This window comes from Streptomyces sp. NPDC048295 (assembly GCF_040652135.1).
Classification (GTDB): domain Bacteria; phylum Actinomycetota; class Actinomycetes; order Streptomycetales; family Streptomycetaceae; genus Streptomyces.
Genome location: NZ_JBEZLL010000019.1, coordinates 113199 through 170869, shown reverse-complemented (window position 1 = coordinate 170869; position 57671 = coordinate 113199). Strand labels below are relative to the sequence as shown.

48 protein-coding genes and 1 pseudogene (2 of these 49 cut by a window edge) are annotated in these 57671 nt (G+C 72.4%); 23 read left to right on the top strand and 26 right to left on the bottom strand.

From position 1 onward, the window contains the following. A protein-coding gene (locus AB0D53_RS26690) for a tetratricopeptide repeat protein (protein WP_362450949.1) crosses the window boundary here: on the top strand, nucleotides 1–1415 show its 3' portion. 712 nt of this gene lie to the left of the window's left edge; 1415 of the gene's 2127 nt are visible here — the last part of the coding sequence; its start codon lies off the left edge, out of view; the stop codon is at nucleotides 1413–1415. A gap of 14 nt (nucleotides 1416–1429) precedes the next feature. Here the strand turns inward: AB0D53_RS26690 and AB0D53_RS26685 are convergent, their stop codons facing one another. Beyond that, on the bottom strand, nucleotides 1430–2830 hold the full coding sequence (locus tag AB0D53_RS26685) for a hypothetical protein (protein ID WP_362450947.1): 1401 nt from the start codon (nucleotides 2828–2830) through the stop codon (nucleotides 1430–1432). Nucleotides 2831–2940: 110 nt separating this feature from the next. Between AB0D53_RS26685 and AB0D53_RS26680 the strand changes: the two genes are divergently transcribed. The 3 genes from AB0D53_RS26680 to AB0D53_RS26670 all read left to right on the top strand — a co-directional run bounded on the left by AB0D53_RS26680 (nucleotide 2941) and on the right by AB0D53_RS26670 (nucleotide 5871). After that, complete coding sequence (locus AB0D53_RS26680) at nucleotides 2941–3513, top strand: hypothetical protein (protein WP_362450945.1); 573 nt, start codon at nucleotides 2941–2943, stop codon at nucleotides 3511–3513. 582 nt (nucleotides 3514–4095) lie between these two features. Then, the gene (locus AB0D53_RS26675) at nucleotides 4096–4920 is read left to right on the top strand and encodes an SAM-dependent methyltransferase (protein WP_362450942.1); all 825 of its coding nucleotides are present in this window, start codon (nucleotides 4096–4098) and stop codon (nucleotides 4918–4920) included. A 126-nt stretch (nucleotides 4921–5046) separates the two neighbouring features. After that, nucleotides 5047–5871: an SAM-dependent methyltransferase gene (locus tag AB0D53_RS26670; protein WP_362450939.1), complete on the top strand. Its 825-nt coding sequence runs from the start codon at nucleotides 5047–5049 to the stop codon at nucleotides 5869–5871. A gap of 66 nt (nucleotides 5872–5937) precedes the next feature. Here the strand turns inward: AB0D53_RS26670 and AB0D53_RS26665 are convergent, their stop codons facing one another. Beyond that, on the bottom strand, nucleotides 5938–8610 hold the full coding sequence (locus AB0D53_RS26665) for a TIM-barrel domain-containing protein (RefSeq protein ID WP_362450937.1): 2673 nt from the start codon (nucleotides 8608–8610) through the stop codon (nucleotides 5938–5940). Between the two features lie 347 nt (nucleotides 8611–8957). Between AB0D53_RS26665 and AB0D53_RS26660 the strand changes: the two genes are divergently transcribed. After that, the gene (locus AB0D53_RS26660) at nucleotides 8958–10271 is read left to right on the top strand and encodes a cytochrome P450 (RefSeq protein ID WP_362450935.1); all 1314 of its coding nucleotides are present in this window, start codon (nucleotides 8958–8960) and stop codon (nucleotides 10269–10271) included. Next, nucleotides 10268–11530, top strand: a complete 1263-nt coding sequence (locus AB0D53_RS26655; protein WP_362450933.1) for a cytochrome P450 — start codon at nucleotides 10268–10270, stop codon at nucleotides 11528–11530. Before AB0D53_RS26660 ends, AB0D53_RS26655 begins: the two co-directional genes overlap by 4 nt. A gap of 69 nt (nucleotides 11531–11599) precedes the next feature. On the opposite strand, the gene AB0D53_RS26650 is transcribed toward AB0D53_RS26655, so the two are convergent. The 5 genes from AB0D53_RS26650 to xylB form a co-directional block, all read right to left on the bottom strand. After that, complete coding sequence (locus tag AB0D53_RS26650) at nucleotides 11600–12136, bottom strand: DUF4232 domain-containing protein (protein ID WP_362450930.1); 537 nt, start codon at nucleotides 12134–12136, stop codon at nucleotides 11600–11602. A gap of 242 nt (nucleotides 12137–12378) precedes the next feature. After that, complete coding sequence (locus tag AB0D53_RS26645; protein WP_362450928.1) at nucleotides 12379–13746, bottom strand: cytochrome P450; 1368 nt, start codon at nucleotides 13744–13746, stop codon at nucleotides 12379–12381. 269 nt (nucleotides 13747–14015) lie between these two features. Next, complete coding sequence (locus AB0D53_RS26640) at nucleotides 14016–14864, bottom strand: hypothetical protein (RefSeq protein WP_362450925.1); 849 nt, start codon at nucleotides 14862–14864, stop codon at nucleotides 14016–14018. Further along, nucleotides 14864–16141, bottom strand: a complete 1278-nt coding sequence (locus AB0D53_RS26635; protein WP_362450922.1) for a VWA domain-containing protein — start codon at nucleotides 16139–16141, stop codon at nucleotides 14864–14866. Before AB0D53_RS26635 ends, AB0D53_RS26640 begins: the two co-directional genes overlap by 1 nt. A gap of 63 nt (nucleotides 16142–16204) precedes the next feature. Continuing rightward, nucleotides 16205–17686 (bottom strand): xylulokinase, encoded by a 1482-nt coding sequence (xylB, locus tag AB0D53_RS26630; protein ID WP_362450919.1) that lies wholly within the window; start codon nucleotides 17684–17686, stop codon nucleotides 16205–16207. Between the two features lie 204 nt (nucleotides 17687–17890). Here xylB and xylA point away from each other — a divergent pair, with 204 nt between their 5' ends. Beyond that, on the top strand, nucleotides 17891–19060 hold the full coding sequence (xylA, locus tag AB0D53_RS26625) for a xylose isomerase (protein ID WP_362450916.1): 1170 nt from the start codon (nucleotides 17891–17893) through the stop codon (nucleotides 19058–19060). A 52-nt stretch (nucleotides 19061–19112) separates the two neighbouring features. Here xylA and AB0D53_RS26620 read toward each other — a convergent pair whose 3' ends face one another. Both AB0D53_RS26620 and AB0D53_RS26615 read right to left on the bottom strand, forming a co-directional pair. After that, nucleotides 19113–20357 (bottom strand): ROK family protein, encoded by a 1245-nt coding sequence (locus AB0D53_RS26620; protein ID WP_362450913.1) that lies wholly within the window; start codon nucleotides 20355–20357, stop codon nucleotides 19113–19115. Nucleotides 20358–20431: 74 nt separating this feature from the next. Further along, nucleotides 20432–21282, bottom strand: a pseudogene (locus AB0D53_RS26615) (formylglycine-generating enzyme family protein). Between AB0D53_RS26615 and AB0D53_RS26610 the strand changes: the two are divergent. Continuing rightward, entirely contained in the window at nucleotides 21281–21460 is a 180-nt protein-coding gene (locus tag AB0D53_RS26610) for a hypothetical protein (protein ID WP_362450910.1), read from the top strand. The pseudogene AB0D53_RS26615 and the gene AB0D53_RS26610 sit on opposite strands and share 2 nt — an antisense overlap. Here AB0D53_RS26610 and AB0D53_RS26605 read toward each other — a convergent pair. Next, a complete protein-coding gene (locus AB0D53_RS26605; RefSeq protein WP_362450907.1) occupies nucleotides 21438–22457 on the bottom strand; it encodes an ROK family protein in 1020 nt (339 codons plus the stop codon). The genes AB0D53_RS26610 and AB0D53_RS26605 overlap by 23 nt on opposite strands. On the opposite strand from AB0D53_RS26605, the gene AB0D53_RS26600 reads away from it, so the two are divergent. Then, complete coding sequence (locus AB0D53_RS26600) at nucleotides 22441–22668, top strand: hypothetical protein (protein WP_362450904.1); 228 nt, start codon at nucleotides 22441–22443, stop codon at nucleotides 22666–22668. The genes AB0D53_RS26605 and AB0D53_RS26600 overlap by 17 nt on opposite strands. Nucleotides 22669–22744: 76 nt before the next feature. Here AB0D53_RS26600 and AB0D53_RS26595 read toward each other — a convergent pair whose 3' ends face one another. From AB0D53_RS26595 to AB0D53_RS26575, 5 genes are all read right to left on the bottom strand, one after another. Beyond that, complete coding sequence (locus AB0D53_RS26595; RefSeq protein WP_362450901.1) at nucleotides 22745–23407, bottom strand: DUF305 domain-containing protein; 663 nt, start codon at nucleotides 23405–23407, stop codon at nucleotides 22745–22747. Beyond that, nucleotides 23404–24054, bottom strand: a complete 651-nt coding sequence (locus AB0D53_RS26590) for a DUF3105 domain-containing protein (protein ID WP_362450898.1) — start codon at nucleotides 24052–24054, stop codon at nucleotides 23404–23406. Before AB0D53_RS26590 ends, AB0D53_RS26595 begins: the two co-directional genes overlap by 4 nt. Nucleotides 24055–24141: 87 nt before the next feature. Beyond that, nucleotides 24142–24567 (bottom strand): hypothetical protein, encoded by a 426-nt coding sequence (locus AB0D53_RS26585; protein ID WP_362450895.1) that lies wholly within the window; start codon nucleotides 24565–24567, stop codon nucleotides 24142–24144. A 124-nt stretch (nucleotides 24568–24691) separates the two neighbouring features. Then, the gene (locus AB0D53_RS26580) at nucleotides 24692–26053 is read right to left on the bottom strand and encodes a solute carrier family 23 protein (RefSeq protein ID WP_362450892.1); all 1362 of its coding nucleotides are present in this window, start codon (nucleotides 26051–26053) and stop codon (nucleotides 24692–24694) included. 8 nt (nucleotides 26054–26061) lie between these two features. Further along, on the bottom strand, nucleotides 26062–27186 hold the full coding sequence (locus AB0D53_RS26575; RefSeq protein ID WP_362450889.1) for an aryl-sulfate sulfotransferase: 1125 nt from the start codon (nucleotides 27184–27186) through the stop codon (nucleotides 26062–26064). A gap of 117 nt (nucleotides 27187–27303) precedes the next feature. On the opposite strand from AB0D53_RS26575, the gene AB0D53_RS26570 reads away from it, so the two are divergent. After that, on the top strand, nucleotides 27304–27885 hold the full coding sequence (locus AB0D53_RS26570) for a helix-turn-helix domain-containing protein (protein ID WP_362450886.1): 582 nt from the start codon (nucleotides 27304–27306) through the stop codon (nucleotides 27883–27885). 63 nt (nucleotides 27886–27948) lie between these two features. After that, entirely contained in the window at nucleotides 27949–28557 is a 609-nt protein-coding gene (locus AB0D53_RS26565; protein ID WP_362450882.1) for a GNAT family N-acetyltransferase, read from the top strand. A gap of 53 nt (nucleotides 28558–28610) precedes the next feature. Here the strand turns inward: AB0D53_RS26565 and AB0D53_RS26560 are convergent, their stop codons facing one another. Further along, nucleotides 28611–30116, bottom strand: coding sequence for an APC family permease (locus tag AB0D53_RS26560; protein WP_362450879.1), 1506 nt, complete (start codon nucleotides 30114–30116; stop codon nucleotides 28611–28613). Nucleotides 30117–30342: 226 nt separating this feature from the next. Between AB0D53_RS26560 and AB0D53_RS26555 the strand changes: the two genes are divergently transcribed. Together AB0D53_RS26555 and AB0D53_RS26550 are read left to right on the top strand one after the other, a co-directional pair. Continuing rightward, entirely contained in the window at nucleotides 30343–31083 is a 741-nt protein-coding gene (locus AB0D53_RS26555; protein WP_362450876.1) for a GntR family transcriptional regulator, read from the top strand. Nucleotides 31084–31138: 55 nt separating this feature from the next. Then, nucleotides 31139–32341: an amidohydrolase gene (locus AB0D53_RS26550; protein WP_362450873.1), complete on the top strand. Its 1203-nt coding sequence runs from the start codon at nucleotides 31139–31141 to the stop codon at nucleotides 32339–32341. Between the two features lie 15 nt (nucleotides 32342–32356). On the opposite strand, the gene AB0D53_RS26545 is transcribed toward AB0D53_RS26550, so the two are convergent. Together AB0D53_RS26545 and AB0D53_RS26540 are read right to left on the bottom strand one after the other, a co-directional pair. Further along, on the bottom strand, nucleotides 32357–33718 hold the full coding sequence (locus AB0D53_RS26545; protein WP_362450870.1) for a lyase family protein: 1362 nt from the start codon (nucleotides 33716–33718) through the stop codon (nucleotides 32357–32359). Between the two features lie 36 nt (nucleotides 33719–33754). After that, complete coding sequence (locus AB0D53_RS26540) at nucleotides 33755–34522, bottom strand: VOC family protein (protein ID WP_362450868.1); 768 nt, start codon at nucleotides 34520–34522, stop codon at nucleotides 33755–33757. A 151-nt stretch (nucleotides 34523–34673) separates the two neighbouring features. Between AB0D53_RS26540 and AB0D53_RS26535 the strand changes: the two genes are divergently transcribed. The 3 genes from AB0D53_RS26535 to thrS all read left to right on the top strand — a co-directional run bounded on the left by AB0D53_RS26535 (nucleotide 34674) and on the right by thrS (nucleotide 38316). Continuing rightward, on the top strand, nucleotides 34674–36380 hold the full coding sequence (locus AB0D53_RS26535) for an FUSC family protein (RefSeq protein WP_362450866.1): 1707 nt from the start codon (nucleotides 34674–34676) through the stop codon (nucleotides 36378–36380). Beyond that, a complete protein-coding gene (locus AB0D53_RS26530; protein ID WP_362450864.1) occupies nucleotides 36377–36883 on the top strand; it encodes a MarR family transcriptional regulator in 507 nt (168 codons plus the stop codon). Before AB0D53_RS26535 ends, AB0D53_RS26530 begins: the two co-directional genes overlap by 4 nt. A gap of 137 nt (nucleotides 36884–37020) precedes the next feature. Continuing rightward, the gene (gene thrS / locus AB0D53_RS26525; protein WP_362450970.1) at nucleotides 37021–38316 is read left to right on the top strand and encodes a threonine--tRNA ligase; all 1296 of its coding nucleotides are present in this window, start codon (nucleotides 37021–37023) and stop codon (nucleotides 38314–38316) included. A gap of 66 nt (nucleotides 38317–38382) precedes the next feature. On the opposite strand, the gene AB0D53_RS26520 is transcribed toward thrS, so the two are convergent. Beyond that, nucleotides 38383–39207, bottom strand: coding sequence for an IclR family transcriptional regulator (locus AB0D53_RS26520; protein ID WP_362450862.1), 825 nt, complete (start codon nucleotides 39205–39207; stop codon nucleotides 38383–38385). Nucleotides 39208–39637: 430 nt separating this feature from the next. Here AB0D53_RS26520 and AB0D53_RS26515 point away from each other — a divergent pair, with 430 nt between their 5' ends. The 6 genes from AB0D53_RS26515 to AB0D53_RS26490 all read left to right on the top strand — a co-directional run bounded on the left by AB0D53_RS26515 (nucleotide 39638) and on the right by AB0D53_RS26490 (nucleotide 45698). Continuing rightward, on the top strand, nucleotides 39638–41275 hold the full coding sequence (locus AB0D53_RS26515; protein WP_362450860.1) for an ATP-binding protein: 1638 nt from the start codon (nucleotides 39638–39640) through the stop codon (nucleotides 41273–41275). Next, nucleotides 41272–41679 carry a roadblock/LC7 domain-containing protein gene (locus AB0D53_RS26510; RefSeq protein WP_072485038.1) on the top strand — a complete coding sequence of 136 codons (408 nt, stop codon included), beginning with the start codon at nucleotides 41272–41274 and terminating at the stop codon, nucleotides 41677–41679. The genes AB0D53_RS26515 and AB0D53_RS26510 overlap by 4 nt, the downstream gene beginning before the upstream one ends. After that, nucleotides 41676–42047 carry a DUF742 domain-containing protein gene (locus tag AB0D53_RS26505; RefSeq protein ID WP_362450858.1) on the top strand — a complete coding sequence of 124 codons (372 nt, stop codon included), beginning with the start codon at nucleotides 41676–41678 and terminating at the stop codon, nucleotides 42045–42047. Before AB0D53_RS26510 ends, AB0D53_RS26505 begins: the two co-directional genes overlap by 4 nt. Then, entirely contained in the window at nucleotides 42028–42642 is a 615-nt protein-coding gene (locus AB0D53_RS26500) for an ATP/GTP-binding protein (protein WP_329817410.1), read from the top strand. Before AB0D53_RS26505 ends, AB0D53_RS26500 begins: the two co-directional genes overlap by 20 nt. A 71-nt stretch (nucleotides 42643–42713) precedes the next feature. Then, nucleotides 42714–44252, top strand: a complete 1539-nt coding sequence (locus AB0D53_RS26495) for a cytochrome P450 (RefSeq protein WP_362450855.1) — start codon at nucleotides 42714–42716, stop codon at nucleotides 44250–44252. Between the two features lie 99 nt (nucleotides 44253–44351). Further along, nucleotides 44352–45698, top strand: coding sequence for a 6-phospho-beta-glucosidase (locus tag AB0D53_RS26490; protein WP_362450853.1), 1347 nt, complete (start codon nucleotides 44352–44354; stop codon nucleotides 45696–45698). A gap of 15 nt (nucleotides 45699–45713) precedes the next feature. Here the strand turns inward: AB0D53_RS26490 and AB0D53_RS26485 are convergent, their stop codons facing one another. The 7 genes from AB0D53_RS26485 to AB0D53_RS26455 all read right to left on the bottom strand — a co-directional run bounded on the left by AB0D53_RS26485 (nucleotide 45714) and on the right by AB0D53_RS26455 (nucleotide 57027). After that, nucleotides 45714–47714 (bottom strand): hypothetical protein, encoded by a 2001-nt coding sequence (locus AB0D53_RS26485; protein WP_362450850.1) that lies wholly within the window; start codon nucleotides 47712–47714, stop codon nucleotides 45714–45716. Continuing rightward, on the bottom strand, nucleotides 47711–48904 hold the full coding sequence (locus AB0D53_RS26480; protein WP_362450848.1) for a VWA domain-containing protein: 1194 nt from the start codon (nucleotides 48902–48904) through the stop codon (nucleotides 47711–47713). Before AB0D53_RS26480 ends, AB0D53_RS26485 begins: the two co-directional genes overlap by 4 nt. After that, complete coding sequence (locus tag AB0D53_RS26475; protein WP_362450846.1) at nucleotides 48901–51240, bottom strand: DUF5682 family protein; 2340 nt, start codon at nucleotides 51238–51240, stop codon at nucleotides 48901–48903. Before AB0D53_RS26475 ends, AB0D53_RS26480 begins: the two co-directional genes overlap by 4 nt. Further along, nucleotides 51240–52376 (bottom strand): AAA family ATPase, encoded by a 1137-nt coding sequence (locus tag AB0D53_RS26470; RefSeq protein ID WP_362450844.1) that lies wholly within the window; start codon nucleotides 52374–52376, stop codon nucleotides 51240–51242. Before AB0D53_RS26470 ends, AB0D53_RS26475 begins: the two co-directional genes overlap by 1 nt. Beyond that, complete coding sequence (locus tag AB0D53_RS26465) at nucleotides 52373–56011, bottom strand: DUF4132 domain-containing protein (RefSeq protein WP_362450842.1); 3639 nt, start codon at nucleotides 56009–56011, stop codon at nucleotides 52373–52375. The genes AB0D53_RS26470 and AB0D53_RS26465 overlap by 4 nt, the downstream gene beginning before the upstream one ends. 120 nt (nucleotides 56012–56131) lie before the next feature. Further along, a complete protein-coding gene (locus tag AB0D53_RS26460) occupies nucleotides 56132–56575 on the bottom strand; it encodes a hypothetical protein (protein ID WP_362450839.1) in 444 nt (147 codons plus the stop codon). Then, the gene (locus AB0D53_RS26455) at nucleotides 56569–57027 is read right to left on the bottom strand and encodes an ATP-binding protein (RefSeq protein ID WP_072485028.1); all 459 of its coding nucleotides are present in this window, start codon (nucleotides 57025–57027) and stop codon (nucleotides 56569–56571) included. The genes AB0D53_RS26460 and AB0D53_RS26455 overlap by 7 nt, the downstream gene beginning before the upstream one ends. 207 nt (nucleotides 57028–57234) lie before the next feature. On the opposite strand from AB0D53_RS26455, the gene AB0D53_RS26450 reads away from it, so the two are divergent. Then, nucleotides 57235–57671, top strand: partial view of a helix-turn-helix transcriptional regulator gene (locus AB0D53_RS26450; protein WP_362450836.1) — the 5' portion only. Its footprint extends 424 nt past the window's final position; 437 of the gene's 861 nt are visible here — the first part of the coding sequence; its start codon is at nucleotides 57235–57237; the stop codon falls past the right edge of the window.

The window sequence follows — 57671 nt, the reverse complement described above, 5'->3', positions numbered from 1 at the left end:
CCCGGGCCCCCTTTCCCGGCATCGACGCACTGCGGGTGCCCGTCGGCCCGCTCTCGGACAAGGACGCGGAGCGGCTGCTCACCGCCGTCACCGACAAGTCCACGGTCGCCGCCGCCCGTGCCACGCTGCCCTCGCTGCTCCAGCGCTGCGGCGGATCGCCGTACGCCCTGCGCGCCGCGGCGTACCAGCTGTCCGCGCCCAGCCCTCCGCCGCGCCGCACCGAGGTGGACCACGACCCGGTACGCGGGGCCGCCGAGGACAACTACCGGCTCCTGACACCGGAATCCGCAAGGCTGTACCGGCTGATGGCACTGCGCGCCTGGCCCGCTTTCGACGCCGTCGCTGCCGCCCGCACCACCGGCCTGGACCCCGGTGCCACGGCGGAACTCCTGGAGGACCTCGCCGACCGGATGCTCCTGGAGCGCGGTGCCGGCGGAACCGGCAACGGCCGATACCACTACCGCCACGGGGTCCGCGCACACGCCGAGGCGGCGGCGGTGCGGGAGGACGGGATCGCCGCGTGCTCGGCCGCTCTCGCCCGGACCCTGAGCACCTACGCGGATCTGGCGGCGTCGGCCGCCCACCAGGCGCTTCCGGAGAGCTGGCGGGTTCCGGCGCCGACCGGGGACCGTGCCGGGCAGCGGTACGAGGACCAAGGCGCCGCCCTCGGCGCGCTGCTCGATCAGGCGGGCAATCTGGTCGAGGCGGTGCGCTGCGCCGAGGAGTCCGGCGACCCGGACACCGCCGTACGCCTGTGCCGTTCCCTGTGGCCGCTCCAGCTCAAGGCGGGCCACCACGAGATGCTGCTGCCCGCGCTCCGCATCGGGACGAGGCTCGTCGACACGCATCGCCCCGCGAGCCCCGACGCCGGAGCACTGCACGCGCAGCTCGCCCACACCCTCACCGAGCTGAAGCGCTGGGAGGAGGCGGAGACGGCGGCGCGGGCGGCGGCGCGGGCCGAGGAATCGGCCGGCCACAAACGGGGGCACGCCTCGGCCGTCGAGTTCCTGGGCCTGCTGAGACTGCGCCAGTGGCGCTACCCGGAGGCGTACGAGTGCTTCGAGGAAGCGGTCGGCATCCTGGACACCATGGGCGAGGGGGACGAGGGCACCGCCGATCTGCCGCGCGCCCGGGCCCTGCTGGAGCGTCATCGGGGTCGGGCGCTGCGCGGCCCCGGACGTCGCGAGGAGGCCCGGGAGAAACTGGAGTCCGCACTGCGGTACTTCCGGTCGAGCGGCGACACCTACAACACGGCGCGGACGCTCACGGATCTGGCCGAGAGCCGGCTGGACGAGGAGAACACCGAAGCGGCGCTGCCGCTGATCGATGCGGCGATCACGGTGCTCGACGGGCAGAGCGCGGAGTACCAGCTGCTGTACCTGCGGCAGATGCGGGAGGCCTGCGTCACGGGGTGAACCCCCCGTCCCGCTCAGGCCGCTCCCTCCTCCGGCGCCAGGGGAACAATCCGTACGCGGTGGAGCCGGGCGCCCGTCCGCACGGCGAGCCCGCCGGCCACCGCCCGCGCGAGCCGCTCCTCGACCGCGCCCGGTTCGTGACCGCCCGTGGCCAGCCAGGCGTGCAGGGCGGAGGCGTACACGGCGGGATCCGCGGCGGAGGCAATCTCCGCGTCGGTGGTGGGCATCGCCACCATGCGGAGCGGTGCCGTGCCGCGCACCCGGACCACGCACGCGGACGGGCCGGTCACATAGGCGGCAAGGGAACAGCCCCGGTGGCGGTGGAGCACCTCGGCGGTCCAGACCGACGGGGAGCCGAAGCGCGGGTCGTCGGGTGCGCCGTCACGGAAGACGACGTCGGCCAGGTCCAGCCGGTCCACGTCGCGGGTGTCCTCGTGGACGGCGATGTGCAGTTCGCCGTCCAGGGCCGATCCGGTCCGCAATCCCTCACCGGCCCAGCGGCCGACCTCGATCTCTCCCGGTCCGAGCACCCGTGTCAGGACCCGCAACGGGACAGTGGCCGTTCCGGGTTCGTGACCGGGCAGCGGGAGCGGCTCCAGCGATGCGGGCCGGCCGGGCTCCGGCACGCCCATCATCGAGTAGAAGAGCTTCCGGAGCCGGGCCGCGGACTCGCCCGGTACGGAGGTGGTGAACCCGGCGGGTCCGGGCAACGGCCGGTGACGGGCCATGAGTTCCTCGATCTGCGGCAACAGGCGCGCGTCGGGGTCGAGCCGCGGGGCTTCCCGCATGAACGCGGAGATCGGCGCGTCGGGGTCGAGGGCGTGGAGCGGCACGGACCCCAGGAGCACGGGAGTGCCGAGGGCGGCCGCGTAGAAGGTGACGGATCCGTGGTCCCCGATCACGGCATCGGCGGCCAGCAGGGCCTGCCGCCACCCGCTCAGCGGATCGATCAGTGCCAGCCCGCCACGCCGCGCGCGATCGAGCCAGGCACGGATCTGACCGGGGCCGTGCCCGTGCCAGATGTTGGGGTGCAGTACGGCCGCGAACCGGTACTCGTCCAGGGGAAACTCGTCGGCCACGCGGCTGAGCAGGGCGGCGACGACATCGCCCCCGTCCGGGACCTGCCCGCCGTCACCGAAGAGCGACTCGTGGTTCCAGGTCGAGTTGAGCAGGACGAGGCGCTGCCCCGGCCGGACGCCCAGCGCACGGCGGAAGCGTTCGCGACGGGGCCGTGCGGCCAGGATCCGGTCGTAGCAGGGGTCCCCGGCGAGCACGGCGGTCGGCGCGGCCTCGGGACAGGCGGCGCGCAGCCGTTCGTACTGCTCGGGATGGGAGAGCACGAGAGCGTCCGCGACGGGAGTGCCCCGGGGTGACAGCAGCCACTGAGGCGCGAGCCCGAACACGGGCGCAGGCACCGACCCAGACCCCGACCCGGTGTCCGGTGTCCGGTGTCCGGTGTCCGGTGTCCGGTGTCGCCAGCCTCTTAGTGTATCCAACACCGTGCGAGAGGACGGCCAACCTGCCTGTGAAGACGTCCAGTCGGCCGCCGAAGCTGGCGGACACGACCAGGTCCACCTCCGTCTCGACCGCCTGCTCCCAGGGCAGCACCGGCAACCCCGTATCGGCCAGCAACTCCGCGGTGCCGGCCGCGAACGCCGACGAGCCGGTACAGGTCACCAGCAGTTGGACCCGCAGATCGTCGTCGAACAGGGGCAGCACGTCGAGCAGCCGGGTCGCGGCGGTCACGTTGTGCACGACGACCAGCACCCGCAGGCACGTCCCCCGCGTCGCCCACCGCGCCGCGTCGTCCCCCACCGGCACCCGCACCCACCCGGCCCGCCCGAACCCCATCCGCACGCCCCTCATCGGCCCGGGCCCGCCCCGGGCCCCCGTGCCGCCCGTGCGAGCGGCCCCGACAGTCAACCAGCACGTGGCCGTTCCGGACACCGAGGGGCGTCAGACGGCCATGGCCACCGCAGCCTTGCGCAACGCCTCCTCGCACGGATCGTGTGCAGCGCCCCGGCTCCGGTCGCCGAAGACGACGACCCGCAGCAACACGAACCGCCCGACCCCCGCCAGGGCGGACGCCGACAGATAGACGGACTGCGCGAGCAGGGGCGAGGGATCGGGCCGTACGGCGAACAGGCAGAGCAGCGCCCCCCGTAGTGAACGCGTAACTCACGGCGACCGTCACCCCGGACCGGAGGTGGACTCCCCACCCCTTGCGCCCGCTCCGGAAGGAGAACCGCCGGTGCAACTCGGTGGCGACGACGGTGGAGACGACGGTGACCAGTGCGTTCGCGAGGGCCATCGGGAGCTGCTCGCCGAGCAGCAGGACCGCCCCGCTCGACGCCACCCCGACCCCGCCGCCGCATACGACGAATCGTACGAAAGCCGCGACGAGCGGGCGGACGTCGCGCGTCTGCCGACGCGTCGGGGCGGTCACGGGCCGGCCTCCGGAGAGTGAGTGGGGAACGGTGATTCGAATCCACCCCAGAACCTACGGAGTCGGCGCCGTTCGGGCGACCCGATAAACCTCGTGTCCGGTGAGAGACACCGCGGAAACGCGACCTCGGGCCGGCCGCGGGAGACAGGATCCGATACCTATCCGGCCATAAGTCCCGCCACACATAGGTAGGTTGAGGCCAGAGCTTGATCGTTCTCGCGTCCGGAGGTCTCCATGAATGAGCAGCAGCCGTCCGTCGCCCCTCCCGCCGGGCCGGTGCCGGACCGGATCGACACCACGAGGCCCCATTCCTCACGGTTCTGGAACTACTTCGTGGGCGGCAAGGACAACTACGAGGTCGACCGTGAGATCGGTGACCAGATCAAGGCGTTCTTCCCCGGGCTCGTCGACGTGGCGGTGGCGGGCCGGCAGTTCCTGCGCCGTTCGGTGACCCATCTGGTGGCGGACCGGGGGGTCCGGCAGTTCCTCGACATCGGGACGGGCCTGCCCACGGCGGACAACACCCATCAGGTGGCCCAGGGCATCGCACCCGAGTCGCGCATCGTGTACGTGGACAACGATCCGCTCGTGCTGACGCACGCCCGTGCGCTGCTGACCAGTTCCCCCGAGGGCGTCACCGACTACGTCGACGCCGACCTCTACGACCCGGACGCCATCCTGGCCGAGGCGGCGAGGACGCTCGACTTCGACCGGCCCGTGGCTCTGATGCTGCTCGGCATCCTCGGTCACGCGGGCGACTTCTCCAGGGCCCGTGAGGTGGTGGGGCGGCTGATGGCCGGGCTGCCGGCCGGCAGCTGCCTCGTGGTGTACGACGGGACGCGCACCAGCGAGGGCATGATCGCCGCGGAGAAGGCGTACATCGAGAGCGGCGCGGTGCCCTACTACGTGCGCGAGCCCGACGAGATCGTCACGCTCTTCGACGGACTGCGGATCCTCGACCCCGGCTTCGTCCGGCTCAGCGGGTGGCGGCCCGACGTCGACAGCGCGACCGTGTCCGCGGACGTCGACGCCTTCGGGGGCATCGGCGTCAAGGAGTGACGCGTTCCTGAGCCCGGTGCCCGGATCCTGCTGCCGGACCGCGGATGTCCGCGGTCCGGACGGGTGTTTGCTGCAAGATGCTGAATGCTGGGGCAGGAAGCCGATCAGTACCAGGGGGAGTGCCATATGACAGGGTACGGATCCGGTGCGGACCGCATCGACACCACCAGGCCGCATCCCGCGCGGGTGTACGACTGGTTCCTCGGCGGGAAGGACAACTACCCCGTCGACGAGGAACTCGGCAGGCGGATCACCGGACTCTCACCGGACACGAAGCGCATCGCGCGCCACAACCGGTGGTTCATGCACCGTGCGATGCGCTGGCTCGTGGGCGAGGCGGGGATACGGCAGTTCCTCGACATCGGTTCCGGCATTCCCACCGAGCCCAATCTGCACCGGATCGTCCAGGGTTCGGCGCCCGGCGCCCGGGTCGTGTACGTGGACAACGACCCCATCGTGCCGGCCCGCTCGGAAGCGCTGCTGAGCGGGAGTGCGGAGGGTGTGACGGCGTATCTCGACGCCGATGCGCGCGAGCCGGAGAAGATCCTCCGGCTCGCGGCCGATGTGATCGACTTCGACCGGCCCGTCGCGCTCTCCCTCCTCGCCCTGCTCCACTTCGTGGGCGATGGAGACGGGGCGGGGGAGGGGGCGTACGCACTGGTGGAACGGCTGGTGGAGCGGCTTCCCGCCGGGAGCTTCCTCGTGCTGTCGCAGCTCACCGGTGACTTCGACCCCGAGAGCGTGGAGAAGGGCGTGGCCTCGTACGCGGCGGGTGGTGTCACGCTCGTGCCGAGGTCGCGCCGAGGGGTCGCCCGCTTCTTCGACGGACTGGAGATGGTGGAGCCGGGGCTCGTCCAGGTCGTCGACTGGCATCCGGAGCTCAGCCTCGGCGATCTCCCGGTGGAGACGCAGCCGGTGCCGATCTACGGAGCGGTCGCCCGCAAGCCGTAGCGTGCCGGACACGGGGGCCGGGGCCGTCCGCAGACGGCCCCGGCCCTGTGGCGCTCCGTCCGCCGGCTACTTCCGCAGCTCGACGGTGAAGCCGCGCCCGGTGGAGACGGAGGGCGTCCTGATCTCCGTGACCCCGGTCGCGGGGTCGGTGAACCAGCCCGATCCGGCCGCGGCGAGCTCCGCGGCCGAGTCCACCCGGTGCAGCCGGCGGTGGTCCATGACCACCTGCGACGGGGCCTTCCCGCCGTGCACGGTGAGGTCGTACGAGCGGGCGGACACCTTGCCGTCGTAATGCCCCACGCTCGCACCGATCCTCACGGTGGTGCTGCCCTCCTTGCCACGGGCCGGGGCCTGGACCCGTACCTGCTGAGTGGCCGAGGCTCCCTCCGCGAACCTTCTCGTCACACCGTCGTCCTCGTAGAGCGTGTACTCCGAGGTGCCCTGCGGGTGGATGTCGTAGCCGAGCCGGGACTTGTCCCGGGATTCCCAGGACAGCGTGCCCTCGGGCCACATCGGCACGATCGATCCGCCCCTGACGAAGAGCGGCAGGGTGTCGAGCGGTGCCTCGTAACCGTTGACCGTGGTCGGACCCTGGTAGGTCCTGCCCGTCCAGTAGTCGGTCCAGGTGCCCTTCGGCAGGTAGATGCCATTGCGGACGTCCGTGTCGCTGTACACCGGCGCGACCAGGAAGTCGGGTCCGGCCAGGAACTCGTACTTCGCGTCCGGGCCGAGCGTCGCCGGGTCGTCGGGGTACTCCAGAGAGAGCGGCCGGACCGGGCCGACCCCGGTCCTCGTCGCCTCCTTCGACAGCGTGTACATGTACGGCAGCAGCCGCTCCTTCAGCCGGAGGTACTTGCGGTTGATGGAGGTGTACGGCTCGCCGTCCAGCCACGGCTGCTGGTCGTGCGGCTTCTTGGTGGTGATGTCGCTGGCCCAGCCGTCCATGGTCATGATGGCCGGCAGGAACGCCTTCCACTGCAGGTCACGGGTGTACATCTCGGGGTCGTGACGGTAGATGCTGCCGACGTCACCCGTGTTGTACGCGATACCGGACATCGTCGCGCCGGCGTACGTGGGGATCTGCCAGCGGATGAAGTCCCACGACAGGCTCTGGTCACCGCTCCACAGCACACCGCAGCGCTGCGCACCGGCCCAGGACACCGGCAGCCAGACGAAGCCGCGGGCGTCGCTGTTGTTCTCGATGCCGGCCTTCGCCTGGTCGCAGGCGTCCAGCGCGAAGCCGTAGCCACCGCCGACCCAGGCGACGTCGAGCTTGCGGACGCGTACCCCGGCCTTGGCCTCCGCGGCCTCGTCGGGCAGTCCGTTCTGTGTCCAGAGGCCGAGCCGGGCGTGGTTCTCGCCGAGGCCCGCGCCCGTCTCGGAGAGGTTCTCGTAACCGCAGCCGTAGCCGTCGTTGACGAGCATCCAGCCGAGCGGCATCCCGTTGTCGACGTAGCTGTCGGAGACCTTCAGCGAGTCGAGGGTGTGGCGCTCCCCCCGGTTGGCGTTGTGAAGGTAGCAGTCGGCCGAGCCGGGCTCCAGCCCGTACACCGGTGGCATGAACGGCTTGCCCACCAGAGAGGTGTACCTGCCGATGACCGTCTTGGTGTCACCGGTGAAGTAGTAGGCGTCCAATCGGCGTTCCTGCTGACCCGTGCGCACCGGTGAGCCGAAGTCGTAGATGCCGGGCGTCATGGTGTTGCGGAACACGCCGTAGCCGGCCGTGGAGATGTAGAACGGCTGGGAGTTGTTGTAACCGCCCTCGTTCCAGTTGGTGTTGTTGCCCACGTTCATGGCCCGGTCGCGGTGGGAGAAGCTGCCGTTCTGCTCGCCGCCGCCGAAGAACTGCTCGTCGGTGCCGCGCTTCAGGCTCTGCCGCATGCCGCCGCCGGTCCAGCGCAGCGGATCGGCCTCCTGCCAGACGGCCGTGCGGTTGTCGGCCTTGTAGAGGGCGAAGCGCAGCGGCTTCTTGTACACGCGCAGTACCACGCCCTTGGAGCGGATGCCGTAGTAGCCGCCCGCGTCGAAGGACGTGGTGTGCGGCTGGGCGGTGGGCTGCCGCCGGATCATGTGGCTGTCCTTCGGGTCGGCGATCACGCCGTCCGGGGACGCCTGGAGCCGCAGTGTGTCGTCGGTGAAGAACTCGGCGCGTGCCTTGAGCGCACCGGCTTCGATCGCGTACTTGCCGTGCGAGCCGCTGAATCCGGTGAGATTCCCGGCGTCGGTGGCCTCGGGGAGGTAGGCCTTGCCGGTGAAGGAGTTGTTGTGGACGTCGTAGGGGACGACGACCACGTGGTAGGTCCCGGAGGCCTTCGGGATGACCGTGGACTCGGGGTCGGCGGTGCCCGCGCTTGAGGCCACCTGCTTGTCGGCCGAGTCGTAGATGTACATGTCGAAGTCGTCCGTGGGCGTCTCCCACTGGATGGAGACGGGGACACCGCCCTCGGGGTTGTCGTCCCACTGGCCCGCGGGTGGGTCGACGGTCAGGTCGAACCGGGCGCAGACCGCGTTGTCGGGGTCCTCGTCGGGTGTGCCGCACTTGGCGGGGGAGTCGACGGTTCCCGCGGCGTAGACCGGGCTCTGCCAGGTCACATTCTTCGTGGTGCTGTCCAGGGTGCCCGAGGGCGTGGCCGCGGCGTGTGCCCGCGGGGCCGGTGCGGTCAGGGCGGTGAGGGCGAGGACGATCACCGACAGTGTGCCGGCCGCCGCCTGGCTGGAACGGTTCTGAAGGATCCGCAAGGAGTGTTCTCCGTTCGTACCGAACAGTTAAGTAGGTGATGTCTGCGCAGACATGCTTGGAACGCTGGAGATTCGCGCATCAGAATTCACCGCCCGACCAGTGCATGTCAACGTTCCGGTGGGTAGTCCCCACCGTGCCCGTGGCGATGCGCCGATGCGGACGGGGCGAGACGCATCCTCATCCTTTTGGTCAGTCATGCCCAGAAAGTGGTCCATAGAGATCGAAGAAATGGCGAGAACGGTCGCGAACAGTGCCGAAAGGATCACCGAATTTCCTTATAGTGAAGCCGCGTTGATCAACCGACCACCGCAACGAGCGAAGCCTTCGTCGCAGGAGATTCCGTACGATGACGACGCCCGCATCCGCGGTGCCCGAGCGACCGTCCATGTCCCCGCCGCCCGTGGCCGGGGGCTGCCCGGTGAGTGGCGGCAAGGCCGCCGTGCGGCTGAGCGGTCCCGGATTCCACACCGAACCCCAGGTCGTCTACCGCGCCATGCGGAGCGAACACGGCCCCGTCGTACCGGTCGAACTGCCCGGCGGGGTTCCCGCCTGGCTGGTCATCGGCTACCGCGAACTCCACCAGGTCACCAGCGACGCCGAGTTGTTCCCCCGGGACGTCGGGCTGTGGAACCAGTGGGGGAACCTCCCCGAGGACTGGCCGCTGTCACCGATGGTCGGCCGCCCGATGCCCTCCATCTACTTCACCGCCGGCGCCGAGCACCGGCGTCACGCCGCGATGGTCGGGCAGGCCCTGGAGGAGGTCGAGCACTTCGAACTCCGCAGGATCTGCGAGGAATTGGCGGACCGCCTGGTCGACGGGTTCTGCCACCGCGGTACGGCGGACCTGATTGCCGACTTCGCCGTACCGCTGCCGGTGCTCGTCCTCGCCCGGCTGCTCGGATTCCCCGATGCCGACGGGCCGCGGATCGCCGAGGTGCTCAGGGACCTGGCCGACGGGGGGCCGGACGCACAGGAGGCCCATCTGCGGTTCGGCGGGCACATGCAGCGGCTGCTGGCGGCCCGCCGGGCCGCACCCGGAAACGACGTGACCTCGCGCATGCTGGCGTACGCCGGGGAGTTCACCGACGAGGAGTACGTACTCGACCTGATGGCCATCACGGCCGCGGGACACCTCACCACGGCCGACTGGATCGGCAGCTCGCTCCGGCTGATGCTCACCGACCACCAGTTCGCCGTCGCGCTCGCCGGAGGCCGGCACAGCGTCGCCGCAGCCATGAACGAGGTGCTCTGGGAAGAGGGTCCCACGCAGATCCTCGCCGGTCGCTGGGCGGCCCGCGACACCCGGCTGGGGGACCGGAACATCCGGGCCGGGGACATGCTGCTGCTGGGCCTGGGCGCCGCCAACGCCGATCCGCACATCCGGCAGCACCTCTCGGCCTCGCCGGGGCCCTCCGGCCACGGCGGCAACAGCGCGCATCTGGCGTTCAGCCACGGCGAGTACCGCTGCCCCTTCCCCGCTCAGGAGATCGCCGAGATCATCGCCCGCACCGGGATCGAGGTGCTTCTCGACCGGCTGCCCGACCTCGAACTGGCCGTACCGGCGCAGGAACTGGTCCGAAGACCGTCCGCCTTCCTGCGGGGAACGACCGCGCTGCCCGTTCGGTTCGCCCCCGTACGCCCGACAGGAGACCCGTCTTGAACTGCCCGCACGCCGCAGCCCGGGAAACCGCTCCGAGCGGCGCGGCCGTCGTCATCGACCCACTGGTCCAGGACCTGGACGGTGAGACCGCACGGCTGCGGGACGCCGGTCCGCTCGCCAGGATCGAACTGCTCGGCGTCCCGGCCCTCACCGTCACCCGGCACGCCCTCGCCCGCCAACTGCTCGTCGATCCCCGCCTGGTGAAGGACCTCGACGCCTGGGGGCTCTGGCAGCGCGGCGAGGTCACGCACGAGTGGCCGCTGATCGGCATGATCGACGCCGGACGCTCCATGTTCACCGTGGACGGCGCCGAGCACCGGCGGCTGCGCACCAAGACCTCCCAGGCGCTCACGCCGCGCCGGCTGGAGGAAATACGCCCGGACATAGAGAAGTTCACCCAGGAACTGCTCGACGCCCTCGCCGAAGAGGGCGAGAGGAGCGAGAACGGTGTGGTCGACCTCAAGTCCGTGTTCGCCCAGCCGTTGCCGATGCGGGTCGTCGGCATGCTGATGGGGGTGGACGAGACGGAGCACCCCATGCTGATGGAACGGTACCGGGCCTTCTTCTCCATGCTCACCCCGCAGGAGGAACGCCTGGCGCTCCTCGCCGAGCTGGACGTCTTCTACACCGCTCTCGTGCGCGAGAGGACGGCGCGTCCGGCCGACGACCTCACCAGCGCGCTCATCCTCGCCGAGGAGGGCGGAGAACCGCTCACCGAGGAAGAGGTGGTGGGCAACCTCAAGGCGATGGTGGCCGCCGGGCACGAGACCACGATCGGGCTGATCCTGAACGCCGTACGTGCCCTGCTCACCCACCCCGGCCAGCTGCGCAAGGTGCTCGACGGCGAGATCCCGTGGGAGACGGTGATCGAGGAGACCCTGCGCTGGGACACCCCCACCACCCATCTGCTGATGCGCTTCGCCACGGAGGACATCCAGGTCGGCGACGCGGTGATCGCGAAGGGCGAGGGAGTGGTGATCTCCTACCGCGCCATCGGCCGTGACACCGAGCACCACGGGCCCGGCGCCGACGACTTCGACATCACCCGGCCGACCCCGGTCCGCCACATGACCTTCGGCCACGGCCCCCACATCTGCCCCGGGGCGGCCCTCTCCCGCGTCGAGGCCGGGATCGCCCTGCCCGCACTGTTCGCGCGCTTCCCCGGACTGCGGGCGGCCGTCGCGGACGAAGAGGTCCGCAGGCTCCCGGTGATGACGCAGAACGACATGGAGGCCTTCCCGGTCCTGCTGCACGGCTGAGAACCGGCCACCCGTCGGGCGCCGTCGTCCGTGGGATGCGGCGGCACGTCCTGCGGCCCGTGGCGCCCGTCAGCCCAGCGCGTCCGCCAGCGCGCTGTCCGCCGCGGCGCGCGACGCCTGCCACAGCGTGGTCACCGGCTCCCACACGTGGACCCCCGCGGGCATGCCCACCGTGGCCCCTGGGAAGGTGACGCCCGGATGGGAGGGGTCCGCAGCCACGGACAGGCTGCCGACGACATGGCCCTCGACGGCCGCCGGGTCAGCGGTGCGAACGGCGGCGTACGCCCGCTCGCCCCCGGCCAGTGCGTAGGGTCCGCTCCCGGCGGGCGGGACCGCCTCCGCGGAGCCGTCCAGGCCCCTGAAGGTGACCGTGGGGATCCGGTCCACCACGCAGTCCCGGGCGCCGTTGTTGGTGACGCTGACCCGGGCGACGTTCCGCTGTCCGCCGGGTTCGGCGTGCACTTCGAGGGCCTGCTCCCGGCAGGTCCCGAGACGGCTCGCGGAGCCGGCGGGCGCGGCGCCGGCCGTTGCCGGGGCGACGGCGCCGGTCAGGGCCAGGACGGCCGTCACGGAGAGCGCGTGGGCGAGTGCGGAGCGGAGGCGCATGGTGTTTCTCCCGTTGGATCGACAGCCTGCGGAAGCGGCCGGGCGGCCCTGCCGGTCGTGCGGCCGACAGGGACAGTGTGAACCGTATGACCCGGTCTCCGCGACAGATCAGACATATCGTTCCGGTGTGGGCGGTGCCGCCGCGGATCGCACGCGTGGAGCGTGGCGGGCCGTCCGGTGCTCGTCGAGCCGCGCCCCGCCCGGTGCTCGTCGAGCCATGCCCCGCCCCGCCCTGTGCGCCGTCACCGCGCCCGGAGCGTGGCCATCACCTCCCGGTCCGGCTGGAGCGTCAGCGAAGGCACCGGGCCGATGACGCCCGGGTCCACGTCCAGCTCGAAGCGGCGCGCCAGTACCGCCAGGATCAGCACCGCCTCGACCATCGCGAACCGGGTGCCCAGGCAGACCCTGGGGCCGCCGCCGAACGGGAACCAGGCGTACTCCGCGATGTCGTCGCCCTTCTCCGGATCCCAGCGCTCGGGCCGGAACTGCTCGGGCTCGGGGAACCACCGGGCGTCGCGTTGCGTCACCCACTGGCTGGTCCACACCCGGGTGCCTTCCGGCATCGGCACACCGCCGATGCTCGCGCCCTCCTTCGCGACACCGGTGACCAGCCAGATGGTCGGATAGAGGCGCAGGGTCTCCTTGACCACGGACTGGGTGTACGTCAGCCGTGCGAAGTCGTCGAAGTCCGGCTCCCGGTCGCCGAGCACCCGGTCCAGCTCCTCGGCGAGCGCGGTACGCACCCGCGGGTTGCGGGACAGCAGGTACCAGGCCCACACCAGCGTGGAACTGGTCGTCTCGTGGCCGCCGATGTACAGCGTGACCGTCTCGTCGCGTATCTCCCGGTCGGTGAGGTGGGCACCGGTCTCGTCGACCGCGGTCAACAGCCGGCTCAGCAGATCGGGCCGCTCGTCGCCGCCGTCGCGGTGACGGGCGACGACCCGGCCCACCTCCGCGTCGATGACCGCCGCGGCCTTCTTGATCCTGGCCCGCCCGGGTGTCGGCACCCAGTCCGGCAACAGAGCGCCGATCCCGGCGAACTCCTTGCCGATCTCCTGCTGCGCCACATCCATCGCCCGGCCCATCGCCTCGGCGTCGGCCGCCGTGTCGACGCCGAAGATGGTGCGCACCGCGATCCGCTGCGTCAGCGCCGCCATCTCCCTTTTGACGTCGATGCGTTCACCGCCCGACCAGGTGTCCGCCAGCTCCACCGTGCTGCCCGCCATCGTCGCCGCGTACGACCGCACCTGCTTGGGTCGTACGGAGGGCTGCACCAGCGACCGTTTCCGCCGCCAGTCCGTGCCCCGGGCGACGACCACTCCGTTGCCCATCACGGTCCGGAAGGCGATGCCCAGGGCCGGCTGGTCGAAGGAGCGCTCCGTCTCGGTGAGCAGCTCGCCGATGCAGTCCGGATCGGCTATGTACACACAGGAGTTGGGGCCGAAACGCCAGCCCACCATGTCCCCGTGGGAGCGCAGCCGCTCGAAGAAGGCGAGGGGGTTCTTTCCGAACTGCGGCAGGTTTCCGAGGAACGGCAGCCCCTTCGGGCCCGGCGCGATCCTGTGGCTCCGCGGCTCGGCAACGACGGCCGGGCCGGTCTCCGTGGACATGAGAGTCTCCGCTCCTTGTGGCGCACCCGACTCGGTGCGCGGCGACCTGACTTCAGTGGTACCGCCTGCCGTGGAACGTGCCATCGGCCTTGTGCGGTACGTGAGTTGTCGAGCCTAGCCGCGCGGTGCCGTCCCCGGGGGCGGGCGGGAGGCAGGGGTGGCGGAGAAGAGACGGTCCGCCACCGCCGGACGGGACCGGGCCCGTCCGGCGGTGCGGTTTCGCGGTGTGACGGGCCCCGGTCCGGGGCCCGTGCCGCGAGGTGTGCGGGTCAGACGCCCGGCGGAACCCGGGACGGACGGCCGCTGCCGCGGGTGAGGGAGTAGCCGAAGATCGCCGCGAGCGCGCCCAGGATCCCGCCTCCGACCGTCCACAGCCAGCGGTCGGTCCACCAGCCGGAGGCCCAGCCGTCCTCGGGCTCGCTGCCGAGCGAGACCTTGGACGAGGTGTCCTCGCCACCGTCCGCCGAGCCGTCCGAGGCCTGCTCGACGGAGGACACGCCGGGTACCAGCGGCTTGGCGAGCGTGCCGTCGACATCGGCGGATCCGCCCTTGTCGGCCGCCGTGATCTCGATCTCGGTCTGCACCGGAAGGCCGAGGTCGGCCGAGGGCAGATCGACGACCGTCAGACGTACGTAGTAGCTGCCCGGCAGCGGGTCGTTGGCCCACGGCTCGGACCAGGCGCGGACGGTCCGCAGCACACAGGTCAGCTCGACCGCCGTCGCGTCGGCGGCGGCCTTGCCGGTCTGGCGGCCGTACATGCAGGCCTGCCGGCGCCGCAGGCCGTCGTACACATCGACCTGCCAGGTCGACGCGCCGTGCCGGGCGGCGCTCTCGGGCAGGGTGATCTTCGCCTTGACGGTGGCCCGCTGGCCGGCGTCGGCGGGGAACACCCAGTAGAGGTAGTCGCCCGTGGACGCCCCGGCGGTGGCGCGCTGGTTCTGCTGGAGGGCCGTCGCCGTACGGAAGGTGGTGCCGGCCTCGGTGGGGCCTGCTCCGTCCTCGGAGGCGCTCGGGCTCGGGCTCGCCGACGGGTCGTCGGCCACCGCGGCGCCCGCCGAGGTCAGCAGGGCGAGCCCGGCGAGCAGCGCACCCGCGAACGCACGTGTCCTACGCATCATCAGTTGGTCCTCCAGACAGCGACGCGCCAGCGCGAGATCCAGCCGAAGAGCAGGCCCGCGATCAGTCCGGTGAGGATCAGCACGCCCAGCAGCCACCAGCCGCGGCCGAGGCCGAACGCCGCGGCGTCCGCGGCGGCGTCCGGGGCGTCCACCAGGTCCACGGTCAGCTCGACCGGCATACCGGGCGAGGTCTTCACCGAGGCGGGGGCCGAGAAGGAGTTGCCGACCTGGAGACACACGGTCTCGGCGGCCGGCTTGTCGTCGCCGTCCGCGCCGTCCACCTCGGCCTTCGGGTAGCGCAGGCCGGAGGAGATCGCGTCCGTCCGGCCGGTGCCCGACTCCGAGCCCCGCACGATCTCCCGGCCGTGCACGGTCAGGGCGCGCAGCAGCACGCCGTAGTCGTTGTTCACGGCGCGGTCGGCGAAGACGCTGACCGAGGCGCGCAGTTCCTGGCCGGGCAGCACATCGACCCGGTACCAGCGGTGCTCGCCGAACTTCTCGCGGTCGGTGTAGAGGCCGGGCTTGAGCTGTGGTGCCGAGGAGCAGCTGTCCGCGCCCTCGGTCGCCACCGGGGTGACGACGGGCTCCGCGGCCCGGTCGACCAACTGCTTCACACGGCCGGAGAGTTCATCGGTGTGCTGGACCGCGGTGTACGTTCCGCCGGTGGCCTCGGCGATACAGGTCAGCTGTTCCCGGATCTTCGCGTTGGGCACCAGGCCCAGGGTGTCGATGACGAGGTGGATGCCGCGGGCCGCGATGTCGCGTGCGACCTCGCACGGGTCGAGCGGGCCGCAGGTGTCCTCGCCGTCACTGATCAGCACGATCCGGCGGGTGGAGTCACCGCCCTTGAGGTCGTCGGCGGCGCCCAGCAGGGCCGGTCCGATCGGGGTCCAGCCGGTGGGGGCGAGGGTGGCGACCGCGGTCTTGGCCTCGGTGCGGTCCAGCGGGCCGACCGGGTAGAGCTGCCTGGTGTCCTTGCAGCCGACCTTGCGGTCGTTGCCCGGGTAGTCGGCGCCGAGGGTCCGGATGCCGAGCTCCACCTGCTCGGGCACCGCGTCCAGGACTTCGTTGAACGCCTGCTTGGCGGCTGTCATCCGGGACTGGCCGTCGATGTCACGGGTCCGCATGGAGCCGCTGACGTCGAGCACCAGCTCGACCTTGGGGGAGGCTTTGGCGGGGGCTTCGTCGGCGGCGGCGGGGAGCGCCGAACCGAGCCCGGCGGTCAGAGTGGCGAGCAGGATGCCCACCCCGACCGTCAGCCTTTTACTTATGATCATCGCCGGATAGTAGTGAAAATCGCTTCGCTACCCCAAACCGGTCCGGGGGCGGCCGTGAGACCGTCAGAAACCTCCGAGCAGTGGGCCCGAGGCCCGGTCCAGCACCGAACCGATCCGCTCCCAGGTTGCCAAGTCCCTTGTCAGGGGCGGAAGTCGGGGGCCCTCGCCGGTGCCCCAGCCGGCCGCGGTCGCGACCGGGTCGGCGCCGGTGGCCGCCGCCGCGGCCAGCGCGGCGGCGCCCATCGCGACCGGCTCGCCGCCGCCGGGCACGATCACGGGACGGCCGGAGAGCCGGCGTACCGTCTCCACCCAGGACCGCCCCTGCGCGCCGCCGCCGATCAGACGCAGCGGCCGGGCGGCCACCTCGGGATCGGCCGGGTCGAGGCCGCAGGCCCGCAGCAGCTCGTCGAGGGCGCGCAGTACGGTGACGACGGCGCCCTCGTAGGCCGCGCCGAGGAGCTGTCGCGGCGTGGTGTCGTGCCGGAGTCCGGTGAGCAGGCCGGAGGCGGTGGGCAGATCGGGGGTGCGTTCGCCGTCGAGGTAGGGCAGGAGCACCGCCTCGCCGCCGGGGGACGTGTCGTCGCGGTCCAGGCCGAGGAGTGCGGCGACCTTGTCCACGGCGAGCGTGCAGTTGAGGGTGCAGGCCAGCGGGAGGTAGGTGCCGTCCGCCGCGGCGAAGCCGGAGAGCGACGGTGAGGCGGGCCGGGTCCGGGAGGCGGCGAAGACCGTGCCGGAGGTGCCGAGGCTGAGGACGGGGTGGTCGAGGAGTCCGGCGCCGCCCAGCCCGAGGCCGACGGCGGCGCTCATGTTGTCCCCGGTGCCCGCCGCCACCGCGGTCGTGGTGGGCAGCCCGAGCGCCTCGGCCGCCTCGGCGGTCAGCGAGCCGACGCGGGTCGCGCCGGTCCGGGCCACCTCGGGCAGCAACGCCGCCTTCAGGCCGAGGAGTTCGAGGATCTCGGGGTCGTAGGTGCCGGTCGCGGTGGAGTACCAGCCGGTGCCCGAGGCGTCGCCGGGATCGGTGGCCGCGGCGCCCGCGAGCCGTTCGGTGAGGAAGTCGTGGGGTAGGCGCACGGCGGCGGTCGCGGCGGCGCTGTCCGGTTCGTTCTCCCGCAGCCACCGCCACTTCGACGCGGTGACGGCGGCCACCGGTACCGACCCGGTCCGCGCGGTCCAGGCGCCCGGTCCGCCGAGCGCCTCGGTGAGCGCGGCGGCCTGCGGGGCGGAGCGGGTGTCGTTCCACAACATCGCGGGGCGCACCGGGCGGCCCGACCGGTCGAGGGCGACCAGCCCGTGCTGCTGGCCGGCGATCGCGATGCCGGTCACGGCCGAAGCGGCGGCTCCGGACCGCGCGAGCCCGGCGGCGACGGCCTCGCGCAGGGCCTGCCACCACCCTTCCGGGTCGCTCTCGCGGGCCCCCGCCCTGCCGCTGACCACGTGCGGGGCGCGGCCGACGGCGAGCAGCCGTCCGTTCTCGGCGTCGACGAAGGCCGCCTTGGTGGACTGGGTGGAACTGTCCACACCGATGACGACGGTACGCGGCGGCATGGGCCCTCATTCCTGGCTGTGTACGGTACGAGATTTGATCGTGCGCAGAACAAATTACGTCAACCGGGGGCTGTCCGACAGTGATGCGTGGCGAGGGGTTACGCGTCCGCCGCAGCCCGTGCATCATTAGTCATGGCACTGAACAAATAAGGCCCGGTTGCCTCGACCGGCCCTGGGCCCGATGGCACCGAAGGCGGCCAGAAGATGACGGAACGCTTCACGCCCACCCCCGACGACAGGTTCACCTTCGGGCTCTGGACGGTGGGCTGGCAGGGGCGCGACCCGTTCGGTGACGCGACCCGCGCGCCGATCGACCCGGCCGAATCCGTGCGGCGCCTCGCGGAGCTGGGCGCGTACGGCGTGACCTTCCATGACGACGACCTGATCCCGTTCGGCTCGACGGACACCGAGCGCGAGGGGATCGTGAAGCGGTTCCGGCAGGCGCTGGACGCGGCCGGGATGGTCGTCCCGATGGCGACGACCAACCTCTTCACCCACCCGGTGTTCAAGGACGGCGCGTTCACCGCCAACGACCGCGACGTACGCCGCTACGCGCTGCGCAAGACCCTCCGCAACATCGACCTCGCCGTCGAGCTGGGCGCCACCACCTATGTGGCCTGGGGCGGTCGCGAGGGCTCCGAGTCCGGCGCCGCCAAGGACATCCGGGTCGCCCTCGACCGTATGAAGGAAGCCTTCGACCTGCTCGGCGACTACGTCACCGAGCAGGGCTACGACCTGAGGTTCGCCATCGAGCCCAAGCCGAACGAGCCGCGCGGGGACATCCTGCTGCCGACCATCGGTCACGCCCTCGCCTTCATCGAGCGCCTGGAGCGCCCGGAGCTGGTCGGCGTCAACCCGGAGACCGGGCACGAGCAGATGGCCGGGCTGAACTTCCCGCACGGCATCGCGCAGGCGCTGTGGGCGGGCAAGCTCTTCCACATCGACCTGAACGGCCAGTCGGGCATCAAGTACGACCAGGACCTGCGCTTCGGCGCGGGCGATCTGCGCCAGGCGTTCTGGCTCGTCGACCTGTTGGAGACGGGTGGTTACGCGGGCCCGCGCCACTTCGACTTCAAGCCGCCGCGCACCGAGGACCTCGACGGCGTCTGGGCGTCGGCCGCGGGCTGCATGCGCAACTACCTGATCCTCAAGGAGCGCGCCGCCGCGTTCCGCGCCGACCCGGCCGTGCGGGAGGCGCTGCGTGCGTCCCGGCTCGACGAACTGGCCCGCCCCACCGCACAGGACGGCGTGACCGGGCTGCTGGCCGACCGGTCGGCGTTCGAGGAGTTCGACGTGGACGCGGCCGCGGAGCGGGGGATGGCGTTCGAGGCCCTGGACCAGCTGGCGATGGACCACCTGCTCGGGGTCCGCTGAGCCGGTGGCACGCGGGACACGGGAGGCCGGACGAGCGGCCTCCCGTGTCCGCTCAGCCCGCTCCGCCGCTCGCGTACGCCACCGGGTCCGCCAGCACCTTTGTCAGCACCAGCGCCGCCCCGCCCCGTGCCGCGTCACCCGCGACGGACGAGGCGCGCAGCCGCCCGCCACCCGGGGACCAGAGCCCCGACACCACACGGCCGGTCAGTTCCTCGTCGGCGGGCGGCGACAGCCACGGCATCAGGTTCCGGTAGATCCCGCCGAGCACCACCGCGTCCGGGTCGAGCAGATTCACCGCCCCGGACAGCACCCGCCCCAGCATCCGGCCGGCCTCCGCGACCGCGGCCACCGCCCGTTCGTCCCCCGCCCGGGCACGCCGTTCCAGCTCGGCCACCCCGGCCCCGCCGCCCGGCTCGCCTACCCCGGCGGCCCGCAGGAGCGCCGTCTGTCCCGCGTACTGCTCCAGACAGCCGCGCGATCCGCACCGGCACTCCGGTCCCTCGGCGTCCACCACCACGTGCCCGATCTCTCCGGCGAACCCATGCGCGCCGCGCAGCAGTTCACCGCCGATCACCAGGGCGCCGCCGACACCGATCTCGCCCGTCAGATAGAGGAAGCTGCGGACCGCGTCGAGCCCGCCGAACCACAGCTCGGCCAGCGCCGCCAGATTGGCCTCGTTCTCGGAACGCACCGGCAGCGCCGCACCGCCGGGTCGCTCGGCGGCGAGCGCCGCGGCGAAGAGTTCATCGGCCGGAACCCGGTTCCAGCCCAGGTTCGGCGCCTGTCGCACCGCGCCGCCGGAAACCAGCCCGGGCAGTGCGAGCGTCACCCCCACCGGGAACAACTCCTGCTCGCGCGCCGACTCCAGGGTGCGCGCGGCGATCCCGGCCGCCCGCGCCAGGACCTCGGCCGGTGGTGCGCCGCGATTGTCGAGGTGCTCGGTGAGCCGCACCCGTCCGGTGCCCGCCAGGTCGACGACGCACACCGAGACGTAGTCGATGTTGACCTCCACACCGAGCCCGGCGGGCCCGGTGCGCGCCACCTTGAGCGCGGTCCCGGGGCGGCCCGCCTGCCCGCTGAAGGTCTTGCCGGACTCGGTGAGGAAACCGATGCCGAGCAGCTGCTCGACGAGCGAGGAGACCGCGGCCCGGGTCAGTCCCACCCGCGCGGCGACCGTGGCCCTGGTCGCCCCGCCCTCGGCCTCGTCGCGGACGGCCCGCAGCACCAGGCTGAGGTTGCTCCGGCGCACGGTGTCCTTGTCGGCCTTGGGCCCCAGCGGTGTGACGTTGCTCTTCATGTCGGAGCCGAGCCTATGCGATCCCCTGTGCGGCTTCCCGGTGCGATCGCCTTCCGCGATGCCCCGGACCCCGCTCAGAGCGCGCAGCGGAATCCGCCGTGGCCCGTCGTGCTGTCCGGGGTGTTGTAGGTGCGGGCGGCCACCCGGTAGCGGGTGCAGTAGGAGCTGTGGCAGAGGTAGGAGCCGCCGCGCAGTACCCGGTTCTCGCCGGCCGGTGGCCCGGCGGGATCGACGCGGGTGGGCGGGCGGTCGGCGAGGTGCCAGTCGGTGCTGAACCGGTCGGCACACCACTCCCACACATTGCCCGAGGTGTTGTACAGGCCGAAGCCGTTGGGCGGGAAGGAGTTGACGGGGGCCGTGGAGAGGATGCCGTCCTCGCCGGTGTTGCGCACGGGGAAGTCGCCCTGCCAGATGTTGCAGCGGTGCCTGCCCCGGGGGTGAGTTCGTCGCCCCACGGATAGCGGGCCCGGACCAGTCCGCCGCGGGCCGCCTTCTCCCACTCGGCCTCGGTCGGCAGCCGCTTGCCGGCCCATCGGGCGTAGGCCGTCGCGTCGTGCCACGACATATGGACCACGGGGTGATTCCGGCGGTCGCCGACCGAGGTCCCGGGCCCCTCGGGCGCCCGCCAGCACGCACCGCTCACCGCTCGCCACCAAGGGGCGCCGGGGACGATGCCGGGCAGCACCGCGTGCCGTGCCCGCGTGGGTACGAAGGAGCCGAACACATAGGACCAGCCGATGAGTTCGGCCTCGGTGCGGTAGCCCGTGGCCTTCACGAACGCGGCGAACCGGGCATTGGTCACGCACGTCGCGTCGATGTGGAACGGGCTGACGGCGACCTCCCGTACCGGCCCCTCACCGTCCGCCGCGAACCCGTCCTCGTCCTCGCCGCCCATCAGGAAGGGGCCGCCCGGGACGGCGACCATGCCCCGAAGGACATCGGCCGGCCGGCGCGGGGGGACGGCGAAGTCCGCGGGCGGAGGGCAGGGCGAGCCGTCCGGCGGCGGGGTGGCGGGCGTGGAGTCCGTCGGGGCGGCGGCCGGGACCGTCGTGTCCGCCCGGGACGGTCCGCAGCACGCGTTCATCGTGACGCTCCGCTGGTGAGGGGCGAGCCGTCCCCGGTGACGCCGCCGGCGACAGGCCGGTCGTCGAGCAGCCCGGCCAGTTCCTGCCCGGTGGTACGCAGCAGCAGGGCCACCCCGCCGAGCGCGGCCGCATCGCCGCTGAGCGCGGAACCGCGCACCTCGACGGTGCGGGGCGCGGTCGGCAGGGACAGGGCGGCGAGCTGTTCCCGGATCGGGGCGAGGACGAGTTCGTCCAGGGAGGCCGGTTCACCACAGATCACGATGCACTCGGGATCGACATGTGCCGCGAGGGCCGCGAGGACCCGCCCGGCGGTGACGGCCGCGCCGCGGAACACATCGGCGACCTCGGGCTTGCCCGCCGCCGCGAGCGCGACCATCTCCTCGGCGTCCTCGACCACCACGCCCCGGTCGGCGCAGGCCGCGAGCAGCGCGGGAAGGCTGATGAGCCCCTCCAGACAGCCGCGGCCACCGCAGTGGCAGGGCTTTCCCTCCGGATCACAACTTGTGTGGCCGATCTCGCCGGCCGCGCCGTGGGCGCCGCGCTCCAGCCGGCCGTTGACGACGAGACCCCCGCCGACCCCCTGGGACCACCCCAGGTAGACGGTGTTGTCGAGGCCGCGGGCCGCGCCCCAGGTGACCTCCGCGAGCGCGGCGAGTCTGGAGTTGTTGTCGGTGAGCACGGGGGCGTCGAAGTGCCGGCCCAGCTCGGCGGCGACATGACCGGCGAACGGCGTCATGTTGTGCGGATCGCCGGAAGCCGGATTCTGGACGAATCCGGGGAGCCCGAGGCCGATGCCCTGGACCGGAGCGAGGCTGATGTTCTCGCGCCGTACCAGCTCCTCCACGGCGGCGATGGCCTGCGTGGCCCGCTCGGCGGCGCCGCTGTCCGCCGGGGCGGGGGCGCTGTACCGGCCGACGATCTCATGGGCGCAGTTGGCGACGACCACGTGGATCCGGTGACGCTGGAGGTCGATGCCGATCAGCTCGGCACCGCGCGCGTTGAGCGTGATCCACACCGTCCACTGGACGGCGACCGCGCCCGACGGCGTGGTGCTGGAACCGGCGAGCGGCACGCTGAAGGTGCACGGCACCCGGGGCGCGGCCGCCAAGGTGACGGTGCGCGCCACCGCCGGGGCAGCGACCGGAGCGCAGCGGATCATGCTGGACTTCCGGCTGCCGGACGGGACCGCGCTGTTCCCCGTACGAGTAGAGGTCGCCGTGTCGTGACCGGGGCCGGTTCGTTCGCGGCGGAGGAGCCCGCCGCGAACGAACCGGCCGCGTGAGGCACCGGAACGCCCGGCACTCAGGCCTTCACGCCGCGCTCCTTCAGCATGTCCGCCATGAGCGCGATCTCCGACTGCTGGCCCCGCACCATGCCCGCCGCCAGGTTCCGGATCGCATCCGTGTCCGCGGAGCCGGCCGCGGCCTGAGCCATCTCGGCGCCGGCCCGGTGGTGCGCGGTCATCAGCTTCAGGAACAGCACCTCGGCGTCCTTTCCCTTCGCCGCCCGCAGCCTGTCGAGCTCGGTGTCGGTCGCCATGCCGGGCATCAGCGAACCGTCGCCCCTCGGTGTGAAGGTGTGCCCCATCCACTCCATGGGCGGAGCGGAGGAGGACTTCGCCCGGCCCCACATCTCCAGCCAGCCGAGCATCATGCCGCGCTGGTTGGCCTGCGTGTTGATGATGTCGTACGCGAGCCGGCGCACCGCCTCGTCGGACGTGCGGTCCCGGACGATGAACGACATCTCGACCGCCTGCTGATGGTGGATCGACATGTCACGGGCGAACCCGACGTCCACCGAGGCGTCCGAGGGCGCCGCCGAGGCGGCGGCGGAACCCGCGGCGGACGCGGAGCCGGCGGACGAGGACGGCCGTACGAGCATGAGCACGACCAGGCCCAGCGCCAGCAGCAGCACCACACCGCCGGCCAGCACCATCGGGCGCGGGGAACGGATCGCGGACGTCACTGGGCGACCCCACCCGTGCAGGCCGCGCCGGGCTCCGGGGTCTGCGGGCCCTGCACGTACTTGGTGAAGAACTGCCCGACGCGTGCGTCGGCGGCGCCGGTCACCGTCACCTGCTTGCCCCAGGCGCTGAGCATGAGCGGGGCGGCCTGGTCCTCGACCGGGCTCATCAGCGAGTACGGCGTCGACTCGACGCGTTCACGGAGCTTCTCGATGTCGGCCGGCTTCGCCTTGCTCGTGTACGTGACCCAGACCGCGCCGTGCTCCAGGGAGTGGACGGCGTTCTCCTTCGGTATCGCCTTGGTGTAGACGTCGGCGTTGCAGTTCATCCAGACCGGGTTGTGATCGCCGCCCACCGGCGGGTTCATCGGGTAGTCGACCTTCTTCTCGACATGGTCCTGGGTGAGCTTGCCCCAGGTCCGCTCGCCCTTCACCGGTGAGGACTTGGCCTCGACCTCGGCCTTCTCCTTGTCGTCGGCGGCGGACATCAGATAGCCGCCGCCCGCGACGAGCGCCGCGACCACGGCGACGGAGGCGGTGATGGTGATGATGCGGCTGCGCCGCTCGCGGGCCCGCTCCTTGCGGCGGGCCTCCTCCAGCTTGGCGCGGCGTGCGGAGGCAGAGGCGTTCTGCTGCTTGGCGGATGCCATGGGGAGTCCTTCGGTTCAACGGAATTGTTCGGGTCGAGGGCATGCGGAGTCCGTTCCCCGGGTGTCCCGGGGAACGGGGGCCTGCCTCTAGATCCGCTGAACCTGCAGACGGAGATGGTCGACTTCCCGCACGGCGTCGTTGGACGGGCCGCGGATGGCGGCCGCGCCGGTCAGCGGGGCGACCGGAACGGTGACGGTCGTACCGGGGAGGGCCGCGGGTGCGCCCTGGCCCGGCAGCACGACCGGGGTCGAGTGCTCGGAGGTCCCGTGGCAGGAGCTGCCCATGCCCCGGTCCTCGGGGGAGTCGGCCACCACGATCCGCGCGAGCGCCTGCTGCGTGGGTGTGATGGTCCGGGCGACGGTCGCCGGCCGGTCGCCGGAGGCGGCGTGCGCGGCCGGGGCCGTGATCGAACAGCACGAGACCATGGCGACGAGCACGAACAGCCAGCCGAACACGGCCGACGCGCAGGTGCCCTGCGTCCGTCGGCGCGCCTTTTCGCTCAGCCCGGTCATCCCGCCATCGTACGCGGTGTGTGAAGTTTCAATGAGGGGGTGGAGGGAGCGGATGCCGGGCGAGTGCCCCCTCGCACGATCGTCCGTGCGAGGGGGCATCTGGGTGTGCGGCAGCAGCCGGTCGCTACGGGGCCGCCCCGGCCCCGGTCCGCTCTTCCGCCTTCTGCTCCGCCGTCTTCTCCTCGTTCGGACCGAGCCTGGCGAACACGGCCGCGAGGACCACCGCGGCCAGCGCCCCGGCCGCGACACCGCTGCCGAAGACCGTGCGGGCCCACACCGGCAGGTCCGCGTACATCTCCGGGGCGAAGACCGGCAGCAGACCGACACAGAGCGCGAGCGCGACCACGATGCCGTTGGTGCCGTGACCGAGGTTCTCGCGGCTGAGCATGCCGAACCCCATCGTCGCGATCACCGCGTAGATGATCAGCCCCGCGGCGCCGACCACCGGTTCCGGAATGGCGGCGAGCAGCCGGGTGAGCGGCGTGATCAGACCGCACACGATGAGCAGCACCCCCGCACCCGCCGTGACGAACCGGCTGCGCACCCGGGTGAGCTGGACGATGCCGATGTTCTCGGCGCTCGTCACCATCAGCGACGTACCGAAGACCCCGGCGCCCAGCGAGGTCACCGCGTCGGCCCGCGAGATCCGGGGGACGTCACGGGCGGCGTCCGGCGTCCGGCCCACGGCCTCGCTGTTGAGCACGGTCTGGCCGGTGGCCTCCGCGAGCGAGGCGAGCGCGAAGACCAGCAACGGCACGGCGGCCAGCAGATCGAAGTGCGGGGTGCCGTACGGGAACGGGTCGGGCAGCGCGAAGGTGCTGCCGTGCGCCATCTGGAACGCCGTACCGCTGACCGCGGCGACGAGGGTGCCGCCCGCGAGGCCGAACAGCACCGACATCTGCCGCCACACGCCCCGCATGACGAGGAAGAACAGCGCGGTGATGCCGAGCGTGGCGAAGCCGAGCCCCGGCCCCGAGGCGATCATCGGCGCGGTGATCTTGATCATGTTGATGCCGATCAGGACCACCGTGGTGCCCATCACCAGCGGGGGGAAGAACCGCACCAGACGCCCGTACAGCGGCAGTACGAGAATCAGGAACACCGCGGCGATCAGCACCGAGCCGGACGCGGTGGCCGGGCCGTGCTCCTTCGCCACCTGGAGGAAGATCGCCACCGCCGCCCCGCCCGGCAGCATCAGGAACGGGAGCCGGGCGCCGATGCGCAGCGCCCCGACCCCCAGCGACTGCAGCAGCGCCCCGACACCGCACAGCACCAGCGTCGCGCTGAGCAGTGACGCCGTCTGTGCGGCCGTCAGCGAGAGCGTGGTGCCGATCAGGATCACCGAGGAGACGGGGGCGGCGATCCCGGCGAGCAGATGCTGGAACGCCAGGGGTGCCAGCCGGGGGAGGGGAAGCCGCTCGTCGACCGGTGCGACGGACACGACCGGTGCGACGGGGGCGGCGGTGTCGGGGACGGGGGAGGCCATGGTCCGGCTCAGCCCTTCGGGACGTCGAGCCAGGGGAGCTCCTGGGCCGAGTAGCGGTAGGAGCGGAACACGGCGTTGGGCTCCGACGGGAACAGCTTGCGCACTTCTTCTTCCTGGTAGCCGCCGAAGAACGGCACGATGTACTCCCAGCACAGGTATCCGTCCGCGGTCACCTCGAAGAGGCGGCCGGCCGGTGAGTCCGTGATGAGCGTGTTGCCGTTGGGCAGACGCTGTGCGCTGCCCATGAACGGGGCGAAGAACGACTCGCGCGCAGGGTCGTGGTACTCCCAGGCAATGGTGCCACCGGCACGCTCGATCTCGATGACCCGGCTGAAGGGGACGTCCCAGTGCGGGCGGAAGACGCCGTTGTCGAAGACCAGGAAGTTGCCGTTCTCCAGCTCCGTCGGGCAGTGCTGCTGCGATACGACACCGGGCTCGCTGCGCCAGATGATCTCGCCGGTCGCACGGCTGATGACGACGACGGCCGAGACGGAGCGGAAGCTCGCCAGGATGTTGCCGTCGCCGGTCGGCAGCACGCTGTTGATCAGCGGGTAGTGCTCGCGCGAGTAGTCGGGGTGCAGCGGGAACGCCTCGCGGTCCAGGTGCTCGGAGACCTTCCACTCCCACACCGTGCCGCCCCCGGCGTCCACCTCCACGATGGTGTCGGCCCACACCGTGCCCCCGGGCTCCGAGCCGGGCACCCCGCCCCTGACCGCGGCGGCGGCCTCGCCGGTCAGCGGCTCCAGGGCGGAGTAGAGCAGACGGCCGTCGCCGTAGTGGTACGCGTCGTGGTGCTGGTAGCGGTCGCGGTGTTCGCGGACCACCGTGCCGTCCGGGGTGATCTCCTGCATGATCCCGCCGCGGTACTTGTGCCACATCGGGAAGAGAGCCGGCTCGTCCGGGAGGACACCGCTGTACGCCAGGTTGCCGTTGGGCAGGATCCGGGCGTGCCGGCCAGGGCGGTAGGGGAGGTTCCACCGGTGGACGACCTCGCCGCGCATGTCGATGAGATACACCTCGCCGCTGCCGGTCAGCGGGGCGAAGAGGGTGTATCCGCCGTAGCTGGCGTCCTCGTCCAGGGCCATGAGTCCGGTGCCGCGGCGTCGTCGCTGGTTCTGGTCCACGAGGGGCATGGATCGGTCCTCCCGGTTAACTTTTTTAGGTGGGACTTAAAAGATTAACCGGCCCGGTAGGCTGCTCTCCGCCCCGCCGGTTGTGGTGTGCGGCACTCGGGACACGGAGTGAGTGAGATGAGCGAGGCGGACATCCCGCTGGTCGGCCCGGGAATTCGCCGACGGCGCCGCGCCCTGGAGATGACCCTCGCGGAGGTCGCGCGGCGGGCCGGACTCTCGGTCCCCTTCCTGAGCCAGATCGAGAACGGCCGCTCCCGGCCGAGCATGGGCTCCCTCCAGCGGATCGCCGACGCACTCGACACCAGCGCGGTCCAGCTGCTGTCCGCGGCGGAGGCCCCGCGCCCCGTCGACGTGGTGCGCCACGGCTCCGCCGCCGTGCGCGAGACCGGGGCCCCGGGCGAGAGCGACGGCCGGATGCGCCCACTGGTCCGGGGCCATCAGCGGCTGCACGCCCTGGAGTTCACCGGTGCGCACGACTGGGGGCGGGAGTTCCGGCACCGCAACGACGAGATCCTGTACGTCGCCGACGGCTCGGCGGAGGTCGAGGCGGACGGCAACTTCTACCGCCTCGAACGGGGCGACACGCTCTACTGCGCGGGCGGCCTCGTCCACCGGTGGCGGCCCATCGAACCGGACACCAGGGTCCTCGTGGTCGGTATCGCCGATCATGTCCAGGCGACGGACGAGCAGGCGGGCTGACGCGCGGGCCCGCCGGTGCGCGGCGGGCTCCGGTGGCTTCCGCCCCCGTGCGAAGATGCGTCCATGCCGTACCTGGTGCCGCCCCACCTCCCTCCGGGTCGCCTCGCGGACTCCGCCCAACCGGCTCTGCCCGTCACCGACGACCTGCTCCTGCGGCCGTGGCGGCGGGAGGACGCACCGGCTGTCCTCGCCGCCTTCTCCGATCCGGCGATCCAGCACTGGCATCTGCGCCGGGCCGACAGTGAGGACGAGGCGCGCGACTGGATCGAGCAGTGGCGGGACGCCTGGTACGGCGAGACCGCGGCCCACTGGGCCGTCGTACGCCCCGGGGGAGCGGGCGACGGGACCGGGGACGTGCTCGGCAGGGTCTCGCTCCGCTCCCTGATCCCGGAGATCGGGCAGGCGGAATGCGCCTACTGGGTGCTGCCGGCCGCCCGCGGACGGGGTGTGGCGCCCCGGGCCGTTTCGGCGCTCGCGCACTGGGCCTTCGACGAGATCGGGTTCGAGCGGCTCGAACTCGCGCACTCCGTGCTGAACGAGGCGTCATGCCGGGTCGCGGCCAAGACGGGCTTCGCCCTGGAGGGCACCCGGCGCCACTCCCACCTGCACACCGACGGCTGGCACGACATGCATCTGCACGCCAGGCTCCGCGGGGACGAGCCGAGCGGCTGACCGCGACGGACGCGGCGCCGGCCGTGCGCGTCGCCCTCGCGCGGCCCCGCTCCTCAGTCCCGCTCGACGTCCACCTCGGTGAGCCGCGCGTACCGTCCGGGATCGGTGCGGCGGATGCGCAGCGCCACCACGAACCCGGCCGCCAGCGGTACCAGTAGCGCCGTGTTGACCGCCCCCGTGCGCCCGGTGAGCAGATCGAAGTGGAGCGTCGCGAGCACCGACAGGACCGCGAGACCCACGAAGGCCGTCAACGGCGCGACCGCGACCCGCCAGACCGACATGCCGCACCGGTCGCGGCGGAAGAAGAAGCAGACGGCGAGTGCGGCCAGCGCCTGCATGATCATGATGCCGAGGACGCCGGTGCTGTTGGTCCACAGGAAGATCTCCGAGTAAGGATCCGCACCGATCAGCGCACCGCCCACCACGATCACCAGGCCGAAGCCGGTCTGCGCGACGACCGCCGTCACCGGTGAACCCTGCCGGGGCGACACCCGGCCCAGCCGGCGCGGCAGCAGACCCTCGCGGCCCAGGGCGTAGAGGTACCGGGCCGCGGCATTGTGGAAGGCGAGGGTGGCGGCGAACGCGCTGACCACGATCAGCACATGCATGGAGTCGGCGAGCCACGGGCCGACGAACCGGTCGGCCGCGTGGAACGTCAGCTGCGGGCCGTCCGACGACCGGGCCATCGCGACCGACTCGTCCGTGCCGAAGCTGCCCATCAGGATCCACACCCCGACGGCGTAGAACAGCGCCAGGAACCCGATCGCGACAAAGGTGGCGCGGGGCACCGTGCGCTCCGGGTCGCGTGCCTCCTCGGCGTAGATCGCGGTTGCCTCGAAGCCCGTGAACGCGCCGATGACCAGGACGAACATCCCGGCCATACCGCCGGAGGAGGCCAGCACGGACGGATCGAAGGACGTGAGGTCCAGGGCGGCGGTGCCCCGGTCCGCCAGCACCCCGACGTCCATCACCAGCAGCACCAGGACCTCCAGGACCAGTGCCACCCCCAGCACCTTCGCGCTCAGCGTGACCCGGAGCCAGCCCAGCACCCCGGTGCCCAGCACACAGAGGGTCGACAGCGGCCACCAGGGCAGCTCCGCGCCGGTGAGATCGCTCAGCGTCGTCGAGGCGAAGTAGCCGAACCCGGCGGCGACACCCGGGGCGACCAGGTTGTACGAGAGCGTCGCCAGGTAGGCGGTGGCGACGCCGAGCGCCCGGCCGAGACCTCGGGCGACGTACGCGTAGAAGGCTCCGGCATTGCGTACGTAGCGGCTCATCGCGGTGAACCCGGCGGCGAACAGCACCAGCAGCGCGCCGGAGACCAGATAGCCGAGCGGGGTGCCCGGACCGCCGATGCCGATGGCGAACGGTGCGACACCGGCCAGCACGGTCAGCGGTGCGGCCGCCGCCACGACGAAGAAGACCAGATCGAAGGTGCCGATCTGCCCCTTGGCCAGGCGCCCGGCCGGACCGCCGGACGGCGGGGCGGCGTTCGGGCGGTCGGAGGAGGGGGAGGCGGGGGAGGCGGGCGGCGGGACGGCCGTCGAGGGGTGCGTCATCGATGGTTCCTCAGGTGCGAACGGGCGACTGGACGCCGAAGGTGATGCCAGCACCAGACATGGGTCAGCGCAAAAGACCAGTTCAGGGCGTCCGGATCGGGCGAGGCGCTCAAGCTATCTGGTATACCGAATACCAGGCAAGGGTCTGTGGAACCTTTCCGGAATCTGCGATGATCACGGCACGGGAGTCGGAAGAGACCGGCTCGGACGGGCAGGAAGCGAGTCCATGAGCAGCAGCCGAACCGCCGGCCCCAACACCACCGGCACCATCGGTGCGGCACATCAGTCCCTGCGTGACCAGGTGTACGTGGAGCTGCGTGAGAGGATCATCGACGGCCGCCACCCCTCCGGGCACCGGATCGTCGAACGGGAACTCGCGGACGAGCTGGGGGTGTCCCGTATCCCCGTACGGGAGGCCATCCAGCGGCTGGAGACCGAGGGTTTCATCGCCGTCCAGGCGCGCAGGGGCGCCTTCGTCGCCCCGCTCGGCCCGGCCGAGGCCGCGGACTTCTTCGACATCCGCGAACGCCTGGAGGCACTGGCGGCCTCGCTGGCCGCCCGGCGCGCCGACCCTGCCGGACTGCGCACCCTGGAAAGACTCCTGGACCGCGCGCGCCGCGTCGCGGACTCCTCCCGCCGGACCCGCGAACTGGGCTCGGTCCACGCCGACTTCCACCAGCAGATCGTCGTCATGTCCGGCAATCCGCTGCTCCAGGGCCTGATGGCCCCGCTCGACGGCCGGTTGCGCCGGCTCTTCAGCCTCACCTCCGAGCCGGGCGACGGTCCCGTGATGTGCGGCGAGCACGAACTGCTCTACGAGGCGATCAGGAACGGCGACGCGGAGGCGGCGGAACGGATCGCCCGCACCCATGTGGCCGGGACGCGCGAGACCGCGATGCAGATGCTCGCCGTCGCCACCGCGGCCACCGATGAACCGACGGACCCCGGCTCCCGGCGCCGGCCCTGACCAGGACGACCGTCCCGCGCGCGATGTCGCGCACCACCGAAGGAGATCCCGCCCCATGGCGACGCCCGCCCCCGCCCGCCCCCATGTCCTGTTCACCGCCGTCCGCTGCCTCGACGGCCGCACCCGTGACCTGCTGGTCTCCGACGGCCGGATCGCCGCGTACGACCCGGTGGAGCCGCCCGACGGCTGTGCGACCGTGGACGCCGCGGGAGCGCTCGCCCTGCCCTCGCCCGTCGACGCGCACATCCACCCGGACAAGTCGACCTGGGGCGGGCCCTGGCTGAGCCGCGAACCCGCCGGGACGCTGCGGGACCTGATCGAGGGCGACGTACGGGCCAGGACCGCCTTCACCACTCCGGTGGAGGAGCGGGTCGGGGCGCTCATGGACCGGGCCATCGCCCACGGCACCCGCGCGATGCGGGCCCATGTGGATGTCGCCCCCGTCCACGGCCTCTCCGGGGTGCACGGGGTGCGGGCGGCGGCCGACGCCCGCAAGGACCTCCTCGACGTCCAGATCGTCGCCTTCCCGCAGCTCGGTCTGTTGAGCGAGCCCGGCACCGCCGAACTCATGGAGCAGGCCCTGTCCGAGGGCGCCGACGTCGTCGGCGGCCTCGACCCGGTCGGCATCGACGCCGACATGGACGGCCAACTGGACTTCGTGTTCGGGCTGGCCGCCCGCAAGGGTGTACCGCTCGACATCCATCTGCACGACGGCGGGCCCGACGGGCTGCGCCAGGTCGCCGAGATCGCCCGGCGCACCGTCGCCGCCGGGATGCAGGGACGCGTCACCCTCGGCCACGCCTTCGCCGTGGCCGAGCTCGAAGGCGCCGAACGCGACCTCGTGGCCGTGCAGTTGGCCGATTCGGGCGTCTCCCTGGTCACCTGTGCGCTGGGCGGCGACCCGGTCCTGGACCCCGCACGGCTCACCCCGCACGGTGTGCGGGTCGCCGTCGGCTCGGACGGGGTGCGCGATGCCTGGACGCCGTTCGGTGACGGCGACATGATCGCCCGCGCCCATCTGCTCGCCTACCGGACGGACGCCCGCACCGATGCCGAACTCGTCGCCTGCTACGAGGCGGTGGCCCAGGGCGGCGCTTCTCTGCTCGGTCTGCCCGCCTCCCGGCTGGAGCCCGGCGACCCGGCCGACTTCGTCCTGGTGGCGGCCGGTTCACTGCCCGAGGCCGTCGTGGACCGTCCGGTCCCCGCCGTGGTCGTACGTGCCGGCCGGGTCGTCGCCCGCGAGGGCCGGCTGGTCTGAGGCGTACCGGACCGGTCAGCCCCGGTCGAGCGCGCGGTCGGTGAGGGAGCCCGCGCAGCCGGTGTACCGGGCGGGGTCGGTCAGCTCACCCAGGTCGAGGCCAGCGAGTTCGGGCTCCTCGTCGAGCACGTCGGCAAGCACGTCGGCCAGGTCCGTGGTCTCCGCGCGGGCCCGGTCGGCGGCGTTGAGCAGGACTTCCTCGGCACGTCTGCGGCCGATCCGTTCGGCGAACACGGCGGCCAGCCGCTCCGAGACGATCAGCCCGTCGGTGAGCTGGAGGTTCTCCCGCATGGCATAGGGGACCACGCGCAGCGCGCCGGTGAGTTCGGCGGCGTGGTGCGCGGCCCCGCCCACCAGTCGCAGCAGATCGCGCAGCGGCTCCCACTCGGCGTGCCAGGCCCCGGCCGGCCGCTCGTCCTCGGCGGCGAGCGAGCCGTACAGCGTCGCCGCCAGTCCCGGGGCACGACGGGCGGCCGCCGCGATCAGTGTGGCGTGCACCGGATCGGCCCGGTGCGTCGCGGCGGACGGATCGTCGCTGTGTCCCTCGGTGATCTCGCCGATCTCGGTTCGGGACAGAGTGAGCACATCGGCCGCCATCTTCCCGAGCGCACCGGCCGTGAACGCGAGCGCGCCCGCCAGGTCGGCGACCGGGGTGCGCAGGGTGTGCCACGGCAGCAGCGGTTCGGCGAGACCGAGTTCGCCCGCGTACGCCTGGACCAGGGGCAGTCCGGGGTCGATCCCGTCCACGTCCTCGGCCGGCGCGTACGCCTCGAAGGCGGCCAACGTGCCTGCCACACCGCCGAGTTGCGCGGGAAGCGACTCCCGTACGGCCGAGAGCCGGTCCCTCGCGTCGAGGATCAGTGACCGCCACCCCGCCGCCTTGAGCCCGAAGGTGGTCGGCGCGGCGTGCTGGGCGAAGGTCCGGCCGGCCATCGGGGTGTTGCGGTGTGCGACCGCGAGCCGCGCCACCGCGTCCGCGCTCCGTGCCAGGTCGTCGAGGAGCGGTGCCAGGGTCCGCGCGGCGACGAGCATGGCGGCCGTGTCGAGGATGTCCTGGCCGGTCGCGCCCCGGTGCACGTACGGCCGGACGTCCGGCTCCACCGCGGCGGCGAGGGCCATGGCCAGCGGGCCGACCGGATCGCCGCCCGCGCGTGCGTGCAGCGCCAGGTCCCGTACGTCGAAGCGGTCCGCGTCGGCCGCCGCCGAGGTCACCGCCCGCCCCGCCTCGGCGGGGGCGAGCCCGCATGCGGCCTGGGCGCGGGTGAGCGCCGCCTCGGCGTCGAGCATCGCCTGCAGAAGGGCGCTGTCGCCGGTGGTCGTCTCGGCGGGGGAGCCGGCCCGCCCCGGGGCCAGCAGTCCGGCGTCGCTCTCGTGCATCGGCTGAACTCCAGGAGACCCCGGGGCCACTCGGCCCTAGCCTTCGCTGCCGGTCCGGTGGATGCCGAACACCGCGCCCTGCGGGTCCCGGACGACCGCGATCCGCGGGCCGTCCGGGATGTCCGTCGGAGGCATCAGCAGTTCGCCGCCGGCCCCCTGGGCCGTGGCGGCCGTCGCGTCGACATCCGTCACGGCGAAGTACGGCAGCCAGTTCGGCGGCGCCTCCGGCGGGAACCCGTCGTCCATGATCAGCATCCCGCCGAAGTCCTCACCGGCCACGCCCCACTGGGTGTACTGCTCGGACGCGGTATTCACCGTCCACCCGAAGACCGCGGGATAGAAAGCGAGCGCCGGGTCGGCCTCACGGGTGACGAGCTCCACCCAGCCGAGTGCGCCGGGCTCGTTCAGCTGCTCGGCACCGGCGAAGGCGCGCTTCTGCCACAGCGAGAACACCGCGCCGGACGGATCGGTGACGACCGCGAACCTGCCCTGGTCGAACACGTCCATCGGGCCGACCAGCAGCGAGCCGCCCGCCGATTTCACCCGCTCGACCGTGGCGTCCGTGTCCTCGGTGGCGAACGAGACCGTCCAGGCGGTCGGCTGACCCGGCTGGTAGACCGGGCTCAGCGCGGCCACCCGTGCGTCGCCGAGGTGCGCCATGGTGTAGCCGCCCGCCTCCTCGCGCGGATCGGTCTCGGCGCGCCAGCCGAAGAGGGCCGCGTAGAACGACTTGGCGGCGGGGATGTCGGAGGTGCTCAGCTCGATCCAGCAAGGGCCGCCGGTCACCGGTCCGGTGAGCTTCATTCGGGTTCCTCCGTGATGACGTCGGCACAGGGGTATCTGCGCGCGTTCGGACCTGTCCGTCCTTGCGCAGTCGAAACGCTATGACCTCGTGCCGGGTGCGGCCATCGGGGAAAAAATGTTTTACGTGTGTAATACCTGCTAAAGTATTTGGGTGAGTGATACAACTACCTGGTCCCGGCAGCCCTCCGTCCGCAGACTTCCGCTGGCGTCCCCGCTGCGTCTCGCCCGCCCCTCGGACATGTGGTTCAAACCGGCACTGAGCGTGGTCGTCGCCACCGCCGTCCCCGATCTGCTGCTGCTCGCCGTCGACCGGCTCGACCTCGTGATGTACACGATGGCCGGTTCGCTCTGCGCGCTGTACGGCCACAACCTGCCGTACGCCCGCCGCGCCAGGGCCGTCGCCGGAGTCGTCGTCGCCATGGTCATCGGCATGGCGATATCCCTGGTCGCGGCCTCTCTCACCGGGTCCACCGCCGTGCTGATCGCGGTCGGGGCCCTGCTCGCCGCCGGGCAGAAGACGCTCTGCGACGCCACCCGCATCGGACCGCCCGGACCGGTGATCTTCACCTTCGTCACCTCCGCCGCGCTCTTCGCCCCACAGCGTCTCGGTCAGGTGCCCGGCCATCTCGCGCTGACCCTGGCCGCGGGAGCGATCGCCTGGCTGGTCACGGCCGGCCCCGCACTCCTGCGCCGGGAGGGCCCGGAGCGCCGGGCTACGGCCCGTGCCCTCGACGCCGCCGCGGCGTACCTCGCCGACCCCGGCCACCGCACCCGGCACACCGCGGCCGCCGCCGTGCACGGGGCCTGGCAGACCCTGCTCGCCGCCGGACGCCCCACGCCCGCGCGCCGGTCTCTCGAACGCCTCGTGGTCCACGCCGAAGCCGCCCTCGCCGGGGGCGCCCCCGGCCCCTCCCCGCTCGCACCCGCTCCCGGCCCCGACCGGCTCCGGACCTGGGCCCGGCAGACCCGCGCCCGCGGCCCCGTCCCCACCCCGCCCGCCGCCCCCGGCACGTCCGAGGAACTGTCCGGCATCGACGCCGAACGGGCCGCCCGCAACGGCGGCAGCCGCCGCGACGCCCGTCGCACCCTGCTGCGCAGCCTCGCCCCGGGCTCCCCGCTGCTGCCCATCGGAGCCCGTGCGCTCGTCGGCTGCGCCCTGGCCGGATACGTCTCCCAGGCGGCCGGCGTCGGCCGTCCCTACTGGGCGATCGTCACCGCCGCCTCCCTGTACCAGGCGAACGTGACCCTGTCCTGGAACCGGGCCCTCCAGCGCACCCTCGGCAATCTGCTCGGCGTCCTCGTCTTCGCCGCCGTCCTCCCGGTCAGCCGCACCGGACCGCTGGCCCTCATCGGCTTCTGCCTGTTCTTCGGCTTCGCGGCCGAGGCCCTGATCACCCGCAACTACTGGCTCGGCTCCGTCGCCGTCACCCCGATGGCCCTGCTGGTCCTGGAGTTCGCAGGCACCCACCCGGCGGGTGAACTCATCGGCGACCGGGTCCTGGACACCGTCATCGGTGCGGCGGCGGGCCTGCTCGCCGCCATGCTGGTGACCAACCGCCGGGCTGCCGGGCGCCTGGAGAAGGCCCTGGCCGCCACCGACCTGGCCCGCGCCCATGCCGTACACACACTGGCCGCCCCGCAGGTCACACCGGCCGCGCTCGACGCCGCCCACCGCAGGCTGACCGGATCGCTCGTCGAACTGCGCGAGGCGGACGACACCGCGGCGGGCGAGTGGTGGCAGCGCGCCCTGCCCCAGGAGCAGGTCCTCGCCGCCGAGCAGGCCGGACACCGTACGCTCGCCGCTACAGCAACACGGCGGGGGGCGATCGCCCACGCCCCGGAGAACGGAGCGGTGTGACCGACGACATCGTCGCCTCGGTGGTACGGCAGTGGCAGGCCGTCAACCCGGAACTGGACACCGGACCGATGGAACTCATCGGCCGCATCAACCGCTGCGCGGCCCTGCTCCAGCAGGCGGAGGACGCTCCGCTGCGCGCCGCCGGGCTGACCCGCGCCGAGTTCGACCTGCTCGGTGCCGTACGCCGTACCGATCGTGAGCTCACCCCCGGCGAACTGGCCAGGGAGACCTTCTCGTCCGGCGCCGCGGTCACCAAGCGCCTGCGGGTCCTCCAGGAGCGTGGTCTCGTCGACCGCCGCGGTGACGACCGCGACCGCCGGGTCAACCACATCCGCCTCACCGAGCAGGGCCGTGAGCTGGTGGACATGCTGCTGCCCCGGCAGCTCGCGTACGAACGCGCGGTGCTCTCCGGCCTCGACGAGCAGTCCCGTACCCGGCTCAGCGCCCAGCTCAGCGAGTTGCTGGTGCAGCTGGAGGGACGGATCGGCGGTGGCCGGCGCTGAACCGGGCCGGGAATGCGGGTCCGTACCGGCAGCGCGCGAAAAATACCGCGCGCTGCCGGTGCGCCGCTGCTAGCGTCCACCACATGAAGCGCGCTGCCATGACGACGACGCCGGAGAGTGTCCCGGCGCGCTGACAGCTGTGCAGTGAGAAGCCCCGGGGCGAGTGCCCCGGGGCTTCGCCTTGCGGTCACCCGCCCGACGACCGCGAGGAGACCGCCGTGTACGACCACCGCAAGCTCGGCCGAGAGCTCGGCCTGTTCGACACCGACCCGCTGATCGGCGCGGGACTGCCCTACTGGCTGCCCGACGGCGCCGCCGTGCGCCACACCCTGGAGGAGTACATCCGCACCGCCGAACAGCGGGCGGGCTACCGGCACGTGTACTCGCCGGTGCTCGGCAAGCGGGAGCTGTACGAGATCTCCGGGCACTGGTCGCACTACAGCGACGACATGTTCCCGCCGATGGACCTGGGCGGGGAGCAGGTGGTGCTGCGGCCCAGCCTGTGTCCGCACCACGCGGTCATCTACCGCTCCCGCCCGCACAGCTACCGCGAACTGCCGCTGCGCATGGCCGAACTGGGCGGCATGTACCGCTCCGAGCTCTCCGGCGTGCTCGGCGGACTGACCCGGGTGCGCTCCATCCAGCTGAACGACGCGCACATCTTCTGCACCCCGGACCAGGTGGCCGAGGAGGCGCGGGCCGCGCTGGAGCTGATCGCCGGGGCGTACCGCGCCCTGGGCATCAGCGCGGCCCGCTACCGGCTCTCCCTCCCCGGAGCGGGCGGCAAGTACGTCGACGACCCCGTGATGTGGCAGCGGTCCACCGCTCTGCTGACCGAGGTCCTCGAACGCTCGGGAGTGCCCTACGAGGCGGCCGAGGGCGAGGCCGCGTTCTACGGACCCAAGATCGATGTCCAGGTCGTCGACGGCGCGGGCCGGGAGTCCACCCTGTCCACCGTCCAGATCGACTTCCATCAGCCGGTCCGGTTCGCACTGCACTACATCGGCGCCGACGGCGCGAAACACCGGCCCGTCATGGTCCACCGCAGCATCATCGGCAGCGTGGAGCGGGCCGTCGCCCATCTGATCGAGGCACATGGCGGGGCTCTCCCCGCCTGGCTCGCCCCCGTGCAGCTGGCGATCCTCCCGGTCTCCGGCGCCGAACTGCCAAAGGCCGAGGCGTTCGCCCGGCAGTGTGCCGGCCTGGGGCTGCGTGCAGAGATCGCCGGACCGGAACGCGGCACCCTGGGAGCCCGCATCCGGGAGGCCCGCCTGGCGCCCGGCCAGGCGGTCATCGGGGCCAGGGAAGCGGCCGAGGGGCACGTGGCCCTGCGTCTGCGCGACGGAACCCGGCTCGATCCGCGGCCAGTGGGCGAGGTTCTCGCCCGGATCGCCGCGCTGGTGGAGGCGCACAGCATCGAACTCCGGGCGTAGGACCGGCGGAGGCGGCGGCCCGCCCGGTGCGGTGTCCGCTGCCGCCTCCCGCACCGTGGGGGCCGATCAGTCCGCGCCCAACAGGGCGGCGGACAGGCGCAGTTCCCCGGCCCGGCGGGCGAGAGCCGCGTCGTCGCCGCGGTCGGCGGGCGCCGAGGCCATCAGGGCGAGCCGGTCGCGCCAGCTCGAACCCGCGAGCGGCACGGCCACCGTGTGCATGCCCCGGACCGACTCCCCCTGGCTGACCGCGAATCCGCGGGAGCGGATCTCCACCAGCTCGGCGAGCAGCGCGGAGCGCGAGGCGGGGGCGGCCGGCGTGGCCGCGGGCAGCTCCTCGTGCGGATAGAGGGCGCAGACCTGTTCCGGCGCCATCCGGGAGAGCAGCATCTTGCCGCCCGACGTGGCGTGGGCCGGGTGCGTACCGCCGACTCCCGGCATCACCCGCACCGGATGCGGGGACTCGCGGCCGTCGGTGACGATGATCCGGTCGCCGAGCAGCGCCGTGCTCTGCACCGTCTCGCCGGTGCGCCGCAGCGCGTCCTCCAGAACCGCTCCCAGCCGTTCGTGTACGGCCGTGCCGAATCCCGCCGGGCGGCCCAGCCGGACCAGCTCCGGACCGGCCGAGTAACCGCGGCCGGAGAAGTCCCGGATCGCGAAACCGCGCCCCTCCAGGGTGCTGAGCACCCGGTGCGCGGTGGACCGGCCCACGGAGAGCAGCCCGGCGGCCTCGGAGACGGTGAGCGTGTCATGGGTGAGGAAGAGGCGCATCAGCCGGAGCCCGGTGTCCAGCGACTCGATGGTGTAGCCACGGCCCGGCCCCGGGACGTGTCCGTTCCCCTCCGGCTCCGACGTCAGTTCGGTGACCGGGCCGTCCACCCGACCATGCGACATGAATGTGCTCCTTTCGATCCGGTTCGATCACATGTGCGTCCGTCCTGCGATGCGGGACGCGAGGGAGCGGCAGACCGGGTCGGATCGCGCCACCTCCACCGTAACCACCGTATGTGATCGGCGGGTTGGTCTGACCGGACGCCATGACGGACTCGGAAATCGTCCCGTTCTCCGGTACGGACGATGCGGCGCCTCGCCGGATCGCGCCGAGTGTCACTCCCTGTGTGCGCCCGACGGCGGTGTGTGCAAAAACTCGTGAGTGTATTACCGCTGGAGCGCTCGCGCAGGGGGTTGGGTGAATGTGCCGAAGCACTGATTCGATCTGGCTAAGCTCACGCGCAGTGAAGTCGAGTTGATATGAATTCGAGCGCTTGTTCCCGACTGCCCTGCAAGCGTGCATACCTCCCGAATCAACCGCCAGAGGTTCTAGATGGTTCGTGTTGAATCACCGCCGATCGACCGAGAAGTCCGCGTCGCTCGTGCCGTGTTGCTGCCCGTGCTCCTGACGGGCGGCGCCACCGCTGCCGCGGTGGCACTGGTTTCCGCGGCCGCGCGCATACCAGTCGTGTGGTGCGGCGCCGTCGCCGCCGTCGTGGTCGTCGTGCTGAGCGTCCAGCTCGCCCGCCGGGCACGCGACCTGCGCAGCCAGCGCGCGGTGTACGAACGGCGCTTCGCCGAGCTGGAGCGGCGCATCGCCACCCACGACGACGAGACCGTGCGGATCAGCAAGGAGCTCCTGCCGGCCGCCATCCACCGGCTGCGCGTGGGAAATTCGCCCGAAGAGGTGCTCCGCGACGTCGTCGACGCGGACGAGCTGTACCGCGACCTCCCCGACGCCCAGCGCACCCTCGTCTACACGGTGCTGAACATCATCGACAACGAAGAGGCGATGCGTGACTCCGCGCAGCGCGCCTTCGTCAACGTCGCCCGGCGCGTCCAGGCGATCGTCCACCGCCAGGCGAGCGAACTGCGCGAGATGGAGGAGCACCACGGGCGCAACCCCGACGTCTTCGACGACCTGCTCCGCATCGACCACGGCACCGCGCTGATCGGCCGCCTCGCCGACTCCATCGCGGTACTCGGCGGCGCCCGGCCCAGCCGCCAGTGGCCCAAGCCCGTACCGCTGTTCAGCGTGTTGCGCGGCGCCATGTCGCGGATCCTGGAATACCCCCGCGTCGATCTGCACTCGATCGCCAAGGTCGCCATCATCGGCACCGCCGTCGAGCCGCTCATCCACGCCTGCGCCGAACTCCTCGACAACGCCACCCGCTACTCGCCCCCGCAGACCCGGGTGCACGTCACCGCCGTCGAGGTACAGACCGGCATCGCCATCGAGATCGAGGACGGCGGCGTCTCGCTCAGCGAGGAGGCCCGCTCGCGGGCCGAGAACATGCTCGCCAGGGCCCAGGCCGGCTCCAACATGAACGACCTCGGCGAGTCCCCGCGCCTCGGCATGGCCGTCGTCGGCCGGCTCTCGCGGATGTACGACCTCCAGGTCTCGCTGCGGCAGTCCGCGTACGGCGGTGTCCGCGCCGTGCTCATCGTGCCCCGCGCCATGATCACCACCGGGCCCGCTCCCGGGATCGCGCACGGTATCGGCGCCACGTCGAGGCCCACCAGCGACATCGACCAGGAGGCCATGAAGCACGTCGTGCCGGCCCGCCGCAAGCCCCGTACCCCCGTGGCCCAGCGGCCCGCCACCGGACCGGTCGCGCCCGTCACCCGGCCGGTCGTTCCCGCGGCCGCCATGGAGGAAGACGTCCCCGTGGTGACCGAGTGGACCGCGGGCGGGCTCCCGCAGCGCCGCAGCCGCGGCCGGGCGCCCCTGGGCTCGCACAACCTCCCGGCCCAGCCCGTCGATCCCGCCGCAGGACAGCGCAACGGCCACACGAACGGCTACACGAACGGCCACGCGAACGGCCACACCAACGGTCACGGACCCGGCGGCAAGGAGCAGCCCCCAGGACTCTGGCTGGAGGCCTTCACCAACGCGGTCAACGGTGTGCCGCAGGACCCGAAGACCGACGAAGACTCTGACGATGCGTGGGACAAGGGAGACCTGAAGTGATCCAGCAGCGGGGAAACATGGACTGGATGCTCAAGGAACTGGCCGACGACGTACCGGACATCCACCAGATCGTGGTGCTCTCCGCCGACGGTCTGCGCATCGCCCGGCACGGCGGCGACCCCGATGTCGCCGACCGCCTCGCGGCGGCCTGCGCCGGGCTGCAGAGCCTGGCCGCCGCGGTCGCCTCCGAGATCCCGTACAGCGACGGCGTCATGCGACTGGTCGTCATCGAAGTCACCGGCGGATTCTTCTACCTGATGGCCGCCGGAACGGGCGCGTACCTCGCGGTCCTCGCCGGCGAGACGGTCGACGCGGGACTCGTCGGATCGCGGATGCGCGACATGGTCGTCAGGATCGGTGCCCACCTGACGAGTCCGCCGCGCCATGACGGGCAGGCCGGATGAACTCTCCCCGACGAGAACGCCGAAAGGCCGATCCGGCACTGAGCGATCCGGAACGGCTCTATGTGATCACCGGCGATCCCGACGGCAGCGAGCGGGCACAGCTCGACCTGGTCACGATGATCGTCGCGCAGGCACAGCCGTCGCCGACGGTCCAGCCCGAGCAGGCCGTGATCCTGCGGCTGTGCCAGGCGCCGTTATCCGTCGCCGAGATCTCGGCATACCTCGGTCTGCCCTTCAGCGTGGTGACCTCGCTCCTCACCGAACTCCTCGCTGCCGGACTCATCGAATCGCGCGCACCCATCGTCCGCGCCACCCTCCCGGACAGGTCCCTTCTCGAAGCGGTGATGCATGGACTTCAGAAGCTCTGACACGATCACCGGCCCCCGGAGCGAGGACGTCCTTCCCACCACGGCGACAGCCGCGGTGAAGGTCGTGATCGTCGGCGGGTTCGGGGTCGGCAAGACGACCATGGTCGGTTCCGTCAGCGAGATCCGGCCGCTGACCACCGAGGAGACCATGACCCAGGCCGGTGTCGGCGTGGACGACAACTACGGGGTGGAGAGCAAGACCGCCACCACCGTCGCCATGGACTTCGGCCGGATCTCCATCAGCGAGGAACTGATCCTCTATCTGTTCGGCACCCCGGGCCAGGAACGGTTCTGGTTCCTGTGGAACGGCCTGTTCGAAGGCGCCCTCGGCGCGGTGGTCCTCATCGACACCCGGCGTCTCGAGGTCAGCTTCGACGTCATCGGGAGACTGGAGGAGCGCGGCGTGCCGTTCGTCGTCGCCATCAACACCTTCCCCGACGCCCCGAAACACCCCGTCGAGGCGCTGCGCAGCGCCCTGGACCTCCCCGAGGAGGTCCCGATGATCGACTGCGACGCCCGACTGCGCGGTTCCAGCCGCGACGTGCTGATGACCCTGATGCGCTATCTGCACAGTCTGGCCCTCCCGCTCGCCTGACCGCAGCACCAGAACCCCCCGCGCGCATCCCCATCAGTCCGGTACTTGGAAGCCTGATCCCTGGAGCGATCGTGACAACCCCATTCCACTACGAGCCCGGAGCGGCCCAGGGGCCGGTTCCGCCCCCCGGATGCCCGGCCCACGGCCTCGGCATCGGCCCCGGCGGGCTGCGCCGGTTCTACGGCCCGGAGGCCGAGCGGGACCCCCACGGGCTCTATGACAAGCTGCGCGCCGAACACGGCACCGTGGCCCCCGTGCTGCTTCACGGGGACGTGCCCGCCTGGCTGGTCCTCGGGCACAGCGAGAACCTGCACATGACCCGTACGCCCTCGCAGTTCTCCCGCGACTCCCGGCGGTGGCGGGCCCTGCAGGACGGCAGCGTCGCCCCGGACCACCCGCTGGCCCCGATCTTCACCTGGCAGCCGATGTGCGTGTTCGCCGACGGCGCCACCCACGAGCGCCTGCGCGGCGCGGTCACCGACAGCATGGGCCGGATCGACACCCGCGGCGTCCGCCGCCACGTCAACCGCTACAGCAACCGGCTCGTCAACGAGTTCTGCCAGCAGGGCCGCGTCGACCTGGTCAGCCAGTTCGCCGAGCGGCTGCCGATGATGGTGATGTGCGCGATCATCGGCATGCCCGAGGAGTACAACGACCGGATGGTCCAGGCCGCCCGCGACATGACCCGCGGCACGGCGACCGCCGTCGCGAGCAACGCCTATGTGCTCGACGCGCTGACCCGGCTCGTCCAGCGCCGCCGGCGCGAACCCGCGGACGACTTCGCCACCTGGCTCGTCGAGCACCCCGCCGGCCTGAACGACCAGGAGGTCAGCGAGCACCTCCGGCTGATCCTCATCGCCTCCTACGAGGCGACCGCCAACCTGATCGCCAACGTCCTGCGCATGGTGCTCACCGACCCGCGCTTCCGGGCCAGGCTCAGCGGCGGGCACATGACGGTGCCCGAGGCGGTCGAGCAGACACTGTGGGACGAACCGCCGTTCACCGCGGTCTTCGGACGCTGGGCGGTCGGGGACACCGAGCTCGGCGGCAAGCAGATCAAGGCCGGCGACGCGCTGATCGTCGGCATCGCACCGGCCAACACCGACCCGGTGGTCCGGCCCGATCTGACCGCCGACATGGCGGGCAACCGCGCCCACCTCGCGTTCAGCGGCGGCCCCCACGAATGCCCCGGCCAGGACATCGGACGCGCCATCGCGGACGTCGGCGTCGACGCCCTGCTGATGCGACTGCCCGACCTCGAACTCGCCGTCGAGGAGAGCGAGCTGAGCTGGATCGGGAACATCATGGGCCGGCACCTGGTGGAGCTCCCGGCGGACTTCGCCACGCGCGCCCCGCAGGACGACAAGGAGCCGCCGTCCATGGGGCGGCCCAACCCGCCGCGCGAGGACTGGGAAGTCCAGTCGACGGTCCGGCACACCGCACCCACCCCCGGGCGCGCCCCGGCCACGGGCGCGACAGCCACCGCTGTCGAGGAGCCGGAGGGCGCGTCCTTCGCACCGGCCGCCGTCGGCCGGATCCCGCAGCAGCGCGGCGAGTCCGCGCCGACGCGGCTGTGGCGGGCCGTTTCGCGCTGGTGGAGCGGCGGCTGACCCGAGCCGCTCCGGGGCCGTGTCCGCGAAGTCCAGCCCGCCCTGCGGGCAGACGGCGCTCCTTCGCGGACACGGCCCCGGGCCGTACCATGCACAAGCGTGAAGCTGACAATTCTGGGCGGCGGCGGATTCCGGGTTCCACTCGTGTACGGGGCGCTGCTCGCCGACCATGCCGAAGGCCGCGTAACGGCGGTCACCCTCTACGACACCGACGCCGACCGGCTCACCGCCGTGGCCCGGGTCCTCGGCGAACAGGCCGCCGGCGTACCCGACGCGCCCACCGTCACCGCCACCACCGAACTCGACGAAGCACTGCGCGGCGCCGACTTCGTGTTCTCGGCGATCCGGGTCGGCGGACTCGAAGGCCGGGCGGCCGACGAACGGGTGGCCCTCGACGAAGGCGTACTCGGCCAGGAGACGGTCGGCGCCGGCGGCATCGCGTACGGCCTGCGCACCGTGCCGGTCGCCGTCGACCTCGCACAGCGCATCGCGCGGCTCGCCCCCGAGGCCTGGGTCATCAACTTCACCAACCCGGCCGGTCTGGTCACCGAGGCCATGTCCCGTCACCTGGGCGACCGGGTCATCGGCATCTGCGACTCGCCGGTGGGCCTCGGCCGCCGCATCGCCCGGGTGCTCGGTGCCGACCCCGACCGGGCCCGGATCGACTACATCGGGCTCAACCACCTGGGCTGGGTCCGCGGACTGTACGTCGACGGCCGGGACGAACTCCCCGGGCTGCTCGCGGACCCGGAACTCCTCGGCTCCTTCGAGGAGGGCAGGCTCTTCGGCACCGACTGGCTGCGGTCGCTGGGCGCCGTCCCCAACGAATACCTGCACTACTACTACTTCAACCGGGAAGCGGTACGTGCCTACCAGGACGCCGAGCAGACCCGCGGCGCCTTCCTCCGCGAGCAGCAGGAGGGTTTCTACGCCCGGATGAAGGATCCCGCCACCCCCGCCCTGTCCGCCTGGGACCGCACCCGCGCCGAGCGCGAGGCCACCTACATGTCGGAGAACAGGGAGGTCGCCGGGGTCGGCGAGCGGGACGAGAGCGATCTGGAGTCCGGCGGCTACGAGCAGGTGGCGCTCGCCCTCATGCGGGCCGTCGCCCGCAACGAACGGACCTCGCTCATCCTCAACGTCCGCAACCGCACCACGCTTTCGGTGCTCGACGCGGACGCCGTGATCGAGGCGCCGTGCCTGGTCGACGCCAACGGCGCCCATCCGGTCGCCGCCGACCCGCTCCCGTACCACGCCGTCGGACTCGTCACCGCGGTCAAGGGCGTCGAGCGCGCGGTGCTGGACGCGGCGGGGAGCGGGTCCCGGGCCGCCGCCGTGAAGGCCTTTGCACTCCACCCGCTGGTCGACTCGGTGACCGTGGCCGGCCGCCTCGTCGACGGATACACCAAGGTCCATCCCGGTCTCGCCTACCTCAACCGGCCCTGACGTCCCACAGGGCCCTCAGCCCGCTCCGGACGAACGCAGTTCGCTGCTGACCAGGAGGTGGAGCTGGGCCGACAGCCACGCCCCGGAGCGGGCGGCGAGGGCCTCCTCGTCCGGTACGGCCCCGTCGTCCAGGGTTTCGGTGAAGGCGCGCAGCAGGGTCGCGGCGAGGGCCAGGCCGGTGCGGGACAGCGCAGTCGCCGCTTCGTCGATCCGGGCGCGGGCGGGGACGTTCAGATGGCGCAGCCCGCTGTGCGGCACCGCCGCCATGGCGGACACCGCCTCCTCCAGCGCCGCCGTCAGCGGTTCGGACGGGCGTCGTCCCACCGCCGCCAGCGCCGTGGAGCCGTCACCCGCGGCGAGATCGGGCACGACCGTCCCCGCCGGGGTGAGCACCGCGAGCGGATCGATCCGGACTCCGCCGCCGGACCGGTGCAGCGAACCGCTGATGTGTGTGGCGCCGCCCTCCAGCGCGTCGGCCAGGGCGTCCAGCGCGCCGGGGCACTCCGGCCGGTACTCCGACGTCACCAGCGCCCGGGTCCCCGCCGCGTCGCGCACCACGGCTTCGAGGCGTTGCTCGGCCGGGTCGTAACCGACGCTCTCCACCTCCGACAGTGCCACGACATGGACCGCCTCCGCCTCGACCCGCGGCCGGATCAGCCGGGGCGGCCTGCCGTCCCAGCCCGCCGTCAGGGCGGTCAGATCCCGTACGAGCAACGGGTCGGGAAGCTCCGTCCAGGCGGCGCCGACCGGAGTGATGGTGGTCGTGCCGAGCCTGCCCCGGGCGACCGTCAGCGCTCGGCTCGGGGTGCGCCGGACGCTCTCGCTGACCAGGCTTCCGGTGGCCAGCGAGCCCAGCGGTGTGGCCAGGAGACGACGGGTGGCCAGCTGGTGGGCGGAGAGCTCCTTGCCCTCGGGGGCCGTCCAGGTCTTGCGCAGCACGAGGACGGTGCCCGCGCCGGGGTGGGCGAAGTACACCTCGGAGACCAGGGACTGCGTGGTGCCGTGGACGCGGCAGCCGAGCGAGACGAGCCGGACCCGGCGCAGCGGGGTGTCCCCGGCCTCGCGGGTACCGAGCACACCGGGGTGCGCGGCGGCCCGCCGCCGGGCGTGCACCTCGGTGAGCAGGGCGGCGACCGACTCCGGGCGGTAGTGCGCGGCGCGGTCGGCGTACGCGGTGAGCTGGTCCGCCAGCTCGGCGACTGCGCCCGCCGGCCAGTGCATCGACGCGGCGGTCAGCGCGGCACCGGCACGCGCCAGGGTTCCGCCGTGCACCGGCCCGACATGGGCCACGCCCTCCGCGAGCAGCTCGTCCACCAGCCCCACGGCGGCGTCGAGAGCGGGCAGGGCCGTGGCCGGTGCGGTGGGACGGCCACCGACCTGGACGGGTACGGAGCGCTCCGCGGAGTCCATGGCGTCGGCGGCCCGGAACGCCCATACCGCGAGCGCCACCACCTCGCCGCGCAGCGCGGCCGCCGCGTCCGTCAAGGCGTGGGCGATCTCGCCGGGGACCGGGAAACGCACCGCGCAGGAGGGGAGCTCGACCCGGGGCTCGGGACGATCGGGGGAGGGACGGTGCACCACGGCGGCGTATCCCCGCTCGAAGGTGCGCCGGGCCGCGGCGAGGGGACGGGCGCCGACGGCCTCGCTCAGAGCCACGTCGCCGGTGCCGCCGGGGGACCAGTCGGTGAACGTGGCGGGGGCGCCCTCCGGATCGGCCGCGGCGCCGCGCTGATGGGCCAGCACCAGGGCGATGAGGTGGCGGCACACGCCGGGTGCGGCACAGCTGCAGTCGCCCTCGTCCAGACCGGTGCCGGGCGGCAGTGCCGCGGTGGTGCCGTCGGCGAAGCGGGCGCGCACCGTGGTGTCCGGATCGGTCGTGAGAACAGGCACCGTCCCCGTGTCCAGCTCCTTCGTGGCACGCTTGACCAGGCCGCGGTTGGCCAGTGCGGCGAGGGTCTCCGGAGTGAGGGCGAGCAGATCGGCGCGCACGGCGGCGCTGGTTCCCGCGTCGGTCATCTGCCCAGCCTCTCGGCCACGAACTCGGCGAGCCGGCCCGGTGTCATCGCCCCGATGTGCGCCCCGGCCGAGGCCAGTTGCCCGGCCGTCAGCCGGTCGTAGTCCGGCTCGGCGTCCTCGTCGAGCGCGGCCAGCCCCAGCACGGTCGAGCCCTGCTCCACCAGCCCCCGCACCGCCCGCACCAGCCGGTAGGGGTCGCCGCCCTCGTAGAAGTCGGTGATCAGCGCGACGATCGTGCGCCGGGGGTTCTCCACCAGGCCCGCGCCGTACTCCACCGCCCGCGCGATATCGGTGCCGCCGCCCAGCTGGACGCGCATCAGCAGCTCCACCGGATCGGTCACGTCGGCGGTCAGGTCCACCACCTGGGTGTCGAAGGCGACCAGGTGCGTCCTGAGGCCGGGCAGACCCCACAGGCAGGCGGCGGTCACCGCGGAGTGGATCACCGATCCGGCCATCGAACCCGACTGGTCGACCAGCAGGATCAGCTGCCACTGCGTCACATGGCGCCGGGTACGGGAGTGGAAGTGGGCGCGCTCGATGAGCAGCCGCCGTTCGGCGGGCTGGTAGTGGGCGAGGTTGGCCTTCACGGTCTGCCGGAAGTCGAAGTCCCTCGCCAGCGGAACCCGGCTCGGCCTGCGGGAGCGGGTGCCGTGGAACGCCCGGCGGACCTCCGGCCGGAGCCTGGCAAGGAGCTGCTTCACCACCGACTCGACGATGCGCCGGGCCAGCCGCAGCACCTGCGGGTTCATCAGATGCTTGGTGCGCAGCACGGCACGGAGCAGGGTCTGGCTCGGCTCGACCCGCTCCAGCACCGCGGGATCGGTGACGATCTCCTGGATCCCGTACTTCTCGACGGCGTCGCGCTCCAGACGCTCGATGGTCTCCTTCGGGAAGAGCCGGTGGATGTCGTCGAGCCAGTCGATGGCGGTCACCGCGGACGGGCCGTCGCCGCCCTCCCGGGAGGTGGTGCCGGAACGGCGCACCCCCCGTCGGGCGAGGTCGGGGTCGCGGCCGTAGAGCCAGTCGAGGGCGGCGTCGCGACCGGCGTTGCCCGGACCGAGCGGCCCGGTGTGCCGTTCGGCGGCGGAGCCGAGGACCAGCCGCCACCGCTCCAGGCCCGCGTCGGGAGCCGTGCCGGTCCCCTCTTGGGGCACAGGTGCCCGGCCGGGAGCTTGTTCGGGCGTGGTCATGGGGTGGCTTCCAGTTCGTATCGGACCAGCAGGCGGGACACGGATTCCTCCAGGGCGCGGGCCCGGGCGATCAGCAGCGGGTCCGCGGTGGTACGCAGCAGGGAACGCGACGAGCCGCGCACCCCACGCCGTTCCAGCAGACGGCCGGCGATCCGGTCCCGTTCGCGCGGCGGGAAGAACGCGAAGGCCTGCCGCAGCGCGGGCAGTCCGGACAGGAACGCGTCGTCGGGCAGTGCGCAGACCAGGCCGTCCAGCACATCGATCAGCGATTCGGCACCCTCGCCGTCGTCGCTGCCCACCGCGCCCGTCACCTCGTCGCGGGCGAGCGCGAACAGCCCGGCCAGCCAGTCGCCGAGGGCGTCCGTACCGGCCCTCGCCACGGTGCGCACCGCCTCGGCCGGGTCTCCGGCCGCGCCCGGGACCTGCCCGAGCGAGCGGTGCAGTCCGAACGCGGCCCCGCGCAGATCGATCGGTGCCTCGGGATCGCCCGCGATCCGCCAGGCGATGCCGGCCGTGGTCTCCCGGGTCGAGGAGAGCAGCTCCGGTGCGTGCAGCACCGCGTCGCGCACCGCGACCACGGCCCGCAGCCGGGAGAAGTCCACCCCCGACGAGCCGCGCGCGCCCTCCAGGAGCCACAGCAGCCGCTCCGTCGCCCCGTCGATCACGGTGCCGAGCAGTGGACCGTGCGCCATGCCGTAGACCCGGTCGTGCCGCCACAGCCCGAGCGCCGTGGCGAGCACCTCTCCGAGCGGACCGGGCATGGGCAACTCACGTACCCGGCAGGCGAGTTCGCCGAGCAGTTGATCCGACAGGCCGTCGGCCCCGCACAGCACGGCGTCGAACAGCGCCTGCGCCAGGTGACCGGCCTCCGCCGAGCCGGCCCGCGTCCGCCCGGTGAGCGCGACGGCCGCCGCCTCGGCCAGCGTCGCCCCGTACGCGCCCGCCTCCACCAGCGCGGCCTCGCGCCCCACGACGGGCCGCGCCTCCCAGAGCTCGGTGAACACCGGGTCGGCACCGTGCGCGGGACCGGAGGTCCTGACGTGGCCGGGGATCCCCAGCACCCGTAGCCGGTGGAGCGTCCGGCTGCGTTCCAGACCGGCGGCGTCCGTGAGGTCGAGGCGGTACGTGGCCTCCGGACCGCCGTCCAGCGCCAGCCCGGCCAGCTGCGCCGCGACGTCGTGGACCAGGGGCGGCGCCGGAGTGCCGGGATGGAGCCGCCCGGTGCGGTCGCCGCCGCAGGCCGCGACCATCTCGACCACCACGGGATGGGTGCCCGCCGTCACGGTGTCCCGGCCCGTCCACGGCAGCGGGCGGTCCAGGTCGTCCGTGATCAGGGCGCCCGCCAGGCCGTCCAGCACATCGATCCTGGCGGGGCGCGGATGGCCGCGCAGCGCCGTGAGTCCCTGGGCCAGGCTCCGGGCGGCGATCAGATCGGCGGTGGACACCGGGAACTTCCGCGCCCGCAGCCGCTCGACGACCACCCGCAGCAAGCCGTCCGCCGCGGCCTCGGGACCCTCCTCCCACACCCGCTGGTAGTAGCCGGGCGACGGCATCCCCGACTGGTACCCGGCGAAGGCGTCCAACTGCCGGAAGGAGTACGGCACGAGGAAGCTCCCGGCCATGGCGTCGTCCGGTGCGGCGGGCACGCTGGGCCAGCCGTCCTCGCCCCGATCCCAGCCGTCGCCGCCCGGCTCACCGGACCCGGCGAGCGCACGGAGCGCGGGCTGGTGGAAGCCACCGGTGACCACCAGAACCGGCCGGTTCCCGGCAGCATCCACCGCCGCGCGCACCCACGCGGCCATGTACGTCTCCCGGGCCCGGTCGCCCGCGTCGGCCTCCGCGTCGCCCCGGACCAGCGCGAAGTACGCGTCGAGCCGCTCGGCGAGACCCTCTTCCGGCTCGACCTCGAACAGGCGGTCCCACAGAACGTCGGAGGAGTCCACCGCGAAGTGCCGGCACAGCCGCTCCGTGGCCTGGGCATGGCGCGCCTCCGCGTCGGCATAGCGATTGGTGCGCTCGGCGAAGGCCGGATGCCAGGCCGGCAGATCGATGAAGCGGACCTCCGCCCCGGCCGCCCGCCCCGCCCGCAGCGCGACCCACTCCGGCGAGTAGTCGCACAGCGGGGCCCAGGACGTCGCGGCCCGCTCCCCGTCGCGGTAGTGACTGAACACCGCGACCGGCAGCTCGTGCCCGAGCAGCAGTTCGTCCAGCCGCCCGTTCATCTCGGCGGGGCCCTCGATCAGCACCTGGGCGGGCCGGAGCTCACCGATGGTCCGCTCGACCAGCCGTGCGCAGGCGGGGGAGTGGTGACGCACCCCCAGGAACACCGCGGACATCAGTCGGCCAGCAGATGGCGTGCGTCGTGCAGGGCCTTCCACTGCGGACCGCGACGGTGCGGCACCTGCTGCTCCAGATAGCGCCGCAACCGGGCCAGGTCCTCCGGGCTGTCCTTCGCCGCCGTACCGGCCAGACAGGCCACCACATCGGCGGCACTGCCGGGCTCGCCGCGCAGGAACCAGCCGCGCACCCCGACGGCATGGGCGACGGACACGGCCTCCGCCGTACTCATCACGGCCGAGGGCCGGTCCTGACCGGAGCCGGACCCGCCCCGCTCACCGGCCCCCGCGCGCAGTTCCCGGAACGTACCGACCAGGACCTCCAGCACCTCCCGGTCCGGCGGCGGCTCCACCCCGGAGCGCCGCAGCAGGGTCGTCACCTCGGCCTCCACCAGGGCCAGTTCGGTGTCCAGGTCGGGGATCGGGAAGACCGTCTCGAAGTTGAACCGCCGCTTGAGGGCGGCGCTCATCTCGTTGACACCCCGGTCCCGGGTGTTGGCCGTGGCGATGACATTGAAACCCTGCCGGGCGAAGACCATGCCGTCGGGCCCGGCCAGCTCGGGGATGGCCACCACCCGCTCGGAGAGCAGCGACAGCAGTGAGTCCTGCACCTCCAGCGGACAGCGGGTGATCTCCTCGAACCGGACGAGCCTGCCCTCCGCCATGCCGCGCAGCATCGGGGCGGGGACGAGCGACCGGGTGGAGGGCCCCTCGGCGACCAGCAGCGCGTAGTTCCAGCCGTACTTGATCTGGTCCTCGGTGGTGGCCGCACCGCCCTGCACCGTCAGCGTCGAGTCCCCGCTGACCGCTGCCGCGATCAGTTCGGACAGCAGCGACTTGGCGGTGCCCGGCTCTCCGACCAGCATCAGGCCGCGGTTCGTCGCCAGCGTCACCAGAGCCCGGTCCACCAGGGAGGGGTTGCCGACGAACTTCCGGCCGATGCCCGTCTCCACGTCACCGATGACGAACCGGCGCGCGGCACGCAGACTCAGTTCCCAGCCGGGCGGACGCGGATCGCGGTCGTCCGCCCGCAGGTACGCCAGTTCCTCGGCGTACCGCACCTCGGCCGGGGGCCGCTGCACCGGTGCCGCACCGCCGTCCGGCGCTTCGCCCCTGATCGCGTCCCGCCCGGTCACGATGCGCCGCCCTCGGTGAGTTCGGCCAGGTCGACGAGGAGTTCGGACAGGGTCACCGCGTCCAGCCCGGTGAACCGGAGCGAGTGGGTGCGCCGCGTCCAGTGGTCGTCGGGCCGATCGTCGAGCCAGACCGTCTCCAGAACCTGCTCGGGGAACATGTCGACCACACCGACCGCGATGCCGGGGTCCAGCGCGATCACGAGGTAGCAGTCGTCGCTCAGCCGCTTGGAGATCCAGCGCTCCACCCCGGCGTCCTGCGGGACACCGCGTCGCCAGCCGCGCCGCTCCAGCCCGAGCACCTTCCCGATCGGCACCTTCAGGCCCTCGAACCGGGTGAGCCGGTACTCCCCGGCCTCCCCCTCGGGCAGCGTGAGCACGGTGCGCCCGAGCTGCGGGAACGGCTGGAGGATCTCGTAGTCGGCGAACACCTCGGCCCAGGCCGCCAGTTCGTCGCCCAGGTGCAGCGGGTGCGCGAGCCACACGGTCGCGTCGTCGGGCAGGACGAAGACATCGTCCTCGGCGTCGGCGAACGTGCGGTCCTCCGCGACCCGGAACGCCGTGCGCTGCGCACCCTCCGTCCCGCTCAGCCACACCAGCCGGCGCACCAGGTGCCACAGCAGCGGATGACCGACGAACAGCTCCTGGAACTCCTGGGCCGTCCAGGACCGTCCGGCCACCATCGCGGCCTCCAGCCGCCTCACCTGGTCCGAGGCGACCGTCCGGACGTCCTTCTTGAGCGCCATGAACCGCTTGCGCTCCGCGGGGGCGAGCTCCGCGTCGTCCCGGGCGCCCGGCTTCGGGAGGTCCTTGCGGAGCTTGCCTTCACCGTCCAGCACGTACGGGCGCAGCTGCTCGTCGAAACCGACCGTGAACGAACGGGTGCCGTAGTCGACGACCGTAGAGCCGTCCGGGTCCAGGCCGAAGTCCGGGACCAGACGGTCGGAGAGCTGCTCCCCGGTCAGCCCCAGCCCCGCGGCGACCTCGGCGATCTTCTCCTGGGCCCGCACCTTGAGCGCCTTGAACTTCACCCGCTGCGAGATGCCGTGCAGATGCAGCAGCGCCACGTCGCTGCCGATGGACGCCAGCACGTCGAGCCCTTCCACCGCCCGGTGGTGTGCCCCCTCACCGGGCCAGGCGCGGATGATCGGTGTGAGCCGGCGGACCGTCCCGTCGTCACCCAGCAGGCCCAGCGCGTGCAGGGCCCACGACTCCTTGGCCGGCATGTTCGCCAGCCGCCACTGCTCGAAGAGGGACCAGGCGAATTCGGCGAGCGAATCGGCTGTGGCCGTTTCGGTCAGCGCGGCGATTCCCGGATACACCTCACCGGGCCTCGACAGCGCCAGCATCATCAGTGCGTGGCGCGCCGACGCCACCGGCAGCGCGCCGCCGGACCGGACCAGGATCTGCGGCAGCACCGAGGGCTCCGCCCAGCCCGGCAGCACCGGCATCCTGACCGGCAGGGCCCGCTCCAGCGGGTCCGCGGCCAGCAGCCCGTCGACCGCGGACGCCGCCTCCGCGCCGTATCCCCGGGCGGCCTCGCGCACCACGGCGTCGCCGTGCACCGTGGCGATCAGCGTCAGCGCCTGCTCGGCGGAGCGCCGCGCGGTGCCCGCCTTGCCCACGGCGTCCGGCACCAGGAGCGGGGCGGCCGCCACGCCGTGCCGGGTGAACCAGGCACGGGCGGTGGTCGCGGTGGACTTGAGCCGGACCGCCCAGTCGGCCATGGACCGGGCGACCTCGACATCGACGTACGGGAGCAGCAGCGGGGCGAGCGTACTCGGCTGCCGGGGCACGGCGCGCAGGAGCAACGGCAGCGCGGCCAGGCCGAAACGCGCGGCGATCGGCTTGAGAGTGTCCTCGGCGTCCCACAGGTCGGTCGGATCCCAGGCCGCAAGGAGCGGGGCGACCACGTCCTCGTCGCCGTGGACGAACACCCACGCGGGTCGCAGACCTTCCCCGGACGGGTTGTGGCGCAGGACGTCGAGGCACTCGCCGAGATCGCCCTTGTTCTGCTTGGTGGTGTACCAGGAGGAGGTGGCCGCCCAGGCGGCCCGTTCCTCGGGCAGCCACTCCAGGGCGGGCTCGGACACGGCCGTCAGCCCTGTCACCGCCTTGCTCTTGACGGTGGTGCGGGGCCGGGACCACGGCGGGGCCGTCAGCACCGCCGGCAGGGCGTCCGCCGGCGCGTCGGCGATCAGGTCCGCCGGATTGAGCAGCGGTTCGACGATCTCCACGACGTCGGGGCCGAGATCGCCGAGCAGCGGCGTCAGCAGCTCACGGCAGGCGCCGACATGACTCCGGAGCAGCTGCAAGGACCGGGACGCCGCAGCGGAACCGCCACCCGCCTCCGCGGCCAGCAGACGCGCCGCGCGCACCGGATAGCGGCGCATGGCTTCCAGGAGCGAGGGGCGGACGTGCTTGGAGTCCGCATGCGCCAGCAGGCCGAGGAATGCCTCGTCGGTGGGCAGCTCCGCCAGGGCCTCGGCGGCGAGTTTCACGTGGTCCGAGTAGTAGTGGTTGCCGTCGAGGGTGGCGGCCAGTGGCCGGGAGACGGCCGGCCCGATGCCCTCGGCCACCGTGGCGATGATCGCGATGCCCAGGGTGAAGTCCGGGCGGTAGGGGAGCAGTGCCAGCTGGTCGGCCGAGTACAGCGAGCTGAACACCATGGCACGCAGGGTGCGGTCCTGCTCCGCGCCCACCGCGGGGTCGGCGCAGAGCTCGTCCACCCAGTGGGTCTCGCTCGGCACCAGGTAGGAAACGATGATCTTGCGCATCACATCGGTGCGGCACCTGGCCAGTGCCTCGACCGCCGCCCGGTACGTCTCCTCGTCGGCCGAGGCGAGCAGCGAACGGACCCGGTCGATCGGCGCTCGGTGGTGCCAGGACCAGTACGAGTGGCGGGGGCCCGCGAGCGCCAGCAGCCGGGGTGCGCCCCGCTTGAGCCCGCTCTGCTGCCAGTCGGCGTCGACCGAGAACACCTCGGTCGCGGTCACCGCGGCGAACGGCAGGCCGTGGCGTTCGGACCAGAAGTCCGCCCACCCCGATACGCCCACGATCGCGGCCAGCGCGGCGGCACCGGCCGGTGAGGGGCTTCCGCCGAGGTGTGCGCGCAGCGACTCGGCCGACGCGGCGTCCGAATGGGGAGAGTCCGCGAACTCCCGGATCCAGGAGGCGTCTTCCGAGAGCCTGGCCTCGATCGCGTCGAACGTCTCCCGCCGGATCCTGGCCGGCCCCCGTCGCACTCCGCCGCGCCGGGGGTGGAGCGCCCGCTTCCAGTTCGCGGGCAGGGCGAAGGTGTCCTCGTCCGGGAGAACGGGTGTGTCCTCCTGCCGAACCGCATCGGGAGCGGCCGCGGCTGTCGCGGCGTCGTCCGGAGCGGGGGTGGTGGCAGCGGGGGCGGCGACAGCGGCAGCCGGGGCCGAAGCCGATGCCGCGACCTCGCGGTATCCCTTCTTCTCCTTCTCCGCGATCGTCCTGACGACCTGTGCCGTCGCAGCCTCTGCCGACGCGTACTCCTTGGTCTGCGTACGTCCGTCGCTTCCGCACCGTCCGTAGCGCACCGTCACCACGGCGCCCTCGGCCTCGGTCTCCCAGAACTTCGACGCAGTGCCCTCGACGTATTCCCAGCGGCGCACGGCCCCGCCCCTTCCCGCCCGCAGCCCGCTCCGCCGCGGGCTTTTCGATCAGTGGTGCCACACTAGAACGGGCCACTGACAACGCAGCGTGACCGGGGCCCGGCGAGATGAATCAGCAGGTCAGGGGGCGGAGATGGCGCGCTCGCCGCCGGACGGCGCCCACGACGGCGCCACTCCGGTCACCTGGCACACCATCAGGAAGAGCGGGATGGGCGGGGTGTACGGCGTGCGGTTGTCCGGCTGGTGGATCAGCCGGGGCCGGACCGCGGGGACGTACGCCCCCTTCGCGTACGCGGCCTGCGGGGGCCAGTCCAGATCGAGGTCGGAGCCGGCGGGCACGATCCACCACCAGCGCTCGGCGTCCGCGAACACGCAGCCCGTGCGCGGCAGGTGCGACATCAGCCGGAAGCCGTACCGGGCCGGTACCCCCACCGCGTCACAGCCCAGGCTCGCCGACAGCGCGGGCGGCAGCGGCAACCGCACCGTGCCCGTCGCGCCGACGGGCGGCCGGGGCTCACGGGTGCGCCGGGTGCCGAGCAGATGGGACATGGCGTTCTTCAGCATGAGCGCTCCGAGCCGTGCGGCAGTTCCGCCCAGACGATGCGTCCCGAGCCGTTGCCCGCGTCGCGGGAACCCCAGGAGCTGCACATCGCGTCGACGAGCAGCAGGCCGCGTCCGTGCTCGTCGTCGGAGGTCCGGCGCAGCTGCGGCCCGCCGGGCTGGTGTCCTTGGTCCTGTACGGCTATGCGCAGCCGCCTGTCGAGGCGGCGCAGCTCGCACACGACGCGGGAGCTCATGGTGTGCACCACCGCGTTGGTGACCAGCTCGGAAACGATCAGGAGCGCCGAGTCATGGGCGTCCGCGTCCAGCCGCCACTTGTCGAGCCGGGCGCGGGTCAGCCTGCGTGCACCGGCCACCGACTCGGGGTGCGCGGGCAGGGCGAAGCAGTACCGGAGCGCCTCCGTCCCGGGACTGAGATCCATGAGCCGGGGGATGAGCGCACTGCCAGGTGCCACAACCGATTCCTCACAGTGGGGGCTGCGTCACGCTCCGCGTTCCCACGCGAATGAGGGCGGGCGAGACTTCGTGAACTGGTTCACTCACCAACTCTCCCCCTGTCCTGAACACTTGGCAAGGGGCACTCTGAAATTTTCAGAGTGGCTGTGTTCTGGGTGGCCCGCGCATGGCACACTGCTCGCAAACAGCGCATGGGGAGGTCTGAAGTGAGCGAACCGCGGTCCGCCCCGACCGTGGGTCAGGTCGTTCTCGGCAAGCGCCTGCAGGATCTGCGGGAGCGCGTCGGCCTGAGCCGTGACCAGGCCGCCAAGGTGCTGCGGGTCGCACCTGCGACGATACGCAGGATGGAGACCGCCGAGGTCGCTCTCAAGATCCCCTATGTGCAGATGCTGCTGAAGGCGTACGGCGTCCTGGACGACGAGGCCGAGGCCTTCGTGGAACTCGCGGAGGAGGCGAACAAACCCGGCTGGTGGCAGCGGTTCCACGACGTGCTGCCCGACTGGTTCAGCATGTACGTCAGCCTGGAGGGCGCCGCGAGCCTCCTGCGCATGTACGAGCCGCACTTCGTCCCCGGACTGCTGCAGACCGAGGACTACGCGCGTTCGGTGATGCGCACCGGAGCCGTGGGCCAGACCAGACCCGA

Bases quoted from the DNA above. Each gene is read 5' to 3' on its own strand.
- AB0D53_RS26645 (WP_362450928.1), bottom strand. From the start codon at position 13,746: ATGTCCACGGAGACCGGCCCGGCCGTCGTTGCCGAGCCGCGGAGCCAC.
- AB0D53_RS26515 (WP_362450860.1), top strand. From the start codon at position 39,638: ATGGTTCGTGTTGAATCACCGCCGATCGACCGAGAAGTCCGCGTCGCT.
- AB0D53_RS26660 (WP_362450935.1), top strand. From the start codon at position 8,958: ATGACGACGCCCGCATCCGCGGTGCCCGAGCGACCGTCCATGTCCCCG.
- AB0D53_RS26555 (WP_362450876.1), top strand. From the start codon at position 30,343: ATGAGCAGCAGCCGAACCGCCGGCCCCAACACCACCGGCACCATCGGT.
- AB0D53_RS26650 (WP_362450930.1), bottom strand. From the start codon at position 12,136: ATGCGCCTCCGCTCCGCACTCGCCCACGCGCTCTCCGTGACGGCCGTC.
- AB0D53_RS26550 (WP_362450873.1), top strand. From the start codon at position 31,139: ATGGCGACGCCCGCCCCCGCCCGCCCCCATGTCCTGTTCACCGCCGTC.
- AB0D53_RS26505 (WP_362450858.1), top strand. From the start codon at position 41,676: ATGAACTCTCCCCGACGAGAACGCCGAAAGGCCGATCCGGCACTGAGC.
- AB0D53_RS26640 (WP_362450925.1), bottom strand. From the start codon at position 14,864: ATGATGCGTAGGACACGTGCGTTCGCGGGTGCGCTGCTCGCCGGGCTC.
- AB0D53_RS26610 (WP_362450910.1), top strand. From the start codon at position 21,281: ATGCCCCGAAGGACATCGGCCGGCCGGCGCGGGGGGACGGCGAAGTCC.
- xylA (WP_362450916.1), top strand. From the start codon at position 17,891: ATGACGGAACGCTTCACGCCCACCCCCGACGACAGGTTCACCTTCGGG.
- AB0D53_RS26565 (WP_362450882.1), top strand. From the start codon at position 27,949: ATGCCGTACCTGGTGCCGCCCCACCTCCCTCCGGGTCGCCTCGCGGAC.
- AB0D53_RS26635 (WP_362450922.1), bottom strand. From the start codon at position 16,141: ATGATCATAAGTAAAAGGCTGACGGTCGGGGTGGGCATCCTGCTCGCC.
- AB0D53_RS26575 (WP_362450889.1), bottom strand. From the start codon at position 27,186: ATGCCCCTCGTGGACCAGAACCAGCGACGACGCCGCGGCACCGGACTC.
- AB0D53_RS26570 (WP_362450886.1), top strand. From the start codon at position 27,304: ATGAGCGAGGCGGACATCCCGCTGGTCGGCCCGGGAATTCGCCGACGG.
- AB0D53_RS26460 (WP_362450839.1), bottom strand. From the start codon at position 56,575: ATGCTGAAGAACGCCATGTCCCATCTGCTCGGCACCCGGCGCACCCGT.
- AB0D53_RS26545 (WP_362450870.1), bottom strand. From the start codon at position 33,718: ATGCACGAGAGCGACGCCGGACTGCTGGCCCCGGGGCGGGCCGGCTCC.
- AB0D53_RS26540 (WP_362450868.1), bottom strand. From the start codon at position 34,522: ATGAAGCTCACCGGACCGGTGACCGGCGGCCCTTGCTGGATCGAGCTG.
- AB0D53_RS26485 (WP_362450850.1), bottom strand. From the start codon at position 47,714: ATGACCGACGCGGGAACCAGCGCCGCCGTGCGCGCCGATCTGCTCGCC.
- AB0D53_RS26670 (WP_362450939.1), top strand. From the start codon at position 5,047: ATGACAGGGTACGGATCCGGTGCGGACCGCATCGACACCACCAGGCCG.
- xylB (WP_362450919.1), bottom strand. From the start codon at position 17,686: ATGCCGCCGCGTACCGTCGTCATCGGTGTGGACAGTTCCACCCAGTCC.
- AB0D53_RS26620 (WP_362450913.1), bottom strand. From the start codon at position 20,357: ATGAAGAGCAACGTCACACCGCTGGGGCCCAAGGCCGACAAGGACACC.
- AB0D53_RS26480 (WP_362450848.1), bottom strand. From the start codon at position 48,904: ATGACCACGCCCGAACAAGCTCCCGGCCGGGCACCTGTGCCCCAAGAG.
- AB0D53_RS26675 (WP_362450942.1), top strand. From the start codon at position 4,096: ATGAATGAGCAGCAGCCGTCCGTCGCCCCTCCCGCCGGGCCGGTGCCG.
- AB0D53_RS26560 (WP_362450879.1), bottom strand. From the start codon at position 30,116: ATGACGCACCCCTCGACGGCCGTCCCGCCGCCCGCCTCCCCCGCCTCC.
- AB0D53_RS26500 (WP_329817410.1), top strand. From the start codon at position 42,028: ATGGACTTCAGAAGCTCTGACACGATCACCGGCCCCCGGAGCGAGGAC.
- AB0D53_RS26475 (WP_362450846.1), bottom strand. From the start codon at position 51,240: ATGTCCGCGGTGTTCCTGGGGGTGCGTCACCACTCCCCCGCCTGCGCA.
- AB0D53_RS26520 (WP_362450862.1), bottom strand. From the start codon at position 39,207: ATGTCGCATGGTCGGGTGGACGGCCCGGTCACCGAACTGACGTCGGAG.
- AB0D53_RS26590 (WP_362450898.1), bottom strand. From the start codon at position 24,054: ATGGCATCCGCCAAGCAGCAGAACGCCTCTGCCTCCGCACGCCGCGCC.
- AB0D53_RS26580 (WP_362450892.1), bottom strand. From the start codon at position 26,053: ATGGCCTCCCCCGTCCCCGACACCGCCGCCCCCGTCGCACCGGTCGTG.
- AB0D53_RS26585 (WP_362450895.1), bottom strand. From the start codon at position 24,567: ATGACCGGGCTGAGCGAAAAGGCGCGCCGACGGACGCAGGGCACCTGC.